Source organism: Aurantimonas sp. 22II-16-19i (assembly GCF_002088275.1).
Classification (GTDB): Bacteria; Pseudomonadota; Alphaproteobacteria; order Rhizobiales; family Rhizobiaceae; genus Jiella.
This window is the reverse complement of the sequence record NZ_AQQS01000009.1, coordinates 1-57,671: the sequence shown is the minus strand read 5'-3', so window position 1 is coordinate 57,671 and position 57,671 is coordinate 1. Positions and strand designations below refer to the sequence as shown.

Sequence of the window (57,671 nt, the reverse complement as noted above, 5' to 3'; positions counted from 1 at the left end):
CGTGCCAGGGGTGGAAGCTGGTCGCGTCGTCGACGCGCCTCGAGCGCTCGGCGGTCCAGCCGGGCTGCGCCGGGATCGTCAGGGTGGCGACGGGCAGATAGGGATTGTCGTCCTCCGGCCAGGCCACCGAGGCGTCCTCGACCGGATCCGTCTCGGCATTCCGCCGCAGCTGGGCCCGCAGCGAGAACGCGCCGCCCTCGCCGCGGATCGTCCGGTCGACTTCCTCGCGCAGCGCGTCGGCGCGGCCGGCATAGTCGAGCTCGACGCCCGCGAGCGCCTGGAAACCCGGCGAGGCGGGGACGAGGTCGAGCTTGGCGACATAGTCGCCGAAGCGGATCGGCACCTGGGTGAAGTAGCGGTCGCCGAGCGGATGGCGCCGCGGATAGCCGCCGAGCTTCATCAGCGTGGTCGAGCCGGTGCCGAGCATCTCCAGAAACTTCTCCACCGGACCGAGGACGCCGGACAGCGCCTTCTTCGCCCATTCCACCCGGTCGGTGGTCGTCTCCAGGAGCTTCAACTGGCCGAGGAAGCTCTCGGCGTCCGCTATGCCGAAGGCGGGACCGTTGGCGAAGAGGAAGTCCTGCGTCACGTCGCCCTCGGCGTCGGGCAGGCGCTCGCCGTCGACGCCGAGGATCTTCAGGGCGAAGCCGCGTGGCAGCTGCACCTGGTCGGGCAGCGGATCGCCGGCGATGGAGGAGAGGCGGATCAGCGCCGGGTAGGTCCGGCCGGGCTCGGCGAAAATGCCTTGCGCGAGCTCCGGCCAGAGATCGTCCTCGACCCGTAATTCGCCGCTCAGCAGCGCGTGGCTCTTGGCGTGGACGCCGCGCTCGGCCTTGCCGAGATCCTCGTGCGTCGCGGTCACGATGCCGGCGAAGACCTCGTTCAGGGCCTGGTGGGTCTCCGCCTCGCCGGGATCGGCGGTCTCGACCGACGGGGCGAAGGGAATGGGCGGGGCGAGCAGGCTTCTTTCGATCATGTCACTCTCTTCGTCGTCGACGCACCGGCAAGGTCCCCGTCTCTCACCGCGCCGATCGCCACCGGGTCGGCCGTGGGGAAAGACGGCGCCAGACGAAACCCGAAGCGTGTGTTCGAGCCGGGGGCGTCATCCTGCAAATCCCTGTCGTCCGGAGAGAGTTCCACGACGCTGCGACGATCGCCCGCCGGACAGCATCGACAAGGTTCACACATCTTGTCCGGTTCTTCGTCGGCAGTTCCTGCTGGCGGCATCGACGCGGGAAGAATGTTGCGACGATCCAAGCTTCGTCATCCCGGCCCCTGAGCCGGGATCCATTCCAAATCATCGACGCCGCAGTGACAGACCAATCCGAAGCCGTTGAATCTTCTAAAGCGACTGGCTGGTTCCAGGGCAAAGGAATGGATCCCGGGTCAAGCCCGGGATGACGACGCTTTGTTGCTTTGACCGGTTCTGCGACGTCGATCGGAAATCCGCCGCGGCCGAGCCGGCGATCGCCGCCCGGCGAGCCGGCACGCGATCATGCCCCCGTCGGAACCGGGGGCGGCGGGGGCCGAGGGTCCCGGCCGCGGCGGCAGCCCCGCCGAGCCACCGCCGGCCCGATTTTTGCGCGGGGGAGAAGCCGTTTGGCGCGGTGGACTCTTTCCTTCCCGTGCATCAAACCTATTGACGTGAGGAAGGGCCGACGAGGCCATCAGCGGAGACCGGCATGGCCTTTATCGATCTCATCGATTTCATGAACGAGATTTTCTGGGATTACGTCCTCATCTACGGCCTGCTCGGGGTCGGCATCTTCTTCACGCTCCGCCTCGGCTTCATCCAGATCCGCCACTTCCCGGAGTATTTCCGGGTCATCAAGGGCAGCCGCGGCGGCGACAAGGCCGGTATCTCGCCGCTCCAGGCCCTGACGGTGTCGCTGGCGAGCCGTGTCGGCACCGGCAATCTCGCCGGCGTCGCCGTGGCGCTGACGGCGGGCGGGCCGGGCGCGATCTTCTGGATGTGGATGGTGGCGCTGGTCGGCATGGCCACGTCCTATGCGGAATCGACCCTTGCCCAGCTCTACAAGATCAAGAACGCCGAGGGGCAGTATCGCGGCGGCCCGGCCTTCTACATCTCCCGCGGCCTCGGCCTGCCCTGGCTCGGCGGGCTGTTCTCGATCAGCCTGATCCTCGCCTTCGGCCTGATCTTCAACGCCGTCCAGGCCAATTCCATCGCCGACGCTGTCGAGGCCGCCTTCGGCTTCGAGAAGATCTGGATCGGCGTCGGCCTCGCCGTCCTTGCGGCCATCGTCATCTTCGGCGGCATCCGCTCGATCGCCAGCGTCGCCGAGATCGTCGTGCCCTTCATGGCCATCGCCTATCTCGCCGTGGCGCTCTACGTCGTCGCCGTCCACATCACCGAGGTTCCGGCGATGCTGTGGCTGATCGTCAAGAGCGCCTTCGGCTATCAGGAAGCGGCCTGGGGGGTTGCCGGCGGCATCACAGCGGCGCTGCTGAACGGCGTCAAGCGCGGCCTGTTCTCCAACGAGGCCGGCATGGGCTCGTCACCGAACATCGCGGCGGTGGCGACGCCGGACCCGCATCACCCTTCGTCGCAAGGGCTCGTCCAAGGGCTCGGCGTCTTCATCGACACCATCGTCATCTGCACGGCGACGGCGCTGATGATCCTCCTGTCGGGGGTCTATACGCCGGGCCAGGAAGTGACGGGCACCGAGCTGACCCAGAACGCGCTGACCGCCCATATCGGCGACTGGGGCCAGATCTTCGTCGCCGTGGCGATCTTCTTCTTCGCCTTCACCTCGATCATCGGCAACTACTCCTATGCCGAGAACGCCATGACCTTCATCGGTGCCGGCAACCGCCTCGGCCTGTCGATCCTCAAGGTCGGCGTGCTCGCCATGGTGATCTGGGGCTCGCTGGTGAAGGTCATGACGGTGTTCAACACCGCCGACGCCTCGATGGGCCTGATGGCGACGATCAACCTGATCGCCATCGTCGCTTTGTCCGGAACGGTGGTGAAGCTGACGAAGGACTATTTCCGCCAGAAGGCGACGGGCCTCGAGCCGCGCTTCGACAATGACGACTACCCGGAGCTGCAGGGCAAGATCGACAGCACGATCTGGACGCCGCGGGGGGATGTGGAGAAAGTGTGAGAGAGACGGCGATCTTGTAGGGCGCTTGTCCCACCGCGTCGTCGCCCTGGGGCTTACCCCTACAAGATTCACCCCTTCAAAGGGGCTTCGTTGCAAGCCAATGGCAAGCGGCGTCTTCGTTTACGAATGGTGGCGCAACCTCGCGGCCTCGTCATTCTCAGGCCCCGTCCCGAGAATCCAGGGGCAGCCGCCGCAACATTGCCGCTTCCGCTTCCGCAGCTGAAGCCGATCGCGCCCGACGATCCCTGGATCCTCGGGACGGGGCCCTACAAGATTCGCACATCTCCTTTTGGACACGACCGATCGGCCGGCTGTTCTCCCGTTCGACGTCGCAGAACCGGTCAAAGCAACAAGGCTTCGTCCCGGCTCGGAGGCCGGGACAACGGCGTTCCGATGGCTGCGCCGATTCGGCGCCGTCGGTGCAGCGCGCGCCTTTCATCCACCCCGCCTTTTCATGGCGCCCCTCCCCCTTTATGACCGATCGTTCAAAAGACGGGTCGCAAAGGGAGAGCGCCATGGCAGAGGCAGAGCGGATCGACGGCAAGGCCGTCGCGGCGCGGATCATCGAGACGGTGAAGTCCGGGACGGCGGCGCTGAAGGAGACGGCGGGGACCGTTCCCGGCCTCGCCGTCGTCATCATCGGCGAGGATCCGGCAAGCCAGGTCTATGTCGGCTCCAAGGCGAAGACCGCCAAGGACTGCGGCTTTACCTCGATCAAGCACGAGCTGCGGGCCGAGACCAGCGAGGAGACGCTTCTGAAGGTCGTGCGCGACCTCAATGCGGATCCGCAGGTCCACGGAATTCTCGTCCAGCTGCCGCTGCCGGGGCACATCGACGAGGCCAAGGTCATCCAGACCATCGACCCTGACAAGGATGTCGACGGATTCCACCTGATCAATGTCGGGCGGCTGTCGACCGGCGACACCGCCGCCGCCTTCGTGCCCTGCACGCCGGCGGGCTCGATGCTGCTGATCCGCGAGGTGCTCGGCGACGATCTCTCGGGCAAGAATGCCGTCATCGTCGGCCGCTCGAACATCGTCGGCAAGCCGATGGCGCAGCTGCTGCTCGCCGCCAACGCCACCGTCACCATCGCCCATTCCCGCACGAAGGATCTGGCCGCCGTCTGCCGCGGCGCCGACATCCTCGTCGCGGCCGTCGGCCGGCCGGAAATGCTGACCGGCGACTACGTCAAGGACGGCGCGGTGGTGATCGATGTCGGCATCAACCGCATCGACGCGCCGGAAAAGGGCCTGAAGGAGGACGGCACGCCGAAGACCCGGCTGGTCGGCGACGTGAACTACGAGGAAGCCGCGGCGAAGGCGGCGGCGATCACGCCGGTGCCGGGCGGCGTCGGGCCGATGACCATCGCCATGCTGATGGCCAACACCCTGCGCTCGGCCTGCCGGGCCGCGGGGATTACGCCGCCGAAGTTCTGAGGCGGGTCCGGCCCGGCGTCCCGGCTGAGGGGCGTCCGGGCGGATCATGCGGGATGGGACGGGCCGAGCGTCGAGCCGGCTCGGCAGGGCCGACGGCCTCAGCCGTGCCGACGCGGCTGCGGCAGCCAGCAATAGACGTCGCCGGAATTGGCGGCGTCCGGTAGCTCGCGCAGGCAGGCGGCGATCGCCTCCAAAGTCTGGGGCTCGCCGAACATCATCTTCTGGCTCTCGCCGAGCGACACGTCGAAGCGCGTGTAGCCGAGCCGCGTCGCCTCCTCCAGTGCCCGGAAGGCGGGGGCGCGGTGGATGGTGACGAACTCGAAGGACAAAGCATCCGGGGCGTTCTGTGGCGACAGCCCCGCCAGCACCTCGTCCTCGAAACCCTCGACGTCGATCTTCACGAAGGCCGGCCGGCCGAATTCGGCGACCAGCTCATCGAGCGTCGTCAGGTCGACCACCACCGTCTCGTCCCAGATCTGACCCTCCCAGCCCGCCGCGCCGGCGCTCGCCGCATCGACGAAGCCGGACGAGGCGCTGGCGACGGTGGGATTCTGGGTGTTGACGCGCAGCGTCACCTCGCCCGGCGCCCGGCCGACGGCCTTGGCGACGACGCGCACGGCGTCTCCCCGACCCGCGAACTGCCATCTCAGCAGGCGGGCGAGATGCGGCTGGGGCTCGACGGCGATGACCCGGCCCGCACCGGCGCCGCGGAACGCCGCGGTGCGGTCCCCGACATGGGCGCCGATGTCGAAGACGGTCTCGCCGGGCCCGACGAAGGGCATGTAGAAGCGGCGCAGGCTGCGCCGGTGGCCGGCATTGAAGCGATAGACGACGAGGCTCTTCCAGATGCCCCGCCAGCGGGCGATCCGGCGCGCCAGGTTCACGGGCGCTCGCCTTCCAGCGCGACGCCATGACCGGCGGCATCGTCCGGGGCAGCCGTGCGGGCCAGCGGCCGGCGCCAGCGCCGCGCCTCGGCGCCGACGACGCTGCGCAGCACCGGCGGCAGCACGGTCTCCTCCGGGATCGCGAACAGGCCGAAGCGCGCCGTCAGCCGGCCGAAGGCCGGGGCGGCCGTCGCCACCGTGAACGGCACGGCGAGGACGAGGCCGGCGAGGAAAGGCAGCGCCAGGACGACGGCCGAGAGCGTGGCGCCGAAGTACAGCGCCGCCGCGAGGCCGAGGCCGAGAACGGTCTGCGGGACGAGGGCTGCGACGGCCGTCGACCAGGGCACGCCGAGGCGGTCGCGGTTCTGGCCGTTCCAGAGCACCGTCTTGCCGAAGATGAGGCCGACGAGGAACACCGAGACATAGACGGCGACCAGCGGCGCCATCAGCATCGAGGCGACGAGCTCGACCAGCGCCGAGGCGAGGAAGCGCGGGGCGCCGCCATAGGCCCGCATGGCGCCGCGGGTCAGAACCACGTCGAGGATGCCGGCGATCTTCGGGGCGACCGACATGACGAAGAGCGTCGCGAACAGGCCCATGCCGAGTTGCAGCATCGAGGCATCGTAGCCGGCGCCGGTGAGCGCCTTGGCGGTCGCCGCCACCGTCATCAGGATCCAGGCGAGCGGGGCGACATACATCAGGATCGCCTGGAGGATCTGGAAGCGGCTGACCGGCTTCAGGCCCGTTTCGAACAGGAACCGGAAGTACTGCATGTTGCCCTGGCACCAGCGCAGGTCGCGCTTCTGGAATTCGAGCAGCGTCGGCGGGTTGGTCTCGTAGCTGCGGGTCTCGACCGGGATCACCCGAACCTCAAAGCCGGCCCGGCGCATGTACACCGCCTCGAGCTGGTCGTGGGAGAGGACGTGACCGCCGAGCGGCGCTCCGCCGGGCAGCACCGGCAATTCGCAATGCTCGACGAAGGCTTGCGTGCGGATCAGGGCGTTGTGGCCCCAATAGGGGCCGCAATCGGCGCTCCACCAGGCCGAGCCCATGGTGAAGGAGCGCATGCCGTGGCGCATGCCGAACTGGAACAGCCGGGCGAAGCCGCTCCGGGTCGGCATGCCGACGACGAGGCTCTGCAGGATGCCGATCCGCGGATTGGCCTCCATCGCCTCGACCATGCGCACGATCACCGCGCCGCCCATGACGCTGTCGGAATCGAGCGGCAGGAAGAAGTCGGACCGGCCCTCGCGCGAGACCAGATGGTCGCGCAGATTGCCGGCCTTGAAGCCGCGATTGTCGTCGCGGCGGCGATAGAGCGGGCGCTCTTCTTCCGGCCGGTGCTCGTAGAGGCGGGCGAAGCGGTCGAACTCCCGGCGCTCCTCGGCCGCGACCAGCGGGTCGGAGGTGTCGGACAGGAGGGCGAAGCGGAAGCTTGCCGCCCGGCCGGTGGCCTCCAGGCTGCGGCGCATGGCTTCGAGCCGGGTGAAGATCGGGCCCGGATCCTCGTTGCGCAGGAACAGGAGGAGATCGGTGCGGCTGGACAGCGAGGGGCCGCCCGGCCTTGCGCCGGACATCATGTCGGGCGCGGCGAAATAGGGATAGACGCTTCTCTCCGGCCGGCCGAGATGGATCAGGCAGAGGCCGATCACCGCGTTCCAGAAGCCCAGAACGGTCCAGGGCGTCGCGAGCAGGAAGCCGGCGAAGATCACGGCGTCGAGGCGATCGAAGCCGTCGGCGGCGAGCACCGTCCAGACCGCGGCGGCGAGCCCGGCGATGGTGCCGAGATTGAGGGCGAGGACGACGAGACGGCGCAGCGGCACCGGAAGCCCGGCCTGCGGTGCCCCTTCCGGCAGTCGGCCCATGCCGCCGGCTTCTGCCGGGCGGTCGACGTCAGGCGCCCGATACGGGGTGACCGGGGCGGATGGCGGGCCGAACATGAAGGGATCTCCAGACGTTGCAGGTGTGTCGCAACATAGGTGCAGGCATGCGGCGTGCACCGGCCCGGACTACACGTTCCAGATCACATCCTCTGTGATCGACATCACAGCGGCACGACCAACGCAACGCCCGGCCCATCACGAAAGGCGCGATCGCGGCGGTTTTCCCCTGCCGTCGGTGCTGGCGTCGATCCTGCCGTCAGTCCTCGCGGTCAGTCCTGCGCGGAAGGGCTGTTCGCGGCGGTGGTCTCCGGTGCCGGCGGCTCCGGCCGGTCGGCGTCCGGGTACCAGTAGCGCGCGGCATCAGCGCCGCGGTCGATCAGGACGAAGTTGTCGGCGAAGACCCGGTAGGGATGGCTCCACTCGCCGTCCGGCCACTGGACGCGGATCTCCGCCCGCTCGGCGGTGCCGAGGCCGACATGGACGAAGCCGGAGGTGCCCGACGCATGGCCGCCGCCGACCCGGATCGTGCGGTTGAGCGTCTTCGCGCCGATCTTGACGGCGAGCTTGGCGCCGACGGCGTCGCGGTTGGCGCCGGTCTGCGCCAGCTTCACCGCGACGAAGTTGCCGAGCGGCCGCGTGCCGAAGCCGGACCGGCCGCCGAGATTGCGGAACAGGCTCGCCTTTTCGCCGCGATTGACGACGAGGAGATCCGTCGCGCCGTCGAGGTTGAAGTCGGCGATCAGCGCGCCGCGCCCCTTGGTCGGCAGGGCGATGCCCGCTTCCTGCCCGACCTCGGTGAAGCGCCCGTCGAAGCCGCCCATCAGGAGATTGTCCGGGTCGTCGGCGGCGAAATCCGGCATTGCCTCGACATTGCCCTTGGCGATGAAGAGATCGAGGGCGGTGTCGTTGTTGAAGTCGGCAAAGCCGGCGTGCCAGCCGGTGGAGGGCTTGCCGGCGTCCCTGACATAGGGCCGATGGGCGGTGGCGCCGCGCTCATAGGCCTCGTCGCGATAGGTCGGCGCGTCCTCGAATTCGCGGTCGAGGAACTGCAGCTTGGTGTCGCCCATGGAGGTCAGCGCGTAGTCGGGATAGCCGTCATTGTCGACGTCGCCCTCGGCGATGCCCATGCCCCAGATCGACAGGTGCTGCCAGCCGTCGGCCTTGCGGTAGGGCCGCGGCGCCCGGCCCGGCTCGATGCGCCAGAGCTGCTCCGCGCCGCCGCGGTAATATTGCCGGTCGTTGGTGATGCGCAAGCTGGGCTCGCCGGAGCGGTTCCAGTCGGTGAACAGCATGGAGAGGGCGCAGTGGCCGGGCGACAGCGCGAAGGGCTCGGAATAGTCCGGCCCGGCCATCGGCGCGGCTTTGGCGCCCGCGACGGGCTTACCTCTAACAGGCTCGGCCGCCGATCCCTCCCCGGCCTGCGGCTTCCTCGGACGCAGCAGCACGTTGTCGGCGCAGGTGCCCCAGGGCGAGCCCGGCGCGGCACGGTCGACATAGTTGCCGAAGGCGAGCGTCGGATGGGTCCCGCCCGGCTCGAAGATCGCCGAGAAGGCCGTCGTCCAGGCCCGGCCGCCGTCGAACTTCCAGGCGAAGTTCGCCTTCTCGAACCGGCACTCGGCCAAGCCCTTCAGGAGGATGTTGCCGCCGACGCGCAAGAGCACGAGGTCCTGCCGCCCGTCCTGGTCGATGTCGAGGGGATAGGCGCCGGTGACGTTCTGAAGATCCTTCGGGTCGAGATCCTGCGGCACGATCTCGAAGGCGAGCCGGCCGCCGGCGCGCGACCGGTTGGCGTAGACCGTCGCCTCGCTCTTGCCGCCGGCGAGGAAGACGTCCGGGAAGCGGTCGTCGTTGCAGTCGAAGGCGGCACCGCCACCGCCGACGAAGAACTCCCACGGCCCGGTGTAGCTGTGGTCGATGCCGGCGGATTCGGCCTCTTCATGGAGGATGGGGATGTCGCCGGCGAAGGGCTTTGACGCGGTGTCTTCGGCGAGGGCGGGGGTGGCGAGGAAAAGGGCGGCGAGGATGTGCAGAAGGGGGCGCGCGAGTTTGGCTGGAAGGCCGAAGGGGGTCTGCGGCACATCCATCCGCGCGCCGGGGCAAAGTCTCATCATCCCGCTCACTCCCCCACCCGCAGCGTCTTCAGAAAGGCGATCAGCGCCGACCGGTCGGCCTCGGCGAGCGCGGCGTAGCCGCGGCCGCTTTCCTCCGCCTCGGCCCCGTGGGCGCGGATCACCTCGTCCAGCGTCGTCATGTCGCCGCGATGGCCGTAGGGCGCGGTGTCGGCGAGGCCCCAGAGCTCGGCGGTGACGAAGACGTCGCGCTCGACGAAGCGCTGGGCCAGCGTCTCGTTGCCCAGCGCCGGCGTGCGGCTGTCGGCGATGCGGTGGCGCTTCAGGTCGCCGAACAGCGGCACCATGACCTCGCCCTTTTCGTTGCGCGGCAGGCGCTTCGCCCATTCCAGCGTCGAAAGGTCGTAGTGCGCCGGCGCGGCGACGTCGCCCGCACGCAGCGTTCCCGCCATGTCGAAGGAGCCGGGATCGGCGAAGACGAGGCTCGTCAGCGGCAGCGCCGGGCGATGGCAGCTCTCGCAGCCGAGCTCGGCGAACATTTTTCGCCCGCGTTCCGCAGCAGCGGCCCAGGCTTCGTCCTCGGGCGCCTCCTCGCGCGGCGGCGCCAGCGTCGCCTGGAAGGCGACCAGCGCCGAGATCTCGCCGGCACCCAGTTCGCCCGCATGGCCGTCGCCGTCGAAATCGGCCGTGCCGGTCCAGCGGGTGCCCCAGCGCTCGTCGGCCTGCATGCCGTGATGCTGGTTCATGGCGTTGACGGTGAACTGCCGGAGCGAGGTCATCACGCCCTTCTGGGTGAAGGGCCGCAGGACCAGATCGTCGTCGACGCCGGACAGTTCGGACAGGTCCACCGAGCCGTCGGGAAAGGCGGTGAGGCGGCCGAAGTCGACGCCCTTCGACGACAGGCCGGCGCGGACTTCGCGCCCCTCGTCCCGCGCCCGCCGCAGCGCCGCGCGGCGCTGGGCGGCGAGATCGACGCTCATCTCGCGGGCGAGAAGCTCGATCAGGCCGGCGCCGAAGAGGTGGTTGGTGCCCCGCTCGTTGGAAAACTGGGCGTCGAGCGTGTCGAACTCCGCGCTCTCGAAGCCTTCCGAGACGAAGGCATTGGCGACGAAGCCGCCGGCCCCGCCGGTCACCGGCTCGTTGTGGCAGGACGAGCAGGCATTGGCGTCCGGCCCCGCCAGCCGCTGGAAGGGCTGCTCGGCCGGGCGGCGGCTGGCGGTCGGGACGATCGCCTGGGTGGCGTTGGGCCGCCCTGCCCCGTCGAGCACGGTGAACCGCGCCTCGAACAGCGCGCGGCCCTTCTCCGCCAGTTCCTTAAGCGCCGCGCCGGCGATCGGTCCCGACACCTCGGCGGGGTCGATCCGCTGCTTGATCGCCTTCTCGCTCCAGGCCGGCTCGCCGGCCCGTGCCGCCATGGCAGGCATGGCGCAAAGAAGGGCTGCCGCAATGCCGAGAACTGCCGTTGCATTCACCATCAGGCCGCCTCCGTCGCGTCTGCCGTCGAGCGTGAAAACTCCCCGTCGAGCGCGGCCAGCGCATGGGCCGTCGCCGCGTCGAAAACCAGGGCATCGGTATCTTCCATGAGAATCAGCGGGGCGTCGGCGCCGAGCCCCTCGACCGCGCTCTCGAAAATTCCCTGGCGGATGGCCGGCTCGAGCAGGTCGATGGCCTTTGCGCCCGACCCGGTGAGGACGATGGGCAGGGGATCGATCATGGCGAAGACCCGGCCGAGCCCGTAGCCGATGGCGTTGCCGGCCTCCGCGAAGGCGACCCGCGCGGCGGCGTCGCCGCGGCGCGCCGCCTCGGCGAGCCGGGCCATGTCCGCGTCGGGGATCCGGTGCGCGGGAATCTGGTCGCTGCCCGTCGCGCGCCGCCAGATGGCGTAATCCCCCGCATAGGCCTCGACGCAGCCGCGATTGCCGCAGCGGCAGAGTGCCCCGCCCGGCACGTGGTTGATATGGCCGAATTCGACCGCCGAGGAATGCTTGCCCTGGAAGGTCACGCCATTGATCCTCAGCCCCATGCCGACGCCGAAGCCGACGAACAGCGTCGCAAAATCGAGGCCGGTGAAGTCCGGCCGCCAGCGAAACGCTTCCGGCATCAGCGAGCAGTCGTTGAGGACGCTGACCTCGGCCGCAAGGCGGGCGGCCAGCGGCGCGGCGATCTCGATGTCGCGATGCCGCAGCGCCGGCGACCAGACGATGCCGGACAGGTCGCTGCGGGTCTTGCCCTGGACGGCGACGACGACCTTGTCGAGGCGAAGCGCTCGCCCGCTTCCCCTTGCCGGATCGAAGGCTTCGTCGGCACGGCGCCCGATGCCGGCACGCGCCACGAGTTCGCCGGCAAGCTCGGCCAGAAGGGCGACCATCTGCTCGCCGCTCCGACCCGAAATGTCGACCTCGTGCCGCACCTCGGCCAGCGGGCGGCCTGCATAGTCGCTGATCCGGCCGGAAATCTCGCCGACGGCAATCTTCAGGGCCGCCACATGCGCGGCCCCGCCGCAAAGCGCCAGGCTCTTGCCCGGACGCCCTCGCCGGATCGAGCGGTCGTCTTCCTCGACCTCCTCCAGAAGGTCGATCTTGAGCAGCGTGCCGGAGATCGCCGACGAGGCCGAGACCGAAAGACCGGTCGCCTCGCTCACCGCCTTGCGGGTGGTCACGCCGACCCGCCTCAGATGATCGAGCACCGCCAGCCGATTGTGCGCACGCACCGTGTCGGCGTCGGTTTTCGCCAGCATGCTCAATGCGTTTCTCCTCCCGGCCACCTCCGCGCTCTTCGGCACGTTCGGTGGCATGCGCACCCAAGTTGACATGGATCACAATTGCTGTCACCATTTTTTCCGAGGCTTGGAAAAAGTCTCGGCCGGCGCCACGTCGCCGGGCTCCGTGACGCAAGGGCGCCATGGGCGCCAGGGGAGGAAAATTCATGAAGACGCTGAAATTCGCGCTTGCCGGCGCGATGTTCTCGATGGCTGCGCTGAGCAGCGGGGCCGCCATTGCCCAGGACGTCACGGTCGGCGTGTCCTGGTCGAACTTCCAGGAGGAGCGCTGGAAGACCGACGAGGCCGCGATCAAGGCCGCGCTCGAGGCCGCCGGCGCCAAGTACATTTCCGCCGACGCCCAGTCCTCGGCCGCCAAGCAGCTGACCGACGTCGAGTCGCTGATCAGCCAGGGCGCCACCGCCCTGATCATCCTGGCGCAGGATTCCGCCGCCATCGGCCCGGCCGTCCAGACCGCCGTCAACAACGGCATCCCGGTCGTCGGCTACGACCGGCTGATCGAGAACAAGGACGCCTTCTACATCACCTTCGACAACAAGGAAGTCGGCCGCATCCAGGCCCGCGAGGTCCAGAAGGTCAAGCCGGAAGGCAACTACGCCTTCATCAAGGGCTCCTCGTCCGATCCGAACGCCGATTTCCTGTTCTCCGGCCAGATGGAAGTCCTGAAGGACGCCATCGATAGCGGCAAGATCAAGAATGTCGGCGAGGCCTATACGGACGGCTGGCTGCCGGCCAACGCCCAGCAGAACATGGAACAGATCCTGACCGCCAACAACAACAACGTCGACGCGGTCGTCGCCTCCAACGACGGCACCGCCGGCGGCGCCATCGCGGCGCTGGAAGCCCAGGGTCTCGCCGGCACCGTGCCGGTCTCCGGCCAGGACGCCGACCAGGCGGCGCTGAACCGCATCGCCCGCGGCACCCAGACCGTCTCGGTCTGGAAGGATTCCCGCGAACTCGGCAAGCGCGCCGCGGAGATCGCCCTCGAGCTCGCCTCCGGCAAGGCGATGGGCGAGGTGTCCGGCGCCGAGGAGTTCGAGAGCCCGAACGGCCTGAAGCTGGAGTCGATCTTCCTGACCCCGGTGGCGATCACCAAGGACAACCTGCAGACCATCATCGACGCCGGCTGGGTGTCGAAGGAGACGGTCTGCCAGGGCGTCGAGCCGGGTTCGGTTCCGGCCTGCAGCTAAGCCTCAGGGGCTTTCGAGACCGATGGCCGTGGCGCGATGCCGCGGCCATTTTTCGACCGGGGCGGTCTCGACCGCCGCCAACAACTGGGCCATGCTGCCGCCAAGGCAGGCAGCGATGGTCCGACCGACGAGCCGGCGATCCGGCTTCAACCAGAACACGACCCCGCAAGCTGCGACGAGACGGCGCCGAGCGCCTCCGCACGGCTTGCGCAAAGGGAGGCGGCATTGAGCGAGGCGACCTCGGAATCGTCCCTGACCAAGCCCGCACCGACGATCAACGCGGGCGGCGGCTTCAAGGGATTCTTGCGCGCGACGGAAATCGACACGCGCATGCTCGGCATGATCGGCGCGCTGCTGGTCATCTGGGTGGGCTTCCACATCCTGTCGGGCGGCACCTTCCTGACACCCCGCAACCTGTGGAACCTGTCGGTCCAGACCGCCTCGGTGGGCGTCATGGCGACGGGCATGGTGCTGGTCATCGTCACCCGCAACATCGATCTTTCGGTCGGCTCGATCCTCGGCGTCACCGGCATGGTGATGGCGGTCGCGCAGACCCAGTACATCACGCCGTTGCTCGGCTATGATTCCAGCCTGGTCTGGATCGCGACGCTGGCCATCGGCCTCGTCTGCGGCCTCCTGATCGGCGGCCTGCAGGGCTATGTCATCGCCTATCTCGGCGTTCCGGCCTTCATCGTCACGCTGGGCGGCCTCCTGGTCTGGCGCGGCGCGGCCTGGTGGGTTGCGTCGGGCCGCACGATCCCGCTCACCGACGACAACTTCAAGCTTCTGGGCGGCGGCTCGGACGGTTCGATCGGCGCCACCTGGAGCTGGGTGGTCGCAGCGGTCGCCATCCTCTTTCTCCTCGCCGCGGCCTATGGCGCGCGCCAGCAGCGCAAGAAGTTCCGCTTCGCCATCAAGCCGATCTGGGCGGAAGCCGTCACGCTCGGCCTCGCCCTCGTCGCCGTCATCGGCGCGACGGTCATCGTCAATTCCTATTTCCTGCCAGGCCCGCTCGCCCGCCGCTATGCCGAGGCGAACGGCCTCACCGTGCCCGAAGGCGGCCTCGAGATCTCCTTCGGCTATGCGATCCCGGTGCTCCTGTTCATCGGCGTCGGCATCGTGATGACCTTCATTTCGCGGCGCACCCGCTTCGGCCGCTACGTCTTTGCGATCGGCGGCAATCCCGAGGCGGCCGAACTCGCCGGCATCAACACCAAGCGCGTCACCATGATGGTGTTCATGCTGATGGGCATGCTCGCCGCCATCGCCGCGGCGATCTCCACCGCACGGCTGTCCTCGGCGACCAACGCCCAGGGCACGCTGGACGAGCTCTACACCATCGCCGCCGCGGTCATTGGCGGCACCTCGCTCGCCGGCGGCGCCGGCACGATCTTCGGCGCCATGCTCGGCGCCCTGGTCATGCAGAGCCTGCAGTCGGGCATGGTGCTCCTCGGCATGGACACGCCGCTGCAGAACATCGTCGTCGGCGCGGTCCTCGTCGTCGCCGTCTGGCTCGACACCATCTACCGCAGGAGGGCGGCATGAGCACCACGATGGACGCCATCACCGACCACGGCCCGGCGCATCACCATTCCACCGTCGACCGCTCGGGCACGCCGCTCATCGACATGCGCGAGATCTCGATCGCCTTCGGCGGCATCCATGCCGTCGACCAGGCCTCGATCGATCTCTTTCCCGGCGAGGTCGTCGCCCTGCTCGGCCATAACGGCGCCGGCAAGTCGACGCTGATCAAGATCCTGTCCGGCGCCTACAAGCGCGACTCGGGCGAGATCTTCGTGCGCGGCGAGAAGGCCGCGATCGCCAATCCGCGCGACGCGAAAGCCTACGGGATCGAGACGATCTACCAGACGCTGGCTCTGGCGGACAATGTCGACGCCGCCGCCAACCTGTTCCTCGGCCGCGAGATCCTGACCGCCTGGGGCACGCTGGACGACGCGGCGATGGAGGCGGAAGCCCGCAAGGTGATGGGGCGGCTGAACCCCAACTTCCGCCGCTTTAAGGAGCCGGTGAAGGCGCTCTCCGGTGGCCAGCGCCAGTCGGTGGCGATCGCCCGGGCGATCCTCTTCAACGCCAAGATCCTGATCATGGACGAGCCGACCGCCGCGCTCGGCCCGCAGGAGACGGCGCAGGTCGCCGAGCTGATCAAGGAGTTGAAGAAGGAAGACATCGGCATCTTCCTGATCAGCCACGACATCCACGACGTCTTCGACCTGTCGGACCGGGTGGTGGTGATGAAGAACGGCCAGGTCGTCGGCACCGCGAGGACCGAGGACGTCACCAAGGACGAAGTGCTCGGCATGATCATCCTCGGCAAGTGCCCGGCCGGCGCGACGCCCGGTCCGGGGGCGATGAAGGAATAGCCGGCGGCGGCGATCCTCCTCCGGCAGCATCTGCGAAAAGCCCGGCCGAAACGCCGGGCTTTTTTGTCCCCTTCCTCCCGCAACGGGCCGATTGGCAGATCCGAGGCTGGCCAGCCTCCCCGTCTGTCCGGCCTCAGAAGATGAAGTCGTTGGCGTCGAGATCGGCGATGTTGGCGGACAGGATGGTGATGGTGTTGGCGCCGTCGGTGATCACCGCATTCGCCCCCACCTGGGTGAGATGGTTCGCCGTCAGGTCGGCAAAGCTGGTGATGGCCGTCACCGCCACGAGGCTGATCTTCTCGGCATTGTTGAACTCGTCGAAATCGGTGATCGTGTCCTTGCCGAAGCCGTCGGCGAAGATGAAGGTGTCGGCGTTAAAGTCGCCGGTGAGCGTATCGTCGCCGGCCCCGCCGGTGATCTTGTCGAAGCCGGCAAAGCCGCGGATCACGTCGGCGCCGGTGCCGCCGTCCAAGGTGTTGCCGCCGCCGCCGCCGAAGAGCGTGTCGTCGCCGGCGCCACCATTGAGCCCGATAGTCGTTTCGGAGCCGGTGAGGCTGTCATTGCCGCCGCCGCCGGTGGCGTTCTCGATCGAGAACAGCCGGTCAAGGCCGATCTCCGTGCCGAGCGCGTAGTTCAGGCCGAAGTTCAGCCGGATGTCGCCCGAGGCGAGGAGGTAGTTGACGGTATCGTTGCCGGCGCCGCCATTGTAGGTGTCGGCGATGGCGTCGGTATCGGCGAAGAAGCGATCGTTGCCGGCCTCGCCGAAGATGAGGTCGTTGCCGCCGCCGCCATAGAAGGTGTCGTGGTCGTCGCCGCCGAGGAAGCGATCGGACAGCGAGCCGCCGCGAAAGATGTCGTTGCCGGCGCCGCCGGCGATGTCGCCGGAGACGGTGCCGGAGCCGAGCATCGTGAAGGTGTCGGCACCGCCGCCGAGATCGACGACCCCGAGGATCGTGCCGGAGTTGACGATCGTGTCGGCGCCGGTGCCGAGGGTGACATTGCCTTTCGTCGTGCCGGAGTTGGTGAAGGCAAGGGCATGGGAGGTGTATCCCAGGACGGCACCGGATGTGCCGCCGAGAATCGTGCCGTCGTTGATGAGAGTCGAGACATCTGACGGTGCTCCGTCAAAGCTGTATGCCAAGTTTGCGCCCTGCAACGTGCCGCCGGCGATGACGTTAATGGTGTTCGATCCGCTGTCGTAGATCCCCGTACCTCCGGCGTTCACATGTCCGCCGATTGTCGAGCTGTTACCCGACCCGCCGAGTTGGAGTCCTAACAGGTTTGCGTCGATGAGACCGTCGACGACAAACCGATTGCCATTCGCGCCCGCCGGCGCATAGAATCCATAGCTGCCGAAGATCGACCCCGTGTTCGTCAGAACGACACGGTCATCGCCGTTGACTTGTACGCCGTCGTTGTTCTCCGCGATGAGCATTCCAGCAACGTTGATGACAGCGTTGGCATTGGTTGCTGTGACGCGGATGGCGTCGTTGAACGAGTTGCCGTCGGATTCGATGTATACGTAAGGGAGGACGAAGAATGGGCCGTTCACGACGTTGGCATCACTGATGACAAGGCCGACACTCTGGCTGCTTGAAACAATGGTTGTCATGGGGCGTTCCTGAAGAGGCGAGGTGGGGGAATGACCGCAGCCTCCTGGGCGGTCGCACAATCGATCTTCGGAATTCTGGCGGAAATTTGGATTGCTCCCTTACGGAAACGAGTGCTTCATACCGCAGCGCAGTCTATAGGGCACCGCGGTGCATGTCGGCGCCCTCGATCAGGGGCAGGAGGCAGCTGTCATACAGTTGAGCGCCCGCATGGCGCATGAGAACCGAAAGCAGATGCTGCAGCGAGCGCTGAGGTGGGGGGCGGCGCGATCTGCTCAGACGCGATCCCACCTGGCGGGGGATGATTCGACGCCTGCTTCAGGAGCGACAGGCCGGCGTCGGTCCATCGGATTGTGACGAGTGGGCTGAGATCCACGCTCAGTGCTTGAATTGATTACCCTATCGCGGAGATCGCTCTGAAGCGCCGCGCGGGCAACCTGTCGACCCTGGCATGACCAATGCCCGTCACTGATCCATCGTCGCCGGGGGGCCGCTGGCGTTCAGCAACCTGTCACGAAGATAGTGATGAGCGAGCCGGCGATGCCGGTCTAAGGATTTCCGACAAGCCGTAGAACAAACCTTCCCGGTGTGGCGGATGCTTCAGGAGGGAACCAACGCGACGTCGTGTGGCCTGTTGACGACTTGATCCGGATCGGAGGGCCCTTGCGCAATTTTGCACAGGGTCCTCCATTGGTCAGCAACGGGAGCCCGAAGCATTGCGGCTACATCGTCTGGGCCGCCATCCCCCGGGACCAGTTTCCGCAATTCAGATGATGAAGTCGTTGGCGTCGAGGTCGGCGAGGTTGACGTTGAGGAGGGTGATGGTGTTGACGCCGTCGGTGATGACGGCGTTGGCCCCCACCTGGGTCAGGTGGTTGAGCTGGAGGTCGGTGAAGTCGGTGATGGCGGTGACGCCGGCGAGGTTGATCTTCTCGGCGTTGTTGAGCTCGTCGAAGTCGGTGATCGTGTCCTTGCCGAAGCCGTCGGCGAAGATGAAGGTGTCGGCGTTGAAGTCGCCGGTGAGCGAGTCGTCGCCGGCCCCGCCGGTGATCTTGTCGAAGCCGGCGAAGCCGCGGATCACGTCGGCGCCGTCGCCGCCGTCGAGGATGTTGTTGCCGGTGCCGCCGAAGAGCGTGTCGTCGCCGGCGCCGCCGGCCAGCGTGATCGTCGTGTCGGAGCCGGTGAGGCTGTCATTGCCGGCGCCGCCGGCGGCGTTCTCGATGGCGAACAGCCGGTCGACGCCGATATCGGCGCCGAGCGCGTAGTTCAGGCCGAAGTTCAGCCGGATGTCGCCCGAGGCGAGGAGATAGTTGACGGTGTCGCTGCCGTCGCCGCCATTGTAGGTGTCGGCGATGGCGTCGGTATCGGCGAAGAACCGGTCGTTGCCGGCCTCGCCGAAGAGGAGGTCGTTGCCGCCGCCACCATAGAAGGTGTCGTTGTCGTCGCCGCCGAGGAAGCGATCGGACAGATCGCCGCCGCGAAAGATGTCGTTGCCGGCGCCGCCGGCGATGTCGCCGGTGACGGTGCCGGAGCCGAGCATCGTGAAGGTATCCACTCCGCCGCCGAGATCGACGGCTCCGAGGATCGTGCCGGAGTTGACGATCGTGTCGGCGCCGGTGCCGAGGGTCACGTCACCGTCCGTCAGGCCGGCATTGGTGAAGGCGAGCGCCGCATCACCGGACGAATTGACGACGGCGCCTGTCGTGCCGCCGAGGATCGTCCCGTGATTGACGAGGGTCGATTGGGTGCCGAGATTTCCACCGAACGCATAGGCCACGCTTGCGCCCTCGAGCACGCCACCGTCCGTGATGCGAACGGTGTTGTCGTTGCCGCTGCTGTTGTTGACGCCAGCGCTGCCACCCATGACGTGGCCGCCGATCGTCACGCTGTTGCCCGAATTGCCCGAGCCCAACAGGATGGCGTCGACCGTCGCGTCGATGAGACCGTCGACGACGAAGACGTTGCTTCCGTCCCCGCCCGGGGCGAAGAACCCGTAGCTGCCGAAGATCGAGCCGGTCGACGTGAGGACGACGCGGTCGCCGCCATTGACCGAAACGCCGTCGTCGCCGGCGATCAGCATGCCGGCGACGTTGATGACGGCATTGCCGGTGGTCGCCGTGACGCGGATCGCGTCGCCGCCCGATCCGGCGTCGGACTGGATGGAAACGTTCGGCAGGACATAGAACGGGCCGCTCGCGACATTGACATCGGTGATGTTCAGGCCGACGGCCTGGCTGGTGGAGATGACGGTGGTCATGAAGATTTTCCCTTGGGAGGCGAGGGAAGATGGGGCCGCAGCCTCATGCGGCGCGCCGTATTTGACGCAAAGTAAGGCTTTCTCGTGGCCACAAATCGACTCGATCCGGAGTCTTTTATCCGCACGATGCTCATGCAGTCACAATATTGGGAAACACTGATCGAATAGAATGGCTTGCCATGTCGCATATGCCGTCCCGCAGCAAGAGTCTCTGGAGCAGATCTCCGCCCTTGCCTTTCCAGCCCCGGCAAGAAGGGCGGACGCAAGAACGGACGGATCGCAGGCCCCCCTCGCAGCCCCCCCTCGCAGGCCCCTCGCAAGCCATGACTTACGAAGCCTGGGCGATCACATGGCAGTCGAGGGATTCAACCGCCTGCGGCGAGCCGGGCGACCAGCCGCTCCCGCCCCATCAGCGGCAGCAGGGGGGCCGAGCAGCGAAACCGACCTCGCCATCACGGCACCATCCCAGCAGCTGTTGCTCAAGCCCATGGATGCCACGGCCGGAACGACAGGACTGGTGACGGATCCGCACACAGTCGGGGAGGCCGGCGATCCGCCGGCCTCCTTGGCTCTCGGTCCGCATCGATGTCTCAGAAGATGAAGTCGTTGGCGTCGAGATCGGCGAGATTGACGTTGAGGAGGGTGATGGTGTTGGCGCCGTCAATGATGATGGCGTCGGCGCTCACCTGGGTTATGTGGCTGGCCGCCAGGTCGGCGAAGTCGGTGATGGAGGTCACGCCGGCGAGGTTGATCTTCTCGGCGTTGTTGAACTCGTCGAAGTCGGTGATCGTGTCCTTGCCGAAGCCGTCGGCGAAGATGAAGGTGTCGGCGTTGAAGTCGCCGGTGAGCGTATCGTCGCCGGCCCCGCCGGTGATCTTGTCGAAGCCGGCAAAGCCGCGGATCACGTCGGCGCCGTCGCCGCCGTCGAGAGTGTTGTTGCCGGTGCCGCCGAGCAGCGTGTCGTCGCCGGCGCCGCCACCGAGCGCGATGGTCGTGTCGGAGCCGGTGAGGCTGTCGTTGCCGGCCCCGCCGGCGGCGTTCTCGATCGAGAACAGCCGGTCGACGCCGATATCGGCGCCGAGCGCGTAGTTCAGGGCGAAGTTCAGCCTGATCCCGGCCGAGGCGAGGAGATAGTTGACGGTGTCGTTGCCGTCGCCGCCATTGTAGGTGTCGGCGATGGCGTCGGTATCGGCGAAGAAGCGATCGTTGCCGGCCTCGCCGAAGAGCAGGTCGTTGCCGCCGCCGCCATAGAAGGTGTCGTTGTCGTCGCCGCCGAGGAAGCGATCGGACACATCGGCGCCGCGAAAGACGTCGTTGCCGGCGCCGCCGGCAATGTCGCCGGTGACGGTGCCGGAGCCGAGCATCCGGAACACGTCCGCGCCGGCGCCGAGGTCGACGTTGCCGGAGATCTTGCCGGAGTTGACGATGCTGTCGGCGCCGCCGGCGAGACCGACATTGCCGGAGATGACCCCGGAGTTGACGATGCTGTCGGCGCCGTCGACGAGCGTGACATTGCCCTGTGTCATGCCCGAATTGGTGAACACGAGAGATGAACCTGGGGGACCCGCAATGGCGCCGGTCGAACCTCCGACCAAAGTGCCGTCATTCACGAGGGTCGAGGTGTCGCTCGACAGGCCGACGAGACGATATCCGATGTCCCACCCCTGGACGACGCCGCCCGCCGTGATGTGCACAGAGTTGGACGCCCCGTCGGCTATGCCGTACTGAGCCGAGACATGACCGCTGATCGTCGCGGTGTTGTTCGAGCTTGCGAACAGGATGCCCTCATAGTCGGCGGCGATGGTTCCGGCGACGATGAAGTGGTTTCCCCCGCCGGTGCCGGACGCATACAGCCCGTAATTGCTGACGATCGAGCCGGTGCTCGTCAGGACGACACGGTCACCGCCATTGACCAGCACGCCGTCGTCATCGGCGATCAGCCAGCCGCCGACAGTGATCACGGCATTGTCTATCGTCGCGCTCACGTAGATCGCGTCACCGGACGACCCGATATCGGATTGGATGTACACGTTCGGCAGGACGATGAACGATCCATTCCCGATAGTGGCGTCGGTGATGGCCAGGCCGCGGGTCTGGCTGTTGGAGATGACGGTGGTCACGGAGGCGTCCTCGCGAGGCAACACAGGGGATCGAAGCCGCAGCCTCGGGGCGGCCCAGCATGACGCTACGCTAAGTTGGCCTTTGTTGCTGCTGCCGTGTTGAAGATTTCTGCTATATCAGACGCCGGAGAAGCCGCTCCCGGCCGATCAGCGGCAAGAGGGGGCCGAGCTCCGGGCCGTGATCGAGGCCGGTGATCGCCCGGCGCAGCGGCAGGAACAGCGCCTTGCCCTTGGCGCCGGTCTCGGCCTTGATCGCGGCGGTCCACGTCCTGAACGTCTCCGGCCCGATCTCGCCATCCGGCAGGAGCCGGAGCGCCGCGGCGCGGAACGCGGCCTCCGCCGCGTCTTCCGGTGCCGGAACCACCATGTCGCCGAAGACGATCTCGGCCCAACCCTTCGCGTCCGCCACCTTGTCGCAGTTGGCACGGACGGCCTGCCAGAAGGTTTCGGCATCCTCGTCGCGCCCCCCCATCGCCGCCAGCCGGCCGCGAACGGCCTCGCAGGGCAGCCCATGGACGATCTCGCGGTTCAGCCGGTCGAGCTCGGCGGGATCGAATTTCGAGGCGGACGGGGAGACGGCCGCAAAATCCAGTCGCGCGCCGAGGGCACCCAGATCGGCCATCGGCTCGATCGAGCCGGACATGCCGACGAGGACGGCGAGGGAGGCGACCGCCATCGGCTCGTAGCCCTCCTCGCGCAGCGTCTCCAGCGACAGCGCGCCTGAGCGCTTCGACAGCCCCTCCCCGCCGACGGTGGTCAGGAGATTGTGGTGGCCGAAGCGCGGGACGCTCGCCGCGAGAGCCGAGAAGATCGCCGCCTGCACGGCCGTGTTGGTCACGTGGTCGTCGCCGCGGATGACATGGGTGACGCCGGTCTCCGCGTCGTCGACCACCGAGGGCAGCGTATAGAGATAGCTGCCGTCCTCGCGGATCAGCACCGGATCCGACAGCGAGGCGAGATCGATCACCGTCTCGCCGCGGATGAGGTCGTCGAAGACGATGTCGGTCCGCTGCGGCGCAAACGGATCAGCGCCGAAATTCGGCAGGAGGAAGCGCCAGTGCGGCCTCCGCCCCTCCGCCTCCAGCGCCGCGCGCTCGGCATGGGAGAGCCTCAGCGCCTCGCGGCCATAGACCGGCGGCAGGCCGCGGGCGGCAAGGCGCTTGCGCTTGCGGTCGAGTTCGTCCGGCGTCTCGTAGCAGGGATAGAGAAGGCCGGCGGCCTTCAGCTTCTCGGCCGCGGCGTCGTAGAGAGGAATGCGGTCGGACTGGCGGATGGTCTTGTGGGGCGAAATGCCGATCCAGGCGAGGTCCGTCGCGATCAGATCGGCGAACTCTCGTTTCGAGCGCTCCCTGTCGGTGTCGTCGAAGCGCAGGATGAAGGAGCCCTCTTCCCGGACCGCGAACAGCCAGTTGAACAGCGCGGTGCGCAGGTTGCCGATGTGGAGCCGGCCGGTGGGCGACGGGGCGAAGCGGAGGATGGCGGTCATGGGCTCGGGCCTACACCAAAGCGGCAGCGGCCGGAAGGTCGGGGCGACGTTGCTCCCCGCGTCGTCGTTCTCGGGCTCCGTCCCTACCGCATTCACACATCTTGTCGGGGTCTTCGTCGGCCGTTCGTGCTGGCGGCAACGGAGCCTGATGAAGGTCGTGGAGATTGGAGCTTCGTCATCCCGGGCTTGACCCGGGATGACGAAGCTCTGTTGCTTTGGCCGGTTCTGCGACGTCGAACCGGAGAACAGGCGGCCGCTCGTTCGTGTTCGAAAGGAGATGCGATCCCGGAATTCTCGGCACGTGGGCCGAGAATGACGACGCTTCGATGTCGGCCCCTGCCGCTTGCGCGTTCCGGCGGCGGGAGACGGAGCGCCCCGTGCCCTCACCGTTCCCGCGGCTGCGGATCGACGCGGTCGATGCCGCGCTCGGTCGGAACGCCGGCGTGGTCGTGCAGCCCCTGCGCCCGGGAAACCGCCGCCCGATGGCGCAGCGCGACCATCGCCATCACCACCGAGATCGCCACGCAATAGAGCCCCATCGCGCCGATCTGCAGCGGATAGGAGACGCCGCGGTCGATCAGGACACCGGTGACGCCCGGCCCCAGCGCCGAGGCGAGCACCATGAGGGCCACCGTCACCGAGCGCACCGAGCCGAGATGCTTGGTGCCGTAGAGCTCCGGCCAGAGCGCACCGAGGAGGGTCGAGGAAAAGCCGTTGGAAATGCCGAGCAGGACCATGAAGACGAAGATCGACGCCGTCGCGGTGACGCCGAAGACGACGAAGCAGGCAAGCGCCATCGGGACCAGGAAGAACGGCAGGAGCCGCACCGCCGAGAAGCGATCCACCAGCCCGCCGCAGACCAGCGCGAAGACCACGGTGGTCGCCGACATGACGGCAAACCCCGCCGCGAAGACCTCGATCGACCAGCCGCGCAGCTCCGTCAGATAGACCTGGTGGAAGAACAGCGTCGTGCCGATGAAGGGCGGCGCCAGGACGGCGGTGGAGACCAGCCAGAAGGTCGGCGAACGCACCACCTCGGCCAGCGTCCAGTCAGGCACGTCCGGCCGGCGCTTCGACTGCGGCTCGGACTGCGGGTCGCGGTCCTTCAGCATCGTGAAGGCGACGACCGGCAGGGCGACGACGAGGAGAAACGCGCCGCAGGCAAGCCAGGTGCCGCGCCAGCCGAGGGCGCCCGCGACGAGGACGAAGACCAGCGGAAACAGCCCGGTGCCGACATGGAAGCCCAGCGAGATGATCGCCATCGCCCGGCCCCGGTTGGCCGCGAACCAGCGGCCGGTGGCGGTCATCGCCGTCTCGGTCATCATCCCCTGACCGAAGAGGCGCAGGAGATAGAGCGACAGGAGGAGCAAGGGCAGGCTGGCGGCGAACGACATCACCGCGGTCGCCAGCGCCAGGCAGAGGACGGTGACGACCGCCACCTGCCAGGCCTTGAAGCGGTCGAGCGTCCAGCCGAGAGCGGGGAGCGTCGCCGCGCTCGCCAGCGTCGCCGCCATGTAGATCAGCCCGAAATCGCCGTTCGACAGATCGAATTCCCGGCGGATGTCGCCGTTGGAGAGCGAGATGTAGAAGGTCTGCCCGAAGGACGAGAAGAAGCAGAGCAGGAATCCGCCGGCCAGCCAGCGGGCATTCCGGCCCATGAAGGTGAGGAAGTCCATGATGAATCCGGTGGGGCGGAAAAAGGCGTCGCCGTCAGGAGAGGATCGGGTTGCTTAGCATTGGATGGGTGAGAGGGTAAACGGGCGCGGGCGCCGGTCATCGATAGGAAGCGGCTGCCGCAAACCGCAAGCCCCTCATCCTGAGGTGCCGCCGCAGGCGGCCTCGAAGGACGAGGGGCGACCGCCGCTCACCGGTTGTTTCGCGATGGTTCGAGGATCCGCTGCGGAGGCATCCCCCTCGCCCTTCGAGGCTCGCCCGGCCTTCGACCGGCCGAGCACCTCAGGATGAGGGGTGTCGCGGTCGAATAGGCAGCCTTCGGGGCCGCAGATTGATCTTCCGGCGGAACCCGCTATGTTCAACAAATTCCTGTTCCGTTGAACGAGGCACCAGATGGCAAAGAAGAGCCGCTCGGCGGGAGCCGGCAGTCTGGCCACCGCGGGCTTCGAGAAGCCTCGCAGGGCTGGCACCGGGACCGCACAGCCGAACCCGACCGAAGGCGTGCGCGAGGACGGCAAACCGGGTTCTCCTGGTCGCCGGGTCGTTCGGACACGCGAGGGCCACGGGATGGTGGAAGCCGTGATGCGCGGTGCCGCCGACAAGGGGCTGACGCGGGCCAAGGACGCGCGCATCGCGGGCCGGGTCAGCAGCGCGCTGATTGCCGAGGCAAAGGCGCGGACGGGTCTCATGTCCGATACCGAGCTCGTCGAATTCGCTCTGGCGACCGTGGCGCTCCAAGACGATTTCGCGAAGGCCTTTCGCAAGACCAAGGGATCCGTCGACCCCGATCTCGATCTCGGCTTCTGACATGGCCTTCGACTTCGGCGCGGCCGAGCGCGTCCGGCGGCACGATCCCGGGAGAACGCTCAGCCGACGTCCCGACGAGGAGTTGCCTTATCTCGGCGACGAGGCGGTCGCCGGGGGCGGCATCCTGCTCGATACCTGCGTTTACATCGACCAGATGAAGGGCTCGGCCCCCGAGGTCGTCGAACGGCTGGTGGACATCCGCATCGTCAATCACAGCATGGTGGCGATCCAGGAGCTGATGTTCGCCATCGGGGCGCTGCGCAGGGACGACCCGCGCTCCGCCGCCGCGGAGGCGGCGATCGAGCGGCTCGTGCGAGCGATGCCCGCGCACCGGCAATTCGTGCCGGATGCCGATGTCCTCGGCAGGGCTGCGGTCTATGCCGGCATCCTCGGGAGGACGCAGGGCTATACGAGGGACGACAGGATGCGGGCACTGCACGACTGCACCCTGTTTCTCCAGGCCGAGAAGCTGGGGCTGGCGCTCCTGACGGCCAATGCCGCGGAGTTCGACATTCTCCTGCAGATCCGGCCAACGGGGAAAGTGCTGTTCTATCGCCCCGTTGCTGCGAAGCGGCGCTCGTAGGATCGCGATCGCATCGACGGGACCGGATTCGCTCGCGGCAAGGGCGGGCAGCGCCCTGACGAGCCTGGACGGATCGCAAGCCGTCTCGGTGTCCCGGAACCCGGGATCAGGTTTCGGCCTCTCGCGCGTTCTCCCCAGCTCCACCAGCGCGCCGAGATCACAAGCCTCTCAGGCTCGAGAGCCGATGCCGGCCCGGCCAGAGGCACGTGACGCCCCTCATGCCCCCTCCCGAAACCGGTTCGTGATCGGATACCGCCTGTCCCGCCCGAAATTCTTCTTCGTCACCTTCGTCCCCGGCGCCGACTGCCGGCGCTTGTATTCCGCGATGTAGAGCAGCCGCTCGATATGGGTGACGGTGTCCCGGTCGAAGCCCCGCGCTACCAGCTCGTCCACCCCGCCGTCATGCTCCACCAGATGCTCGAGGATCGCGTCCAGCACGTCGTAGGGCGGCAGCGAATCGTCGTCCTTCTGGTCCTCGCGCAGTTCGGCCGAGGGGGGCTTCACGATGATCCGCTCGGGCACCACTTCGCCGGCCGGGCCGAGGAGATCGTCCGGATGGTTCCGGTTGCGCCAGCGGGCGAGCCGGACGACTTCGGTCTTGTAGAGGTCCTTGATCGGGTTGAAGCCGCCATTCATGTCGCCGTAGAGCGTCGCATAGCCGACGCTCATCTCGCTCTTGTTGCCGGTCGTCACCACCATCGCGCCGAACTTGTTGGAGATCGCCATCAGGATCACCCCCCGGGCGCGGCTCTGGAGGTTTTCCTCGGTGATGCCGGCGGGCGTGCCCTCGAACATCGGGCCGAGCGCGCTCAGGAAGCCCTCCACGGGTTCGGCGATCGGCACGGTGTCGTAGCGCACGCCGAGGGCTTTCGCGCAGGCAGCGGCATCTTCGAGGCTCGTCTCGGCGGTGTAGCGATAGGGCAGCATGACGCAGTGGACGCGGCTGCCGCCCAGCGCATCGACGGCGAGCGCCGCGCAGATCGCCGAATCGATGCCGCCCGACAGCCCCAGCACCACCGACCTGAAACCGTTCTTGTTGACGTAGTCGGCAAGGCCGAGGACCAAAGCGCGCCACACCGCCTCGTCGTCGCCCGGGAGCGCGGCGACCGATCCGTCCTCGCAGCGCCAGCCCTCGCCGTCCTGCACCCAGTCGGACAGGAAGATCCCGCTCTTGAACTGCGGCAGCTGGAAGGCGAGGCTGCGGTCGGCATTGAAGGCGAAGGAGGCGCCGTCGAACAGGAGTTCGTCCTGGCCGCCCACCTTGTTGGCATAGACCACGGGCAGGTCGGTCTCGATCACCTGGCGCAGCACCACCTGATGCCGGACGTCGAGCTTGCCGCGATAGAAGGGAGAGCCGTTGGGCACGAGCAGGATTTCGGCGCCGGATTCGGCGAGCGTCTCGCAGACGCCGAGATCGCCCCAGATGTCCTCGCAGACGGGAATGCCGAGCCGCAGGCCGCGATAGTTGAGGGGCCCCGGCATCGGGCCAGCCTGGAACACCCGCTTCTCGTCGAACTCGCCGTAATTCGGCAGGTCGACCTTGGAGCGCCAGGTCAGCACCCTGCCCTCGTCGAGGACGGCGACGGCGTTGAAGAGACCGTCCTCGTTGCGCAGCGGGCAGCCGATGACGACGCCCGGCCCGCCGTCGGCGGTCTCCTCGGCCAGGCTCTCCACCGCCTCCATGCAGGCGGCGACGAAGGCGGGCTTCAGGACGAGATCCTCCGGCGGATAGCCGGCGATGAACAGTTCGGTGAAGAGGACGAGATCGGCGCCGGCCTCCGCCGCCTCGGCGCGGGCCTTGCGGGCGAGATCGAGATTGCCGGCGACGTCGCCGACCGCCGGGTCGAGCTGGGCGACGGCGAGCCGGAAACGATCGGTCAACTCAGGCATCGAAGGCAACTCCTCGGCACGGCGCCAATCCTCTATGTCTCTGGACGGTTCAAAACAGGGTGAGCGGCGAGTTGGCAAGGGCGACCATGCCATCGGGGCCGCGCCGGCACGCAGGACGGACAAGGACGATGGCGAGACATGACGGGCATGACGGGGCGGAGCGCTGGTTCGGCCAGTCCGCGGACAGCCTCGCACCGCGGGAGAAGCGGGTTCTCGAGCTGATCGGCCTGCGCCGCCCGATCACCTCGGAGCTGAAGCCTCCGGCGCCCCAGAGCGCGAGCTTCGGCGACCGGATGGCCGACAGGCTCGCCGAGATCGGGGGGTCCTGGGGCTTCATCGTGTCCTTCGTGGCGTTCCTTCTCGCCTGGGCCGTGATCAACACCGTGATTCTCGCCAGCGCGGCCTTCGACCCCTACCCCTACATCTTCCTCAACCTGGTCATGTCGATGCTGGCTGCCATCCAGGCACCGATCATCATGATGTCGCAGAATCGCGCGGCGGCCCGCGATCGCCGCGAGGCGAGCCGCGACTACGAGGTCAACCTGAAGGCGGAGATCGAGATTCTCGGCCTGCACGACAAGCTCGATCGGCTGCGGGATCTTGAAATTTCCGAGACCAAGCGCCTTCTAGCGGAGATCGCGGAGCGCCTGGAAAGGCTCGAGCGGCGCGGCGGCGGCGGCGAAGCGCCTTGAGGCGCGGGCGGCGGCCTCGCCCCCCTGTCGGCCGGGCAACGGGATGCCACTTTCTTGTGCCGCAAAGTTCTGAAACAAGGCGGCGCCGGGCGGCGGACGACCGCGGCCCGGGCTAGCCGCAACGCCCAGGGCCGCTTCGAGAAACGACAGCCAGCGGATTCGGAGAATACGTGTACGAGATCCTGTCCCTGATCGCCCAGTTCGGCCCGGTCATCGTTCTTGCCGGGACATTCTTCGAGGGCGAGGTCTTCGCGATCATCGGCGGGTTTCTGGCCTATCGCGGCTCCTATCCGTTCGAGATGATGATCGCCCTCGCCTTCACCGGCTCCTTCTGCGGCGATCTGGCGGTCTTCCTGTTCGCGCGGTTCTCGTCCAATCACCGGTGGGTGCGGGCCTGGCGCGAGAAGCCGCGCTTTGCCAGCGCGCTGTCCCTGGTGGAGCGCTACCAGGCCTATTTCGTCATCGTGAACCGCTATGTCTACGGGCTGCGCATGCCCGGCCTCGTGGCGCTCGGCATGTCGCGCATCTCGCTGACCCGCTTCACCGTCCTCAACTTCTTCGGCGCGGCGCTGTGGGCCTCGATCTTCACGACGATCGGCTACGTCTTCGGCTATTCGATCTGGTCGGTCTTCGCCAACCTCCAGGTATTCGAGCAGGGCGCACTCTACGTCCTGTGCGGCGTCGCGGTGCTCATCACCGTCTATTTCGGCTGGCGGCAATGGGGCCCGGTCGTCACTGCATGGTGGCGTCGCCCCCGCCGCGGGCCGGACGAGGAGGATGCGGGCGGCCCCGGCGCGCCGCGCCGCGTGCGCCTCATGATTCGAGGGCAGCGTCTCCGCGATCAAGGATCAAAGGAATGACGAGGTCCTCCTCGTCCTCGAGGTGGCGCAGCAGCCGGATCAGGAGCCTCTCGCTCGCCATCGAATAGGCGTCGCGGGCCCTTCGCGAGGCATCCGAGCCCGCCTCCGCCGCGGCCGTCGCGGCGAGGAAGCCGTTCGCCGCCGCCGCCACCTGCTCGAGATCGTGGTGGATCGTCACATGATCCGCGTCGAGCAGCTCGAAGCCGCGGGCCAGAAGCGGCTCGGCCCGTTGATAGGCGGGGAAATAATGCAGGTCCTCGATCTGGTGGTGGCCTTCGAGCTCGTTGAGGAAGAAGCCGAGCCGCGGCACGAACCACCGCTTGAACGGCTCCATCGCCACCTGCCCTTCCCGCTCCTGTTCGAGCGCCTCGGCCAGCGCGCGGCCGAGCTCGCGGAACATGTCGTGGCGCGACAGCCAGAACCGCGCCGTTCCCTCGATGTTGGCATGGCCCTGCCATGTCTCGCGCGGGTATTTTTCCAGGAGATGGCGCAGGTCCGCCGGCAGGCCGGGGCGCGCATCGAGATCGAAGCTCTCGCTCATCATGTCCTTTCGCGCGTGAGAGATGGGGTTTCGTGCGGGGTGTCAGGCGGCCCTGGAGAAGGCGAAGGCTTCCATGGCGAGAACGCCGAAGTCGCGGCTTCGATGCAGCATGGTCGAAGTCCCCGCTCCCATTCCCGAACTCGCCCCGAGCGCGACATAGAGCGGCATCAGATGCTCGTCGGTCGGGTGGTTTTCGCGGGCAAAGGGCGCCCGCCGGCGGTAGTCGAGGAGGGCCTCGACGTCGCCTTCGGCCAGCCGCTCGCCCATCCAGGCGGCGAAGGCCTCCACCCAGTCCGGCACCTCGGCCTGGCGCCGGCCGGCGCGCAGATTGGGGAACGCCTCGCGCAGATTGTGGGTCAGGGAGCCGGACCCGACGACGAGGACGCCCCGCCCCGCAAGACCCGCCAGCGCCTCGCCGAGCCGGTAGTGGTAGGCGGCATCGCGGGCAGGATCCACCGAGACCTCGAGGACGGGAATGTCGGCCGCCGGATATGCCAGGATCAGCGGCACCCAGGCGCCATGGTCGAAGCCCCGCCCGGTGGCGACGCCGGCCGCCAGGCCGGCCGCGCCGAGCCCCGCGGCGATCTCCTGCGCCAGGGCCGGATCTCCCGGCGCCGGATAGCGCATCGCATAGAGTTCCGGCGCAAAGCCGCCGAAGTCGTGGATGGTCTCGGGCTGCGCGTCGCCGGTGACGAGGACGCGGCCCGTCGCCTCGAAATGGGCGCTGGCGACGACGATCGCCCGCGGCCGCGGCAGGCTCGCCGCCAGATCCCGCAGGAACGCCGTCGCCGGCGTCTCGGCCACCGCGATGTCGGGCGAGCCGTGGGAGAGGAACAGGGTCGGCAGCATGGTGGGTCTCCGGAAACGAACCTTCCGGAGACTATGCGCTTGAGGTGACCGCGTCAGGCCCGAGAAGGCCCGACGCATCGTTCACCGTTTAAGGTGGATCGCGAAGGAGATGCCGCGGCGAGCGCTTACCCCGCCGCCTTGACCTTCTGCTCCGCCGCCGCGTGGTCCTTCTTCAGGAGCTCGGCGACGAGGAAGGCGAGTTCCAGCGCCTGGTTGGCGTTGAGCCTCGGATCGCAATGGGTGTGGTAGCGGTCCGACAGGTCCTCGGCGAGGATCGGCCGGGCGCCGCCGGTACACTCCGTCACGTCCTTGCCGGTCATCTCGATGTGGATGCCGCCCGGATGGGTGCCTTCCGCCCGATGCACCGCGAAGAAGGCCTCCACCTCGGCGAGGATGCGCTCGAAGGGCCGGGTCTTGTAGTGGTTCAGCGTGATCGTGTTGCCATGCATCGGGTCGCAGGACCAGACGACCTTCCTGCCCTCGCGCTCGACGGCGCGGATCAGCCGCGGCAGGCACTCTTCCACGCGCTCGTGGCCGAAGCGGGTGATCAGCGTCAGCCGGCCGGCCTTGTTCTCCGGGTTGAGCCGGTCGATCAGGCGGATCAGATCGTCGGGATCGGAGGTCGGGCCGCATTTCAGGCCGAGCGGATTCTTGATGCCGCGGCAGAACTCGATGTGGGCGTGGTCGAGCTGGCGGGTGCGGTCGCCGATCCAGATCATGTGGCCGGAGGTGGCATACCAGTCGCCGGAGGTCGAATCGACGCGGGTCATCGCCTCCTCGTAGCCGAGCAGCAGCGCCTCGTGGCTGGTGAAGAAATCGGTCTCGCGCAGCGACGGGTGGTTCTCGGCGTCGATGCCGATCGCCCGCATGAAGGCCATGGTCTCGGAGATCTTGTCGGCCAGCGCCCGGTAGCGGTCCGCCTCGGGGCTGCCGGCGACGAAGCCGAGCATCCACTGGTGGACGTTGTCGAGATTGGCGTAGCCGCCCTGCGCGAAGGCGCGCAAAAGGTTCAGCGTCGCCGCCGACTGCCGGTAAGCCATGATCTGGCGCTCCGGGTTCGGAATGCGGGAGGCCGCGTCGAACTCGATGCCGTTGACGATGTCGCCGCGATAGGCCGGCAGGGTCTGGCCGTCCTTGGTTTCGGAGCCCGACGAACGCGGCTTGGCGAACTGTCCGGCGATGCGGCCGACCTTCACCACCGGCTGGGCGCCGGCGAAGGTGAGGACGATGGCCATCTGCAGGAAGGCGCGGAAGAAGTCGCGGATGTTGTCGGCGCCGTGCTCGGCGAAGCTCTCGGCGCAGTCGCCGCCCTGGAGGAGGAACGCGCGGCCGTCTGCGACTTCGGCCAGAGAGCGCGTCAGCTTGCGCGCCTCACCGGCAAAAACCAGCGGCGGATAGCTGGCGAGACGCTTCTCGGTCGCCGCGAGCGCTTCGGGATCCGGATAGTCGGGCATCTGCATGACGGGCTTTGCGCGCCAGCTCGACGGTGTCCAATCCTTCGCCATCACAATGTCTCCTGACCGGGCCAGCCGGTCGTTCCTCGCCTCTGTGTCTTCGTGGGTTTGTGCGTGTGGAACCGGACCTGATCACGCCGCGCTCGACACGTGGGCGGCGTTTAAGCACTTATCGACCAGTTTGTCATCATGGATGACGCCGGCGCAGCGTTTGCCGGATGCGCCAGGCAAATCGGCCGATCGAAACGGGCCAGAGCCGCCGCGCCCTCTACGTCAGCCGACGATCTCGTCGGTCCAGACCTTGAAGCCGGTCAGGGTGTTCTGGCCGAAGGTGTGGGTCAGCGGCACGTCGGCGGCGTCGCGCCCCTGGGCGATCAGGATGCGGCCGATGCGCGGCTTGTTGTTGCGCGGATCGAAGGTCCACCAGCGCCCGCCGAGATAGACCTCCATCCAGGCGGCGAAATCCATCTCGCCGTGAGGCGGCGTCTCGCCGATGTCGCTGATATAGCCGGTGCAGTAGCGGGTCGGGATGTTCATCGCCCGGCAGAAGGCGACGGCGAGATGGGTGAAGTCGCGGCAGACGCCGCGGGCTTCCGAATAGGCCTCGGCGGCGGTCTTGGTGGGCCGCGAGAATTCGTAGCCGAAGGTGACGTGGTTGTGGACGAAGTCGCAGATCGCCTGCACCCGCGCCCAGCCCTCGGGCGTGTGGCCGAACAGCCGCCAGGCCTCGTTCGAAAGGAGGTCGCTCTCGCAATAGCGGCTCGGCAGGAGGAACAGGATGGTCTCGGCCGGCAGGTCCTCGACCCGGTGCTGCATGGCGCCAAAACCCTGCTCGTCGGCAAGGCCGTCGTCGCCGATCACCGTATCCGTGCCCATCACGAAGGTGCCGGCGGGGGCCACCAGCCGGTTGCACCAGTTGCCGAAACTGTCGCGATAGCTCTCGACCGGCACATGCGGGGTGGTCTGCAGGTGATCCGGCCGCTCCAGCCGGCCGACGCGGGAATAATGGACGTTGAGGATGACGATCATCGGCGTCGGCGCGGGGAACTCGTAGGTGAGCCGGCAACCGAGGTGAATCCGCATCGCTGCAACGCTTTCCCGGGCAGGCGCCCGACTGGAGAATGGCTGTCGGTCTCGGCAGCCGGACGACAATGGCCGGCCGACGCCACGTTCATGACTTCGAGCGACCATGACAGAGCCGGACGAAAATGACGATAGGGCGAAAGTACGGGCGGCTGAGCGTCCAGAGCGGGATGAGATCAGCTTCGATCGGCATCCCGCTCCATTCTCCGAGTGCCGCATGATCTTGTCCGAAAACCGGTTCCCACTTTTCGGGATCATGCTCCGAGTGCCACATGATCTTTTCCGAAAACTGGTTCCCACTTTTCGGGATCATGCTCCGAGTGCCACATGATCTTTTCCGAAAACCGGTTCCCACTTTTCGGGATCATGCTCTAGCCGGCCGGCTTGCCCCCCGAGCCGAGCTGGCCGACCGCATGGCCGGCGGTGCGGGCGAGCTTGTCGAGGATGTCGTAGAAGATGTCGATGCTGAAGCCGAAGATGAAGGCGAGGAACAGCGAGCCGAAGGACAGGCTGACGATCCCCGCATCACCCAGCACCGACGGCGTCATGAACCAGACGACGAAGATACCGGTGAAGGCGGCGAGAATGACGCGGAAGACGACGACGCTCGCAGCAGGGTCCGGATAGGTCGGCGCGATGAAGATCCGCATGAAATACATGATGGCGCCGAAGGAGCCGTAGAGCGCCGGCAGGATCCACTGGGCGACGACCGGATAGAGCGCGCGGATCGAATCGACGTTGCCGGTGATGAAGCTCTGGATCAGGGAATACTGGCTGTCCGAGGCAGCGAGGCCGATCTTGCAGCGGATGAGATATCGCGCGTATTTCATCTTGTCGATGCCGTCGGCAAAGACCTCGATGCTGCTCTTCGCCGCGATCTCGATCACCCGGCCGGCCGCGGGCGCGGTGAACAGCCCGCAATCTCCCTGTGGCAGGGAGAGCCTCCCATCGTCCCCGAACAGCCGGGCGAGCGACATCACCGAATAGCTCACGCGCTGGAAGACGTTGAAATCCTGCATCAGGCTGGCGGACTTGGCGGCCGCGGCTCCCACCACCGAATCATAGCGGCGCAATGCCTCGATCCGCTCGTTCAGCGCGGCGACCGCCGAATTCTGGCCGGCATCGGCGGCATCGAGGTCGAACAGATTCTTCGCGCCATGGGCGGTGAAGACGATCTCGTCGAGGATCGCCGTCGCCCGCTCCCCCTCCAGTTCGGCCATCGCGGCGAACAGCTTGTCGGCCTCCCGCTGCCAGCTGGTATAGTAGGCGCACAGAAACGCCAGAAGCAGCGCACCGACGATGAAGGCGGTCTTGCTGACGAAGGCGAAGCGTGTGCGGGCCACGGGGACCGGCTTGCCGTCGCTCGACCGGGCAAAGGGGTCGAACCCTCTCTGCAGGTCGATCAGCGTCACCGGCTGGATCTTCTGCAGCGCCAACCGAAACTCGTGCTGCAGGGCGAGGGCCTCGGGCGCGGCGAGATCGATATCGGGCCTGGCCGCCACCTTCGCGATGGCGGTCGACAGGCCGTCATCGTCGAGCTTGCCGCTCTTCAGGCCGAAATTGACGACGAGGAGCGCATCCTGCTGCAGATGACGAAGATATTCCACGGCATCCTCCCGGCCGCATGCGGAGCGCGATGAGCCGGCCTCGGCTCACGCGGCACAAGCCCGACCTCGCATGCTCTCGCGCGGCACCTGCTCCGGCCGTCCCGGATCCGCTTCCGGTGCGGGATGGCATCACCCCGATCGCGATCCAGCTCGATCGCTTCGCCCCCCCGCATGCTTCCGCCGGAACAGGGTCCGGCGTGGCCCGTGTCGGGCCTAGAGCGGGATGAGATCAGCTTCGATCGCGCTCACTCCTCTTCTTGTCTTCTTGCCGCATGGTCTTTCCCGAAAACCGGTTCCCACTTTTCGGGATCATGCCCTAGCCGAGCTTGCCCTTCTGGGGCCCGGCGACGGACTGGCAGACGCAATCGGCTCCCGGCGTTCCGGGGGGTAGTGCCCAACACCAGAACCGCTCGGTGAAGCAGATGGTGCCCGGCACGTGGTCCGGCACCTGGGCGACCGCCGGAGCGGCCAGTGCCGAGGCGAGCGCCAGGCCCGCGATCAGGACCCGGACGAGCCGTTCACTTGCAACCGCACGGCACCATGCCGAAGCCATGCCCGAACTCCGCTACGACGATCTGCGCCCGGACCTGCCACCAAAGCTCGGCGCGGGGAACGTCGAGCCACGACATCCCGGCCCGGCAAGTCCCGCCAGAAACCTCTGGCCAGCACCGCAGAGGCAGACACCTCGCCGGCCAGCGGGCGAAGACCCGGCAACCACCTGACCCTGCGGAACATCTGCCAGGAGCACGGTGGACGTGTAAACAAAATTCCTCGTGATGCCTGAAGAGACGCGGGGCGGGCTCGCCTGTCCGGTCAAGGCGAGCCGGACAGTGCCCGCCTCGCCCGGTCGCGGCCCTCGCCCTCGTTACTCACCACTCGCTATTCGCTATTCGCTATTCGGAGATGTCACGCAGGCCGCGCAGGGCGAGAAGCCTGTCGAACAGTTCCGCCTCGCCGTGGTCCAGCGTCACCGAACGGGGATAGAGCGGCGCGGCGCGGTCGGCCAGGCGCCACGTCTCGAAGCCGTGGGTCTCCTCGACGAAGCGCCTCAGGCCGTCGTCGCCATAGAGCATGCGGAAGCCCTGCATGACCGCGTCGAGATAGCTCTGGAGGATCGCCGACTGGCGGTCCTCGGCGGTCGGCGCGGCGGGATGGGCCTCGTAGATGTAGACGGGAATGTCGGAGAGCGGCGGCGTCTCGACGGTGAGGCGGGACAGATCGACGATGCGGCGGGCATAGCCGGCCTCGCGCTCGTCGACCGCCGGCAGGTGGTCGACGAGGTCGTAGACGACGACGCCGTGGACGCCCGCCGCCTCGTCGCGCTTGACCGAGAGCAGCGACATCTCCTCGCCGGCCTCCCTCGGCAGCCAGGTGCGCCGCCAGCCGGCCGCCTCGGCGCGGCGGATGCCGAGAAACTTCGTGCGCAGGGTGCGTGGGTTGACCAGCGAGCCGTAGCCGAAATAGGCGACGACGCGGCCCTCGGCCGCGAGCGCTTGAAGGTCCGGATGGTCTTCGTGGAGCGGGGGATGCTGCATCGTCGGTCTCACCGGGCAAGTGTTCAGTCAGGGCGTCGGTCTGGTCGTCGGCCATGGCGTCGGCCGCGTTCTCTGCGGCTTCATTCGGGCAGGGCGAAGACCGTCAGCACGCCGCCCGCCGCGGTGTAACGCGACAGGCTCTGATAGGCGCCGACCGCGCCGGAGCCGTCGTCCGGATTGGTCAGCCCGGCCGCCAGCCCGATCCCCGCCCAGCCGCCGATGCCCGACAGGACGGCGACATATTGCCGGCCCTCATGGGCATAGGTGGTGACGTTGCCGACGATGCCCGACGGCGTCTTGTAGCGATAGAGCGCCTCGCCGGTCCGCGCATCGACGGCCTTCAGGGTGCCTTCCAGCGTGCCGTAGAAGACGAGGTCGCCGGCGGTCGCCAGAACGCCGGACCAGACCGAGAAGCGCTCCGGCAGCGCCCAAATGATCTCGCCCGCGAGATTGTCCCAGGCGGTGAGCGAGCCCATCACACCCTCCGCCTCGAACCCCTGGCCGGCCGGCGCCGGATAGAGCCGCAGGGTGGCCCCGACATAGGGCTGGCCGGCGGTATAGGCGACGCGGAACGGCTCGTAGTCCATGCAGACGTGGTTGGTCGGCACGTAGAAGAGCCGGGTCTTCGGCGAGAAGGCGGCGGGCTGCTCGTTTTTGGCGCCGAGCGCGCCGGGGCAGATGCCCTCGGTGGTCACATCCTCGCCGTCGCCGTCCTGATCGGTCGAATAGGCCGGGTCGCGGACCGGCTCGCCATAGGTCGCGCTCGCCGGATCCGTGTCGATGCTTTTCGCCCAGTTCACCGCCGGATCGAACTTTTCCGCGACAAGCAGCTCGCCGCTCTCCCGGTCCAGCGTGTAGCCGAAGCCGTTGCGATCGAAATGGGTGAGGAGCTTTCGCGGTGTTCCATCGACCGTCTGGTCGGTGAGGATCATCTCGTTGACGCCGTCATAGTCCCACTCGTCATGGGGCGTCATCTGGTAGATCCAGCGCGCCTTGCCGGTCGCAAGATCGCGGGCGACGATGCTGTTCGACCACTTGTTGTCGCCCGGCCGCTGCACCGGGTTCCAGCTCGCCGGGTTGCCGGTGCCATAATAGACGAGGTCGAGCTCCGGATCGTAGGCGAACCAGCCCCACGGGCAGGCGCCGCCGATCTTCCACTGGTCGCCCTCCCAGCTCGAAAGCCCGCTATCGGCGCCGACGGGCCTGCCGAGCACGGTGGTCTTACCCGGATCGATCAGCATGTCCGCGTCCGGGCCGGTGGCGTAGGCGCGCCAGAGGCGCTGGCCGGTTGTCTCGTCATAGGCGGTCAGATGGCAGCGCACGCCGAACTCGCCGCCGGCCGTGCCGACGATCAGCCGGCCCTTCGCCGGCAGGACGGTCGCGGTATTGACCATGCCCGTCGCCGGATCGCCGTTCTTTGCCTGCCACCTCACCGCGCCGGTCGCGGCGTCGAGGGCGACGACGGTGGTGTCGGCCTGGTGCAGAAAGACCATGCCGTCGTCATAGGCGAGGCCGCGATAGACGGTGTCGCAGCACATCACCTCGATGACCGAGGGATCCTGCCGGGGCTCGTATTTCCAGACGATCTCGGCGTCCCTGGAGAGATCGAGCGCATAGACCGTGTTGGGAAACGGCGTGTGGACATACATGATGTCGCCGACCACCAGCGGCCCGCCCTCGTGGCCGCGCAGGACGCCGGTCGAAAAGCTCCAGACCGGGCGCAGCTTGCCGACATTCGCCGTGTCGATCTCGTCGAGCCTCGAATAGCGGGTGTTCTGGTAGTCGCCGGTCTGGATCGGCCACTCGGCGGGATCGGCGATCAGGGCGTCAAGGTCGCGGCTTTCGGCGCCGGCCGAAGCGCCGAAGCCGAGGCCGGGGCCGAGGAGGACGGCGAGGAGGAGAAACAGGCGGGCGGCCATCGGGCGGCGCTCCATTCATGCGGACGGTTCGGGCGATCGGTGCCGGCCCCGTCGAAGGCGGACGAACGAGAGCGTCCTAGCAAAGCCGCCGCGCCGGCGCGACCCGGATCGGCCGGAACCGGCTCCTGCGGCGCGATGCGCCGACGAGTGCGCCACTTTGGGTGTCGTGGCTTGACGTGAACGTAAGCGTCCACCAATTTCGCCCTGTGCCAGATTTCACGCCTCATTCCGCCGCCGCCGCCGAAGCGGCCTTCTTCCCGGTCACGGCCCGCGAGGTCACCGCCGAGACCGCGGACGGCGTCGTCCTGCCGGCGACGCTGTTTTCCGGCGAGGGCCGCGGCCCGGCCGTGCTGGTTTCGGCCGCCGCCGCCGTCGAGCGCCGGTTCTACCGGGCCTTCGCCAACCATCTCGTGGAACAGGGCGCGCGCGCCGTCCTCACCTACGACTATCGCGGCGTCGGCGCGGCGGCCAAGGGACGGGCGGCGAGCCGCTACCGGATGAAGGACTGGGGCGTCCTCGACCTGCCGGCGGCGCTGGCCGCCCTCGAGAGCGCTGCCGGCCCCGGCCCGCTGGTCGGCATCGGCCATTCCTTCGGCGGCGTCGCCCTCGGCCTTTGCGGCGCCGCGGAGCGTTTCGAGCGCTACGGTCTCGTCGCCTCGCTCAACGGCTATTACGGCCGCACCGCCGAGCCTTTGTCGGTGTTTGCCCGGATGAATCTCGCCGGCGTCCCGGCGACCCGGCTTCTCGGCTACATCCCGGCCTCCGTCGGCCTCGGCACGGCGCTGGCCGGACCGATCTTCCGCGACTGGGCGCGCTGGTGCCGCACGCCGGACTTCTTCTTCTCGGACCCGGCCGTCCCCGAATCGGAACGCTTCGCCGGGGTCGCTTTGCCGCTCCTGTCGATCGGCCTCACCGACGACCGCTGGGGCACCCGCAAGGCGGTGTCGGCGCTGCTCGACCGCTTCGCGGCGGCCGATGTCGAGGAAATCTGGCTCGGCCCCGACGAGGCCGGCGGCGCGATCGGCCATATGGGCTTCTTCCGCCGCGAGATGCGGGGAACGCTCTGGCCCGTGGCGACACGCTTCCTGCTGGGCGGCGAGCGTCCGAGCGCGGCGGACTGAGACGCAGGCGGGGGCGGCGGGCGGCTCACCGGCTGCCGGCGCGGCAGCGCCTGTCGCAACAGACCGAAGCGGTCATCGCGGCCTCGCCTCCTCTTCCGGCCTGACGGGCGGCTCCCCGGCGGGCCGCCAGACCGCCATCGCGCCGGCGCCGCCGATCAGCGCAATGCCGACCATCCCCATCCAGCCCGGCAGTTCGTCGAAGAACAGCGCCCTCGTCGACTGGCTGCGGGAGCAGCTGGCCGACTGAGGCGCGGGGCCGCGGGTCACGGCGTCGCGGCCACGGGCGCGAAATCCGCGGCATTTGCCGCAATTGCGCCGCTTGTCTCGGGTTATTCTGCTTGACTGTTGCTGGAGGGGTTCAGCCAACACGCCATGATCGCCGCCGAAGGCCTGGGCAGTCGCTGCCTTGCGGCCTCGACATGCCGGCCGGACATCGTCCGGACGCCAGCTTCGCGTCCGCGGATGCCCTGTCGGGGCAACTGCCCACCTTCCCGTCGTCGCAGCTTCGGCGACCATGGTGAAGAAAACATCTGCATGCGAAACGAATTGGTTACCACGTTTCGCCGACAATGAAGGCCGGGATCGACGCAAGGCCAGGATCGACGGACCGGCTGCAAGGCCGGCGGGAAACAGGGGCCTATCGCCGATCACCGTGACTGAAGCGAGGGGAAGCGCTTGACCGCAGACAGCTTCGAGGGGGTGCGCCCGAACGGGCGCAGACCACAGCGCGGAACGCCACGCGCCAGCCGTGGCGCGGTGTGGACGGGCACCGTGGTGGCGGTCTCGGCAGCGGCCGTGATCGTCGCCGGCTCGTTCGCCTTTTTGACCGACACCCATGCCGGAAGCGGCCCGGCCGCCCGGAGCGCAGCCCTGCCGGCCGAGGCTTTGGCGCAGGCCGCAGGCGACGCCCCGGTGAAGCTGGCCGCGCTCGATGGCCGCGCCGCGGCGCACTCGCCGCAGGGCGATCGCAGGTTTCGCATCGCGGCCAGCAGCTCAGTCACCAGCTTGGGCGATAACCCGGGCGACCTCTCGGCCCGCATCGCGGGCAACGGATTTCTGGACGCCGCCCCGGCGGCGGCCGGCGGTTTCGACCTTGCCGGCCACGAGCTGGCGCAACGGGGCGGCCGCGTCTTCCACCCGGCCGAGCCGAGGGCCGGCGACAACCGGACGGCCGGCAACACGGCGTCGTCCCGGACGGGTATCCGGCACGAAGCAGCGGGCCGTGCGATGGTCGCGGCGGCCCTGCCGGATCACGGGATCGACGCGGATCTCCTCGTCGCTTCGCTGACCAGCCGGCGTCCGGAACTTGCCCGGGACATCCTTCGCAGCATTCCGAAGAGCCTCGAGGCCAAGGTCGCCGCGGAGGCCCCGACGGGCAGCTCGTCGGCAGTCGGGACCAGGCCGCCGAGCACCGGCGCCCTCGCCCGGCTCGCGGCCTTCGACCCGCAGCCCTCGCTGCGGCCGGGGCTCTCCGGCATGGCGGTCGCCGCCTACCAGTCGCCCGGCGACTTTTCCCGCCCGTCCTTCCGCCCGCAGATCGATGCCGCGATCGGCACCGAGATCACAGCCGAGGCAGGGGTCGAGGCCGGCGAGCCGGCAGACGCATCGGTGCTGTCGTCGGTTCCCCTGCCCGCTTCCCGCCCCGAGACGGAGGCTGCCGGCAAAGAGGTGCAGGTGGCGAGCCTCGAGCCGGAAGGGCTTCCCGGTCCGCTCGGCACCGTGACCGAAGAGATGACCGCGCTCGTCGTGCCGTTGCCCGAGCGCCGGCCGAACTACCAGCCGCCGGTGGTCGCCAGCCCGCAACCCGAGCCGGCCCGGCAGCAGCCTGCGCAGCGCCGTGCCCCGCAGCCCGCCCCGGCCGTCGCCAGCACACGGCCGAACGTTCCCGGCCAGGATTCCGACCGCGGCGGCAGCTTCTTCGAACGGCTGTTCAGCCGGGGCAGCTCGGCCAAGCTGCCCCCAGCCCATCTCGGCGTCGCCGTCTACGACATCTCGGCCCAGACGGTCTATCTGCCCGGCGACGGCAAGCTGGAGGCCCATTCCGGCCTCGGACACATGCAGGACAATCCGCGCTACGTCGCCCAGAAGATGCGCGGGCCGACGCCGCCCAACGTCTATAACCTGCGGATGCGCGAGGCGCTGTTCCACGGCGTCGAGGCCATCCGGCTGCTGCCGGCGGACGGGCGCAAGAAGTACAATCGCGACGGTCTCCTCGCCCATTCCTACATGTATGTCGGCGGCGGCGACCGCTCCCAGTCGAACGGCTGCATCGTCTTCAAGAACTACGACCGCTTCCTCGCCGCCTTCAAGCGCGGCAAGATCAAGAAGATGATCGTCGTGAAAAGCCTCGACGAACTGCCGACCTACATGGCGGCGCTGTAGGGGACGCGGCCGCTCTGCCGGGAGGCGGGGCGCCGTCGGGAAGCGGGTGCGAGCCGCGCAGCGGATCTCGAAGCTCGGTCCTGCCGGATTGGCCCCTATTGCCGGATTGCTCGGCATGGATGCGGCATTCGTGCCGAACATGCCGGCGAACCGCATGAGGTTGTGGGGGTCAGCTGCAACCGCTTCCTCATGCCGGCTCGGGGGCCGGGATGACGACGTTTCAGCTCTGCGACCGTTCTTCCATGCCGATGGTGGCTGGCATGGAGGACTGCCGACGGGACCGCATGGGAGGTCAAAATCGTGCCGGGCATGTTCCGTGGATCGACCGCCGTCGCCGCACGAGGCGCTTCGAAATGCGTCTGCCGGTGCGCAGACAGCTGAAGGAGCGAGCGGCAGCAGACGGCGGAGCGGCCCCGCCGAGGCCCCTCCCCGTCTCCGCACCTCAGACCCGCTCGCCGTTCTTCACACGGTAGCTCGGCTGGTACATGGTCACCAGTTCTTCCGCCGCCGTCGGGTGGACGGCCATGGTGGCGTCGAACTGGTCCTTGGTGAGGCCGGCCTTGACGGCGATGGCGAGGATCTGGGCGAGCTCGCCGGCATCGTGGCCGAGGACGTGGGCGCCGAGGACGCGGCGGGTCGCCGCATCGACGACGAGCTTCATGATCATCCGGCCCTCGCGCCCGGTGAGGGTGTTCTTCATCGGCCGGAACGTCGCCTTGAAGATCTCGATCTCGGCAAAGCGCCGGCATGCCTCCTGTTCGGTGAGGCCGACGACGCCGAGTTCCGGCTGCGAGAACACCGCCGTGGCGATGCTGTCGTAGTCGGGCGACGTCGGCTTGCCGCGATAGAGCGTGTCGATGAGGCACATGGCCTCGTGGATCGCCACCGGCGTCAGCTGGACCCGGTGGGTGACGTCGCCGATGGCGTAGATGTTCTCTGCGCTGGTGCGCGAATACTCGTCGACCTTCACCGCGCCGCGCTCGTCGAGTTCGACGCCGGCCGTCTCGCAGCCGAGATTCTCGGTGTTGGCGTTGCGGCCGATCGCCAGCATCACCTGGTCGACGATCAGCACCTCGCCGCTCTTCATCGTCGCCGCAAGCGTGCCGTCGCCGCGCATGTCGACCCGCTCGAAGGTGTCGCAGCAATGGACCTGGAGACCCTTCCTGTCCATCGCCTCGTGGAGCTCGTGGCGCAGGTCGTCGTCGAAGCCCTGCAGGATCTCCTTGCCGCGATAGACCAGCGTCGTGTCGACGCCGAGGCCGTGGAAGATGTTGGCGAATTCCACCGCGATATAGCCGCCGCCGAGGACCGCGATGCGCTTCGGCAGCTCCTTCAGATGGAACGCCTCCTCGGAGGTGATGCAGTGCTCGGCGCCGGGCATCGCCGGGTGGCGGTTGGGCCGCCCGCCGGTGGCGATCAGGATCGTCTCGGCGGTCACGTGCCGGTCCGCGCCGATCAGCCGGACCGCGTGCGGGCCTTCCAGCACCGCGCGGTCGGTGATGACCTCGGCGCCAGCCTTGAGGGCATTGGTCTGGTAGATCCCCTCGAGCCGCTCGATCTCCTTGTCCTTGGCGGCCATCAGTTTCGACCAGTCGAAGCGCGTCTCGCCGACGCTCCAGCCGTAGCCCTCGGCATCCTCGAAGGCCTCGGAGAACTGCGAGGCATAGACGAAGAGCTTCTTCGGCACGCAGCCGCGGATCACGCAGGTCCCGCCGTAGCGGTATTCCTCGGCGATCGCGACCCGCTTGCCCAGCGATGCCGCGACACGCGCGGCGCGAACGCCGCCGGAGCCGCCCCCGATGACGAAGAGATCGTAGTCGTATGCAGCCATGGCTAGTCGTCCCGCTGGTTGAGCCCGTCCCGTCGTGCGGGTCCGCCGGCCCCGCCTTCGGGGCGGCTCGTCGCACGATACGGCGCGGCGGAGCGGTTTGTTTCGCGCCGTCGCGTCAAATCTTCGAAGGGCGGCCGCAGCGGCAGGCCCGTTCCGGAGCCGCGGGAGCCGAGGGCCCGGCGGCATGTGCCGGTCCGTTCCGGCCGCATCGCGAGCCGGGTGCGGCCGCAAGCGGCTCTGCCGATCCGGCGCCCCTGCCGGCTCCCGTCGCCGTCGCCCCTAGTTGGCGCCGGTCGCGGCGCCCTCGGCCTGCGGCGCGGCGCCGCCATTCATGGCGCGGAATTCGTCGAACGCCGCCTGGCGCAGATCCCGGACGATGCCGCGGCTCCACAGTTCGGCCGCCTGCAGCATGCCGCGGGTCGCCTGGGGGCCCTGGGCGAGCAGCTTCTCGCCGGCTCCGGAGCTGTAGAAGCTCGCAATGCTCTTCAGCTCGTCCTCGCTGAAGATCCGGGCATAGATGCGCGCCACCTCGGTCTCGAGATCGGCACGGCGCGGCGCCAGGGCGATCGCCGCGTCGTCCACCATGTCGGAGATCTGCTGCTCCATGTCGGGCCGGTTGTTGATCAGCTCCGACTTGATCTGGGTCGCGGCGTTCGGGAGGATCTCGTCGAACTGGTCGGTGGCCCGGATCGCCGTGACCGCCGCGCGGGCCGCCGCGAGGTGGCTCTCGCTGATGTCCTGGGCCGGCTGGCTGGTCTGCTGCGCATCGTTCGCCTGCTGGGCGCTGGCGGCGGCCGGCAGGAGCAGCATCGCGGTGGCGGCGGCAACGACGCCGCGGCGCATCGACTGACTGAAGATCATCGGTTCATTGACTCCGTAGGGACTGCGTTGATCGATCTGCGCCCCGGGCCGATCCTCGGCACCCGTTCCGGATGACCGTCTCGCCCGGCCGTCCGGTTCGTCACCGGCGCGAAGTACCGGCTTCGGCCGGATCCTGCAAGCCGGCGGCCAGGCGCGCGGGCTCAGGCGCGAAGGTGCCGGATGCCATCGGACGTCGCCACCAGGGCCTCCGTGGCAAGGCCCAGGAACAGCCCGTGCTCGACGACGCCGGGCACATCGTGCAGGGCGCGGGACAGCGCTTGTGGATCCGGAATGCGGCCAAAGGATGCATCGAGGATGAGGTGGCCGCTGTCGGTGATGAACGGCGCCTCGCCGCTGCGCCGCAGGGTCAGCTCGCAGGAAAGGCCAAGGCCCTTGGCCGCCGCCTGGATGGCGAGATAGGTGGCGATCATGCCGAAGCCGTTGATCTCGATCGGCAGCGGAAAGGCGCCGAGCGTCTCGACCAGCTTGGTCTCGTCGGCGACCACCAGCATGCGCTTGGAGGCCGCCGCGACGATCTTCTCGCGCAGCAGCGCGCCGCCGCCGCCCTTGACGAGGCGCAGCTCCCTGTCGATCTCGTCGGCGCCGTCGACGGTCAGGTCGAGCTGCGGCAGGGTCTCCAGCGTCGCCATCGGGATCGCCAGTTCCTGGCAGAGCCGCTCGGTGCGCTCGGAGGTCGCGACGCCGGTGATCTTCAGCCCGCCCCGGACCTTTTCGGCCAACGCCCGGATGAAGGCCTCCGCCGTCGATCCCGTGCCGATGCCGAGGCACATCCCGTCCTCGACGAGCCCGACCGCCGCCTCTCCGGCCGCCCGCTTCAATTCCTCCGCACTGGCCATCCCGCTCGATCCTTTCGCCTTTTTCAAAAATCGTCTAGCAGGCCCGCCGCCCGGCCGATAGGTCGCAGCGGCGGCCAGCGACGGCGCGGAACGCAAAAAGGCCGCACGCGGCGGCCTTTCGCAGGATTCGGACGCATCCGCCGCAGGGGCGGAGCGTGGCTCAGGCGGCGACCTTGGCAGCGATCTCGGCGATGTGCTTGCCCTGGAATCTGGCGCCGCCGAGTTCGTTCTCGCTCGGCTGGCGCGAGCCGTCGCCGCCGGCGATGGTCGACGCGCCATAGGGCGTGCCGCCGGCAATCTCGCCGAGCTCGACGAGACCCGGATAGGCGTAGGGCAGGCCGACGACCATCAGGCCGTGATGCAGCAGGACCTTCATCGCCGAGATCAGCGTGGTCTCGTTGCCGCCGTGCTGGGACGCCGTCGAGGTGAAGGCGCCGCCGACCTTGCCGACGAGAGCGCCCGTCGCCCAGAGCGGACCCGTCCGGTCCCAGAAGGACTGCATCTGCGACGACATGTTGCCGTAGCGGGTCGGCACGCCGATGATGATGGCGTCGTAATTCTTCAGCTCCTCGACCTCGCAAACCGGATAGGGATGATCGGTCTTGAAGTGGGCGGCCGCGACGACCTCGGCCGGCGCGGTCTCGGGCACGCGCTTGATGTCGACGCTGGCACCGGCGCTTTCGGCACCTTCGGCGACAGCCTTCGCCATCGTCTCGATGTGGCCGTAGCTGGAATAATAGAGGACGAGAACCTTCGCCATCGCTGAAGCTCCTTTCGTGGTTCGAAACCCCGACCATTCGGGGGCTGCAGGAACGACATAGGCGAGCGCCGCCGATCTGGCTTGAAGAATTCCCGCGACGCACCGTCACGCGTCGCGCGACAATAGGCAAGGCGTGCACAGCGTGCGGCAATGGCGTTCGGGGCGGCGTTCGGGGCGCCCTCTTGCTTTCCGGCGGGCTCTCACACTTACTCGGGACGATGTCCCGCAGGAGAAGACCCCAATGCCGCGTGAACCTGTCACGGCCGCGATGCTCGCCATCGGCGACGAACTTCTGTCCGGCCGGACGAAGGACAAGAACATCGGCCATCTCGCCGAGGTGATGACGATCGCCGGCATCGACCTGAAGGAAGTGCGCATCGTCGGCGACGAGCCGCACATGATCGCCGACACGCTGAACACGCTGCGCCGCAGCTACGACTTCGTCTTCACCTCCGGCGGCATCGGGCCGACCCATGACGACATCACCGCCGATGCCGTGGCGGCCGCCTTCGGGCTGGCGGTGATCGAGCATCCCGAGGCGGTCGCGCGGCTGGAGGCAAACTATGCCTCCCGCGGGATGGAGTTCACCCCGGCCCGGCGCCGCATGACCCGCACGCCCCAGGGTGCGACGCTGATCGACAATCCGGTGTCCGTGGCGCCGGGCTTCCGGATCGACAACGTCTTCGTGATGGCCGGCGTGCCGAGCGTCTTCCAGGCGATGCTGGCGTCGCTGCTGCCGGCCCTGCCGGTCGGCGTGCCGCTGAAGAGCCGCGCCGTCGCCTGCCCGTTCGGCGAAGGCGACATCGGCGATCCCTTGAGGCAGATCGCCAAGGAGCATCCGAACGTCGTGATCGGCTCCTATCCGAAGTTCGACGGCGCCCGCTATTCCACCGAGATCGTCATCCGGTCCCGGGACGAGGCAGCGATCGACACCGCGGCCAAGGCCGTCGAGGCGATGCTGGTGGAAATTGAGCGGGCCAAAGCCGTCTGAATCACGGCGAGGAAAGCCCGGTTCACGCGCCCCCGCCGTTCCCCGCCCGGCCGGCAGCGAGCCGCTGCCGCGCGCCATCGGCGAGAATCTTCGCGCTCTCCTGCAATGCGGCCTCCTCGACGCCCTCGCGTGCCGCGGCGGAAATGCCCGCAACGCCCAGCATGACGAAATCGGCGAGCGTATCGGCATCGTCGGGAGCGACCGCGGCGATCCGAGCGGCGACGACATCGCGCATCTCGCGCCGCAACCGCGCCGTCATGTCGCTGACGGCCGGATCGGAGCAGTTGATGGTGCCCTCCATCACCAGGCAGGCCTGGCCACCCCGGTCCCGGGCATAGAGTTCCGCCGCCTGGCGGAAGACCGCCGCGATCGCCCGGCCGATGTCCGGCTCGCCGGTGAAACTGTCGATCAGTTGATGGCCGGTCGTGGCGACGGACAGGCCCACCGCCCGTTCGAACAGGTCGCGCTTGGCGCCGAAGGCGGCATAGAGGCTCGGCGGTTTCAGACCGGTCGCGTCGCAGAGTTCGGCGATGGTGACCGCGTCGTAGCCCTTTTGCCGAAACAGCTCCGTGGCGGCAGCCAGCGCGGTTTCGGCGCAGAACGCGCGGGGACGGCCCCGTCCGGATTTTTTTGTATCGGGCACTACAATATTCCTTGCGCTCCCACCCCAGGGATATATGTATCGTCCGCTACATAAACCAGCGGAGACAATCCATGACCACCCTTTCGGGCAAGAAGGCTCTCGTCCTCGGCGGCAGCCGCGGCATCGGAGCCGCCGTCGTCGAGCGGCTGCGGGCGGACGGCGCCGATACGCGCTTCACTTATGCCGGATCCGAAGCGGCCGCGCACGCCCTTGCGGAGAAGACCGGGGCAGCGGCGATCCGGGCGGACTCCGCCGACCGTGGCCAGACGATCGCCACCGTCGCGGCAGAGGGGCCGCTCGACATTCTCGTGATCAATGCGGGTATCGGGATTCTCGGCGATCCGCTGGAGCACGAAGCGGATGCCATCGACCGGATGCTCGACGTCAATGTCCGCAGCCCCTATCACGCGATCGTCACTGCTGCCCGGACGATGAACCGCGGTGGACGGATCGTCGTGATCGGCTCGGTCAACGGCGACCGCATCCCCTTTGCCGGGGGCGCCGGCTACGCCATGACCAAGTCGGCCCTGCAGGGAATGGCACGCGGCTTTGCCCGCGATTTCGGCGATCGCGAGATCACGGTCAACGTCGTCCAGCCGGGCCCGGTCGATACGGACATGAATCCGGCCGACGGTCCGATGAAGGATCTGATGCACTCGTTCATGGCGATCAAGCGGCACGCCAAGCCTGCGGAAGTCGCCGGAATGGTCGCCTATCTCGTCGGGCCGGAGGCGGCGATGGTCACCGGCGCGATGCACACGATCGACGGCGGCTTCGGCGCCTGACGTCTTGCGACGGGCGGCGCGCCAGCGCCTGCCCGTCCCGTGACGACGGCGAAACCGGCCTCGTCGCTCGTATTGCGCGAGCGGCGAGGCCGTCGACGCCGCTACCGGCTTCGCGCGGCGTCGACGCTCCATGCCCCTGCCCCGGCGAACACCAGGAACAGGAAGACGAAGCAGTAGAGGATCGCCGAATCGCCGCCGTTGTTCACCGGGAAGAAGTTCTGCGGCGCGTGGGCCATCCAGTAGGCGACGGCCATCTCGCCGGAACAGATGAAGGCGACGATCCGGGTGAACAGGCCGATGACGATCAGGAAGCCGCCGACGAGCTCGATGGCGCCGGCGATGCCCGACAGCGACAGGAGCTCGACGCCGGCCCGTTCGCCCGCCGGAAAGGACAGAAGCTTCTGCGTTCCGTGGGCCATGAAGATCAATCCGGTGACGATGCGAAGCAGTCCCAGGGCGTAGGGTTGATAGCGGTCGAGATTCATCGTGCTTGCTCTCTCTTCTACGGGAGGTGGTGCCGATCGATAGCGAAGCCTGCCATCTGAATCCACCAAGGCAAGGTTGACTGAGGATCGCCCGTCTTGCCAGCCCCCGTCGCCGCGGCGAGCGCGCCTGTGGTGGGCAGGATCTGCTCAGTGCTTGCCTTGACGCTTCGATTCGATCTATCCCGACCCGTCATTTGCCGGGGCGGAAGGATCGAGCGCGATGTCGATGGTGGAAAAGTCGTTTCCGGTCTCGTGGGATCAGTTTCATCGCGATGCCCGGGCGCTGGCCTGGCGGCTCGCCGGGATCGGCACCGAGTGGCGCGCGATCGTCTGCATCACCCGCGGCGGGCTGGTGCCCGCGGCGGTGATCTCGCGCGAGCTGGGCATCCGACTGATCGAGACGGTCTGCGTCGCCTCCTATCACGAATACAGCGAACAGGGCGAACTGCGGGTCCTGAAGGAGATCAGCCCCGAGCTCCTCACCGACGACGGCGAGGGCGTGCTGATCGTCGACGACCTCACCGATACCGGCAAGACCGCCGGCGTCGTGCGCGCGATGCTGCCGAAGGCGCATTTCGCCGCGGTCTATGCCAAGCCGAAGGGCCGTCCGATGGTCGACACCTTCATCACCGAGGTCAGCCAGGACACCTGGATCTTCTTTCCCTGGGATCTCGGCCTGTCCTTCCAGGCGCCGATCGGCAAGGGACAGCCGGGCTGAACGACGGGCGGGCGCCCCGAACGAAGGCCGGCGCGCTCGACGACAGGCTGGCGGCACGCCAGCCGGGCGACTCGACGATCATGGCCAGTCAGCAGGGCCGCCGGGTGCCCGGCGATCCTCGATCGCGGCGCGGCCCGAGCCGTCCCCGGATCACGCCGCCTGGCTCAGCCGGACGCTGGCGGTGAACATCAGGCCGCCCGGCGTCAGCTCGCGGGACATCTCGCCGCGCATCTGACGCAGGACGAGCGTCTCGAGCAGTTCGGTGCCGAAGCCGAAACCGTTGGTGCCGGCGCCGGCGAGCTTCGGCGGTCCGCCCTCGAACCACTCTTCCCAATGGAAGGTCAGCGCCGGCTGCCTGTCGCGTTCGGACGGCTCCCAGCGCATCGCGACGCCGCCCTTGGTGCGCAGGGCGAGAGCCCCATGCTTGGCGGCGTTGGTCGCCAGCTCGTGGATGATCATCGACAGCGAGACCGCGTCGTCCTTGCCGACGAGGACCTCCGGCCCGTCGACCCAGACATTGGTGCCGATCCCGTAATGCTGGAGCTCGGCGGCGACGATGTCGGCGAACAGCGCCCCCTTGCCGTCCCGGTCGGCAAGCAGCGACTGGGTCTTGGCCAGCGACGCGACCCGCTCCAGAAGGTCGGCCCGGATCTCCGACGCGCTCTGGCCGTCGCGCACCGACAACAGGATGATCGCCTGGACCGTCGACAGGGAGTTCTTGATCCGGTGCTCCATCTCCCGCGACATCAGGAAGGCCCGCTGCTCGAGCTGCATGCGCAGCTTGACCTCCTGGCGCAGCGCGAGTTCGCCGGCAAGCACCGCCTGCACCTCGTCGAAACGCTGGCGGTCGATGGCCGACCAGGCGCGGGGGCGGGCGTCGGCGACGCAGAACGCCCCGGCGAGGGATCCGCAGGGAAGGCCCACCGGGAGCCCTATGAAGGCACCGATCCCGAGTTCTTCGGCAAGACCTGACGGCGCGAATCGCCCGTCTGCCGCGACGTCGTCGATCTGCAGCGCGTGCCCGCCCGCCACATGGCGCAGGAGCGCGCCGTACCGGGCGGCGACCCGCAATCCGCTCCCGGTGAGCGTCGCTGCGGGGGGAAGGCCGATCTCGCTCTTGAACACCAGCGTTTCGCCCTCGGCGATCACCAGGAAGCCCGCCGGAACGCCCAGAAGCCGCGTCGCCATCCGGGTGATGCGATCGATCGACTCCTCCGGCCCGGTCGCGGTGATGTCCGCGACGGACAGGTTCCAGCTCGAATTCTCAGGCCGAGACAATCACGGTCCTTCCAAGACACGTGGAATCGAACCGCCTCGGTTCACCAGCGGCGCGCGCCGCTGGACCGCTGGTCCGGCAAATTCCATAAAAATCAACGTAAGGCGCGCAGTCCCGGGTTTTCAAGGGATCGCGCCCACGCCGCGGCAGCTTGTACACAGTTTGTCCCTTGCCGGACCGCGCGGGCCGAAGCGCGATTGACCGCCCCGGCGGACTCACCCTACCCTCGCGACCATCGACCGGGGGACCGGAGATGGCGTTGCCGGCCACCGCGAATCAGGCCGCTCCAGGGGGCGCCGGTGAATCCCGTTGATAACTCACGCTGTTCGGTAAAATCCAAGATTTTAAGCTTCGCGTAACCCTCGCAAGCCACTATATATGGGGTTACCCGGGGCAGACGCCACTAGATGCGGGCCGGGTTCATATTCTAGCAGTGTCCGGGGATGATGCGTCGGCTGACGCCGGCCCCTCCGTGACACGGGTTTGAGACAATCAGTCGAGGATGGGTTTGAGATGGGCATGAAGTTCGAGCGCCGCTACACCAAGGCCGGCGAGAGCCCCTACGCCGCCATCGCCTTTCGCAAGGCGACGAGCGAGATCAAGAACCCGGACGGCTCGATCGTCTTCCGGCTGGAGGGGATCGACGTCCCCGAGCAGTTCAGCCAGGTGGCCTCGGACATCCTGGCGCAGAAATATTTCCGCAAGGCGGGCGTGCCGGCGAAGCTGAAGAAGCTCGAGGAGCACGACGTGCCCTCCTTCCTCTGGCGCTCGGTCGCCGACGAGAAGGCCCTCGCCAAGCTTCCCGAGGACGAGCGTTTCGGCTCGGAGATGGACGGACGCCAGGTCTTCGACCGGCTCGCCGGCACCTGGACCTATTGGGGCTGGAAGGGCGGCTATTTCGAAACGGAAGAGGACGCCTCGGCCTTCCGCGACGAACTCGTCTTCATGCTCGCCACCCAGAAGGTCGCGCCGAACTCGCCGCAGTGGTTCAACACGGGTCTGCATTGGGCCTATGGCATCGACGGCCCGAGCCAGGGCCACTATTATGTCGACTACCGCTCCGGCCAGCTGACCCGCTCGGCCACGTCCTACGAGCACCCGCAGCCCCACGCCTGCTTCATCCAGTCCGTCGCCGACGACCTCGTCAATGACGGCGGCATCATGGATCTGTGGGTGCGCGAGGCGCGGCTGTTCAAATACGGCTCCGGCACCGGCTCGAATTTTTCCCACCTGCGCGGTGAAGGGGAAAAGCTCGCCGGCGGCGGCAAGTCGTCGGGCCTGATGAGCTTCCTGAAGATCGGCGACCGGGCGGCGGGCGCCATCAAGTCCGGCGGCACGACCCGGCGCGCGGCCAAGATGGTCGTCGTCGACATCGACCACCCCGACATCGAGGCCTACATCAACTGGAAGGTCCGCGAGGAGGAGAAGGTCGCCGCCCTCGTCACCGGTTCGAAGACCGTGGCCAAGCACATGAAGGCGATCCTGTCGGCCTGCGTGAACTGCGACGGGCCCGACGGCGACTGCTTCGACCCGATGAAGAACCCGGCGCTGAAGCGCGCCGTGCGCGACGCCAAGAAGGCGCAGGTGCCCGAGAACTACGCCAAGCGCGTCATCCAGTTCGCGCGCCAGGGCTACACCCAGATCGAGTTTCCGGTGTTCGATACCGACTGGGACTCGGAGGCATACCTCACCGTATCGGGGCAGAACTCCAACAACTCCGTCTCCCTGACGGACGACTTCCTGCGCGCCGTCGAGAACGACGAGGAATGGAACCTCGTGCGCCGCACCGACGGCAAGGTCCACAAGACGTTGAAGGCGCGCGAATTGTGGGAGCAGATCGGCTATGCCGCCTGGGCCTCCGCCGATCCGGGCCTGCACTTCAACACCACGATGAACGACTGGCACACCTGCCCCGAGGCCGGCTCGATCCGGGCCTCGAACCCGTGCTCGGAATACATGTTCCTCGACGACACGGCCTGCAATCTCGCCTCGCTCAACCTCATCCAGTTCCAGGAGAGCGTGAAGGGCGAGGGCGGCAAGGACGGCAAGGAGGTCCGGCGCTTCGACACGGCCGCCTTCGAGCATGCCGTCCGCATCTGGACCGTGGTGCTCGAGATCTCCGTCCTGATGGCGCAGTTCCCGTCCAAGGAGATCGCCCAGCGCTCCTACGACTACCGCACCCTCGGCCTCGGCTTCGCCAATATCGGCGGCCTGTTGATGATGTCGGGCATTCCCTATGATTCGAAGGAAGGCCGGGCGATCTGCGGCGCGATCTCGGCGCTGATGACGGGTGTCGCCTACAAGACCTCGGCCGAGATGGCCGGCGTCCTGTCGCCCTTCCCGGACTACGAGCGCAATGCCGAAGCGATGCTGCGCGTCATGCGCAACCATGCCCGCGCCGCCCATGGCATCGCCAATGGCTACGAGGCGCTGGCCGTCGATCCGGTGCCGCTCGACCACGCCTCGCTGAAGGACAAGCGCCTGTCCGGCCGGGCCAAGGTCGCCTGGACCGAGGCCGTCGAGCTCGGCTCCAAGAACGGCTTCCGCAACGCCCAGGTCTCGGTCATCGCGCCCACCGGCACGATCGGCCTCGTCATGGACTGCGACACCACCGGCATCGAGCCCGACTTCGCGCTGGTGAAGTTCAAGAAGCTCGCCGGCGGCGGCTACTTCAAGATCATCAACCGCGCGGTGCCGGACGCGCTGCGTACGCTCGGATATTCGGAAAGCCAGATCGCCGAGATCGAGGCCTATGCGGTCGGTCACGGCAATCTCAACCAGGCCCCGGCGATCAACCCCTCCTCGCTGAAGGCCAAGGGCTTCACCGACGAGATCATCGCGACGCTCAACGCCGCGCTGACATCGGCCTTCGACATCAAGTTCGTGTTCAACAAGTTCACCCTCGGCGAGGACTTCTGCCGCGACGTCCTCGGCTTCACCGACGCGCAGCTGAACGACTTCACCTTCGAGATGCTCCCGGCGCTCGGCTTTTCGCGGAAAGACATCGACGCCGCCAACATCCATGTCTGCGGGGCGATGACGCTGGAGGGCGCGCCGTTCCTGAAGGACGAGCATCTGCCGGTGTTCGACTGCGCCAATCCGTGCGGGCGGATCGGCAAGCGCTATCTCTCGGTCGACAGCCACATCCGCATGATGGCGGCGGCGCAGCCCTTCATCTCCGGGGCGATCTCCAAGACCATCAACATGCCGAACGACGCGACGGTGGAAGATTGCACCGCCGCCTACATGCTGTCCTGGAAGCTCGCGCTGAAGGCCAACGCGCTCTACCGCGACGGCTCGAAGCTCTCCCAGCCGCTCAACGCCTCGCTGATCGCCGACGACGAGGACGAGGACGAGAGCGTCGAGGAGGTCGCCGCCGCGCTGATGGCCTCGCCGCCCGCCGCCCAGGCGACGCAGGTGGCCGAACGGATCGTCGAGCGGATCGTCGAGAAGGTCATCCGGGATCGCGAAAAGCTGCCGAACCGGCGCAAGGGCTACACCCAGAAGGCCATCGTCGGCGGGCACAAGGTTTACTTGCGCACCGGCGAGTTCGACGACGGCCGCCTCGGCGAGATCTTCATCGACATGCACAAGGAAGGCGCCGCCTTCCGCGCGATGATGAACAACTTCGCCATCGCGATCTCGCTCGGCCTGCAGTTCGGCGTGCCGCTGGAGGAATATGTCGACGCCTTCACCTTCACGCGGTTCGAGCCGGCGGGCATGGTGCAGGGCAACGAGGCGATCAAGAACGCCACCTCGATCCTCGACTACGTCTTTCGCGAGCTGGCGGTCTCCTATCTCGACCGGCACGATCTCGCCCATGTCCAGCCGGAGGATTTCGGCGCCTCGTCCATCGGCCGCGGGGTGGCCGGCGACAAGCCGGCGCCGCTGCCGATCTCGTCGGGCATGGTGCGCGGCCAGACGGCGAAGTTCCGCCTCGTCTCCTCGAGCGACCCCGTCGGCTCGGCCAAGGCCGAGGCCCCGATCAAGCCGGCCCCGGTGACAACGACGATGACGGCGACGGCGCGGCCGGCAGCCGCCAACGCGCCGGCCAAGCCGGCGACCGCCGCCCGCGCCACCGTCACGGCACTCGGCGGCTCCCAGGCGGCGGCGTTCAAGCGCGATTACGAGACGGCGCCCTCGCCCCTCGACATCGAGCCGCTGGACACCCCGGCCCCGGTCGCCGACACCTCGCCGGCCCAGGGCCTGTTCGACCAGCCGCTGGCCTTTGAGGCGACGGCGAAAGACAACGCCAACGTCTCGCAGGCTCCCAAGGCCACCAGCGCCGAACGCCGCTCCATCGCGATGATGAAGGGCTACACCGGCGAGAGCTGCTCGGAATGCGGGAATTTCACGATGGTGCGGAATGGGACGTGCCTGAAGTGCGACACGTGTGGGTCGACGAGCGGGTGTAGCTGAGGTTTCGACCATCGGAAACATGACGCGCGTGGCCCGGAGACATTTTTCCGGGCCACTTTTTCATGTTCAAGGATATGTCGATGCCACCCCGTTGGACCGTCAGGGAAATCATCCGCGTCATAGAGGCCGACGGCTGGTTCCTCGTCGACACCAGGGAAAGCCCCCGCCAATAGAAGCACCCGGCGAAATCGGGGCGCGTCACAATCGCCGGAAAACTGTCGGACTCCGTTTCGCCCGGAACGCTCAACAGCATCCTGAAGCAGGCCCGACTGAAGGATTGAGGACATGCGCTACGCCATCGTCATCGAAGAAGCCGGCGACAACTATTCGGCCTACGTTCCCGACCTGCCCGGCTGCATCGCGACCGGTGCAAGCGTCGCGGAGACCGAGCGCGAGATTGCCGCGGCCATCCGCTTTCACCTGGACGGCCTCGCCGAGGACGGCATCGCGGCACCGGAACCGATCGCTCGGGCAAGCTTCGTCGAGGTCTGAGCCGAAGGTTCGCTCCGGCTCGCCCGCAGGACGGATGGGCGCCGTTCCCCCTCCCGGTCGTCATCTTCGTGCGTAAGTACGGGGATCCATGCCGGGAGCACCTACGCGGCCATCCGGTGCTGGAGAGGCACTACTCCTGAAACCGACCGATAGCAGAACCGCAGCGGCATGGATCCCCGACCCTGCGGGCCGAGGATGACGAAGCGCCGGCGGCGGCGTGGCCCATCGCCGACGCTCCCTGTCGCGGCGCCGCCGGCACGGGCGCCCTCTCTCCCCTTGAGGGAGAGAAAGTCATTCCAAGGAATTGGGCCTCGGCTCGCCGAGGTCCAAACCTTGAGAATGACAAGAGAGGGGTGCCCCCGCTTCACCCGCCGCCGGCGGTACCTGAAGTGCCGATGTCTGCTCCGTTCGCCCGTCCTGATCCGGTGCCACCCCTCTCTTGCAATTTCACTCGCTTGGCTTCGCCAAGACGATGAAATTGCTTTCTCTCCCTCAAGGGGAGAGAGGGCGCCCGGTCTGTGACGTCGCCCCATTCGATCGGCGAGGAAGCAACGGCGAGGACTTCCGCAAAGACGGCGTCGAAATTCCGGCGACGATCATCTGGCCGAAATGCCGACGAAGCGGGCGCCCTCTCTCCCCTTGAGGGAGAGAAAGCCTTTTCGCGGTCTTGGGCCTCGGCTTGCCGAGGTCCAAGCCGCAGAAAAGGCAAGAGAGGGGGAACCACCGCCTCACCCGCCGCTACAGGTGCCGAGAATGCCGATGTCTGCTCCGTTCGCCCGTCCGGACAGGGTGCTACCCCTCTCTTGCGATTCCCTCAAGGGGAGAGAGGGCGCCCGGTCTGCGACGTCGCACCTTTGTTGCCGCAAGCGAGTGACGGCGAGGACCTTCGCAAGCACGGTATCGAGATCCCCGACGAGGGTCCTTTTTCCTCAACGTCGGGGGCATCGCCGGCGCAGACGAAGCGGGCGCCCTCTCTCCCCGTGAGGGAGAGAAAGTCATTCCAAGGAATTGGGCCTCGGCTTGCCGAGGTCCAAACCTTGAGAATGACAAGAGAGGGGATCCACCGCCTCACCCGCCGCCGCCGGTCCCGAGACTCGCGGTGTCTGCTGTGTTCGCGCGTCCGGACAGGGGGCACCCCTCTCTTGCGATTTCTATCGCTTGGCTGCGCCAAGACGATGAAATCGCTTTCTCTCCCTCAAGGGGAGAGAGGGCGCCCCATCCTGTCCCCCGCAGATATCTCGGGACCGATTTCCCCCAACCCCTTGATTCCCCTCGCCCCGCAAAAATTCTCATCCCCGCCCCACACCCCCTCGCCATACTCCCCCCCATCGCCGGT

At 67.8% G+C, this 57,671-nt stretch carries 44 protein-coding genes and 1 pseudogene (1 of these 45 running past the window's edge); 17 read left to right on the top strand and 28 right to left on the bottom strand.

Annotated elements, in window-relative coordinates:
- Window positions 1-976: the 5' portion of a catalase family protein gene (locus tag ATO4_RS09520; RefSeq protein WP_083591288.1), read on the bottom strand. Its footprint begins 134 nt before the window's first position; 976 of the gene's 1,110 nt are visible here — the first part of the coding sequence; it begins with the start codon at window positions 974-976; its stop codon lies beyond the left edge, outside the window.
- 706 nt (window positions 977-1,682) lie between these two features.
- Between ATO4_RS09520 and ATO4_RS09515 the strand changes: the two genes are divergently transcribed.
- Entirely contained in the window at window positions 1,683-3,125 is a 1,443-nt protein-coding gene (locus ATO4_RS09515; protein WP_083591287.1) for a sodium:alanine symporter family protein, read from the top strand.
- A 515-nt stretch (window positions 3,126-3,640) separates the two neighbouring features.
- The gene (gene folD / locus ATO4_RS09510; RefSeq protein WP_083591286.1) at window positions 3,641-4,561 is read left to right on the top strand and encodes a bifunctional methylenetetrahydrofolate dehydrogenase/methenyltetrahydrofolate cyclohydrolase FolD; all 921 of its coding nucleotides are present in this window, start codon (window positions 3,641-3,643) and stop codon (window positions 4,559-4,561) included.
- A gap of 98 nt (window positions 4,562-4,659) precedes the next feature.
- On the opposite strand, the gene ATO4_RS09505 is transcribed toward folD, so the two are convergent.
- The 5 genes from ATO4_RS09505 to ATO4_RS09485 all read right to left on the bottom strand — a co-directional run bounded on the left by ATO4_RS09505 (window position 4,660) and on the right by ATO4_RS09485 (window position 12,134).
- A complete protein-coding gene (locus ATO4_RS09505; protein WP_245308661.1) occupies window positions 4,660-5,445 on the bottom strand; it encodes an FkbM family methyltransferase in 786 nt (261 codons plus the stop codon).
- Window positions 5,442-7,385: a glucans biosynthesis glucosyltransferase MdoH gene (gene mdoH / locus ATO4_RS09500; protein WP_139802357.1), complete on the bottom strand. Its 1,944-nt coding sequence runs from the start codon at window positions 7,383-7,385 to the stop codon at window positions 5,442-5,444. The genes ATO4_RS09505 and mdoH overlap by 4 nt, the downstream gene beginning before the upstream one ends.
- Before the next feature lie 212 nt (window positions 7,386-7,597).
- Window positions 7,598-9,439 carry a CRTAC1 family protein gene (locus ATO4_RS09495; RefSeq protein ID WP_245308660.1) on the bottom strand — a complete coding sequence of 614 codons (1,842 nt, stop codon included), beginning with the start codon at window positions 9,437-9,439 and terminating at the stop codon, window positions 7,598-7,600.
- A gap of 5 nt (window positions 9,440-9,444) precedes the next feature.
- Window positions 9,445-10,872, bottom strand: coding sequence for a di-heme oxidoredictase family protein (locus tag ATO4_RS09490; RefSeq protein WP_083591283.1), 1,428 nt, complete (start codon window positions 10,870-10,872; stop codon window positions 9,445-9,447).
- Window positions 10,872-12,134 (bottom strand): ROK family protein, encoded by a 1,263-nt coding sequence (locus tag ATO4_RS09485; protein WP_245308659.1) that lies wholly within the window; start codon window positions 12,132-12,134, stop codon window positions 10,872-10,874. The genes ATO4_RS09490 and ATO4_RS09485 overlap by 1 nt, the downstream gene beginning before the upstream one ends.
- A 188-nt stretch (window positions 12,135-12,322) precedes the next feature.
- Here ATO4_RS09485 and xylF point away from each other — a divergent pair, with 188 nt between their 5' ends.
- From xylF to ATO4_RS09470, 3 genes are all read left to right on the top strand, one after another.
- Window positions 12,323-13,366 carry a D-xylose ABC transporter substrate-binding protein gene (gene xylF / locus ATO4_RS09480; RefSeq protein ID WP_083591281.1) on the top strand — a complete coding sequence of 348 codons (1,044 nt, stop codon included), beginning with the start codon at window positions 12,323-12,325 and terminating at the stop codon, window positions 13,364-13,366.
- 330 nt (window positions 13,367-13,696) lie between these two features.
- Complete coding sequence (locus ATO4_RS09475) at window positions 13,697-14,911, top strand: sugar ABC transporter permease (RefSeq protein ID WP_139802364.1); 1,215 nt, start codon at window positions 13,697-13,699, stop codon at window positions 14,909-14,911.
- Window positions 14,912-14,919: 8 nt separating this feature from the next.
- On the top strand, window positions 14,920-15,747 hold the full coding sequence (locus ATO4_RS09470) for an ATP-binding cassette domain-containing protein (protein ID WP_139802363.1): 828 nt from the start codon (window positions 14,920-14,922) through the stop codon (window positions 15,745-15,747).
- Window positions 15,748-15,880: 133 nt separating this feature from the next.
- Here ATO4_RS09470 and ATO4_RS09465 read toward each other — a convergent pair whose 3' ends face one another.
- From ATO4_RS09465 to ATO4_RS09445, 5 genes are all read right to left on the bottom strand, one after another.
- Window positions 15,881-16,888 (bottom strand): calcium-binding protein, encoded by a 1,008-nt coding sequence (locus tag ATO4_RS09465; protein ID WP_139802355.1) that lies wholly within the window; start codon window positions 16,886-16,888, stop codon window positions 15,881-15,883.
- Window positions 16,889-18,123: 1,235 nt separating this feature from the next.
- The gene (locus tag ATO4_RS09460; protein WP_083591277.1) at window positions 18,124-19,614 is read right to left on the bottom strand and encodes a calcium-binding protein; all 1,491 of its coding nucleotides are present in this window, start codon (window positions 19,612-19,614) and stop codon (window positions 18,124-18,126) included.
- Between the two features lie 590 nt (window positions 19,615-20,204).
- Complete coding sequence (locus ATO4_RS09455) at window positions 20,205-21,734, bottom strand: calcium-binding protein (RefSeq protein WP_139802354.1); 1,530 nt, start codon at window positions 21,732-21,734, stop codon at window positions 20,205-20,207.
- A gap of 112 nt (window positions 21,735-21,846) precedes the next feature.
- Window positions 21,847-23,220 (bottom strand): glutamate--tRNA ligase, encoded by a 1,374-nt coding sequence (gltX, locus tag ATO4_RS09450; RefSeq protein ID WP_083591275.1) that lies wholly within the window; start codon window positions 23,218-23,220, stop codon window positions 21,847-21,849.
- Between the two features lie 383 nt (window positions 23,221-23,603).
- Entirely contained in the window at window positions 23,604-24,896 is a 1,293-nt protein-coding gene (locus tag ATO4_RS09445) for an MFS transporter (RefSeq protein ID WP_083591274.1), read from the bottom strand.
- A 499-nt stretch (window positions 24,897-25,395) separates the two neighbouring features.
- Between ATO4_RS09445 and ATO4_RS09440 the strand changes: the two genes are divergently transcribed.
- Complete coding sequence (locus ATO4_RS09440) at window positions 25,396-25,701, top strand: hypothetical protein (protein ID WP_348626457.1); 306 nt, start codon at window positions 25,396-25,398, stop codon at window positions 25,699-25,701.
- Between the two features lies 1 nt (window position 25,702).
- The gene (locus ATO4_RS09435) at window positions 25,703-26,284 is read left to right on the top strand and encodes a DNA-binding protein (RefSeq protein WP_083591273.1); all 582 of its coding nucleotides are present in this window, start codon (window positions 25,703-25,705) and stop codon (window positions 26,282-26,284) included.
- Between the two features lie 216 nt (window positions 26,285-26,500).
- Here the strand turns inward: ATO4_RS09435 and ATO4_RS09430 are convergent, their stop codons facing one another.
- Entirely contained in the window at window positions 26,501-28,174 is a 1,674-nt protein-coding gene (locus ATO4_RS09430) for an NAD+ synthase (RefSeq protein WP_083591272.1), read from the bottom strand.
- Between the two features lie 128 nt (window positions 28,175-28,302).
- Here ATO4_RS09430 and ATO4_RS09425 point away from each other — a divergent pair, with 128 nt between their 5' ends.
- Together ATO4_RS09425 and ATO4_RS09420 are read left to right on the top strand one after the other, a co-directional pair.
- Window positions 28,303-28,866, top strand: a complete 564-nt coding sequence (locus ATO4_RS09425; protein WP_083591271.1) for a DUF1003 domain-containing protein — start codon at window positions 28,303-28,305, stop codon at window positions 28,864-28,866.
- 170 nt (window positions 28,867-29,036) lie between these two features.
- Window positions 29,037-29,726: a DedA family protein gene (locus tag ATO4_RS09420; protein WP_083591270.1), complete on the top strand. Its 690-nt coding sequence runs from the start codon at window positions 29,037-29,039 to the stop codon at window positions 29,724-29,726.
- On the opposite strand, the gene ATO4_RS09415 is transcribed toward ATO4_RS09420, so the two are convergent.
- The 8 genes from ATO4_RS09415 to ATO4_RS09385 form a co-directional block, all read right to left on the bottom strand.
- A complete protein-coding gene (locus tag ATO4_RS09415; protein WP_083591370.1) occupies window positions 29,680-30,267 on the bottom strand; it encodes a hemerythrin domain-containing protein in 588 nt (195 codons plus the stop codon). The genes ATO4_RS09420 and ATO4_RS09415 overlap by 47 nt on opposite strands.
- A gap of 42 nt (window positions 30,268-30,309) precedes the next feature.
- Window positions 30,310-31,116: a class III extradiol ring-cleavage dioxygenase gene (locus ATO4_RS09410; protein ID WP_083591269.1), complete on the bottom strand. Its 807-nt coding sequence runs from the start codon at window positions 31,114-31,116 to the stop codon at window positions 30,310-30,312.
- Window positions 31,117-31,241: 125 nt separating this feature from the next.
- Window positions 31,242-32,621, bottom strand: coding sequence for a 3-deoxy-7-phosphoheptulonate synthase class II (locus ATO4_RS09405; RefSeq protein WP_083591268.1), 1,380 nt, complete (start codon window positions 32,619-32,621; stop codon window positions 31,242-31,244).
- Window positions 32,622-32,843: 222 nt separating this feature from the next.
- A complete protein-coding gene (locus ATO4_RS09400) occupies window positions 32,844-33,653 on the bottom strand; it encodes a transglutaminase family protein (protein WP_083591267.1) in 810 nt (269 codons plus the stop codon).
- A 371-nt stretch (window positions 33,654-34,024) separates the two neighbouring features.
- Window positions 34,025-35,260: a hypothetical protein gene (locus ATO4_RS09395; protein ID WP_083591266.1), complete on the bottom strand. Its 1,236-nt coding sequence runs from the start codon at window positions 35,258-35,260 to the stop codon at window positions 34,025-34,027.
- A gap of 316 nt (window positions 35,261-35,576) precedes the next feature.
- Complete coding sequence (locus ATO4_RS27035; RefSeq protein ID WP_139802353.1) at window positions 35,577-35,813, bottom strand: hypothetical protein; 237 nt, start codon at window positions 35,811-35,813, stop codon at window positions 35,577-35,579.
- Window positions 35,814-36,153: 340 nt separating this feature from the next.
- Window positions 36,154-36,795: a gamma-glutamylcyclotransferase family protein gene (locus ATO4_RS09390; protein WP_083591265.1), complete on the bottom strand. Its 642-nt coding sequence runs from the start codon at window positions 36,793-36,795 to the stop codon at window positions 36,154-36,156.
- Between the two features lie 80 nt (window positions 36,796-36,875).
- Window positions 36,876-38,714: a methanol/ethanol family PQQ-dependent dehydrogenase gene (locus ATO4_RS09385; RefSeq protein WP_139802352.1), complete on the bottom strand. Its 1,839-nt coding sequence runs from the start codon at window positions 38,712-38,714 to the stop codon at window positions 36,876-36,878.
- Window positions 38,715-38,920: 206 nt separating this feature from the next.
- Between ATO4_RS09385 and ATO4_RS09380 the strand changes: the two genes are divergently transcribed.
- On the top strand, window positions 38,921-39,835 hold the full coding sequence (locus ATO4_RS09380) for an alpha/beta fold hydrolase (RefSeq protein ID WP_083591263.1): 915 nt from the start codon (window positions 38,921-38,923) through the stop codon (window positions 39,833-39,835).
- Window positions 39,836-39,907: 72 nt separating this feature from the next.
- Here ATO4_RS09380 and ATO4_RS27030 read toward each other — a convergent pair whose 3' ends face one another.
- A complete protein-coding gene (locus ATO4_RS27030; RefSeq protein ID WP_139802351.1) occupies window positions 39,908-40,102 on the bottom strand; it encodes a hypothetical protein in 195 nt (64 codons plus the stop codon).
- A 408-nt stretch (window positions 40,103-40,510) separates the two neighbouring features.
- On the opposite strand from ATO4_RS27030, the gene ATO4_RS09375 reads away from it, so the two are divergent.
- A complete protein-coding gene (locus ATO4_RS09375) occupies window positions 40,511-42,217 on the top strand; it encodes a tlde1 domain-containing protein (protein ID WP_245308658.1) in 1,707 nt (568 codons plus the stop codon).
- Between the two features lie 442 nt (window positions 42,218-42,659).
- Here ATO4_RS09375 and gor read toward each other — a convergent pair whose 3' ends face one another.
- The 4 genes from gor to wrbA form a co-directional block, all read right to left on the bottom strand.
- The gene (gene gor, locus ATO4_RS09370; RefSeq protein WP_083591261.1) at window positions 42,660-44,048 is read right to left on the bottom strand and encodes a glutathione-disulfide reductase; all 1,389 of its coding nucleotides are present in this window, start codon (window positions 44,046-44,048) and stop codon (window positions 42,660-42,662) included.
- Window positions 44,049-44,327: 279 nt separating this feature from the next.
- Entirely contained in the window at window positions 44,328-44,909 is a 582-nt protein-coding gene (locus ATO4_RS09365; RefSeq protein WP_083591260.1) for a DUF2059 domain-containing protein, read from the bottom strand.
- A 161-nt stretch (window positions 44,910-45,070) separates the two neighbouring features.
- Window positions 45,071-45,766 (bottom strand): ribose-5-phosphate isomerase RpiA, encoded by a 696-nt coding sequence (gene rpiA / locus ATO4_RS09360; protein ID WP_083591259.1) that lies wholly within the window; start codon window positions 45,764-45,766, stop codon window positions 45,071-45,073.
- 160 nt (window positions 45,767-45,926) lie between these two features.
- Window positions 45,927-46,526, bottom strand: coding sequence for an NAD(P)H:quinone oxidoreductase (gene wrbA / locus ATO4_RS09355; RefSeq protein ID WP_083591258.1), 600 nt, complete (start codon window positions 46,524-46,526; stop codon window positions 45,927-45,929).
- Between the two features lie 241 nt (window positions 46,527-46,767).
- On the opposite strand from wrbA, the gene ATO4_RS09350 reads away from it, so the two are divergent.
- Window positions 46,768-47,517 (top strand): competence/damage-inducible protein A, encoded by a 750-nt coding sequence (locus tag ATO4_RS09350; RefSeq protein WP_245308657.1) that lies wholly within the window; start codon window positions 46,768-46,770, stop codon window positions 47,515-47,517.
- Window positions 47,518-47,539: 22 nt separating this feature from the next.
- Here the strand turns inward: ATO4_RS09350 and ATO4_RS09345 are convergent, their stop codons facing one another.
- Window positions 47,540-48,160 (bottom strand): TetR/AcrR family transcriptional regulator, encoded by a 621-nt coding sequence (locus tag ATO4_RS09345; protein ID WP_139802350.1) that lies wholly within the window; start codon window positions 48,158-48,160, stop codon window positions 47,540-47,542.
- Window positions 48,161-48,231: 71 nt separating this feature from the next.
- On the opposite strand from ATO4_RS09345, the gene bdcA reads away from it, so the two are divergent.
- Entirely contained in the window at window positions 48,232-48,945 is a 714-nt protein-coding gene (gene bdcA, locus ATO4_RS09340; RefSeq protein ID WP_083591256.1) for an SDR family oxidoreductase, read from the top strand.
- A gap of 101 nt (window positions 48,946-49,046) precedes the next feature.
- Here bdcA and ATO4_RS09335 read toward each other — a convergent pair whose 3' ends face one another.
- On the bottom strand, window positions 49,047-49,430 hold the full coding sequence (locus ATO4_RS09335; protein WP_083591255.1) for a DoxX family protein: 384 nt from the start codon (window positions 49,428-49,430) through the stop codon (window positions 49,047-49,049).
- Between the two features lie 220 nt (window positions 49,431-49,650).
- Between ATO4_RS09335 and gpt the strand changes: the two genes are divergently transcribed.
- Window positions 49,651-50,148 (top strand): xanthine phosphoribosyltransferase, encoded by a 498-nt coding sequence (gene gpt / locus ATO4_RS09330; RefSeq protein ID WP_083591254.1) that lies wholly within the window; start codon window positions 49,651-49,653, stop codon window positions 50,146-50,148.
- 150 nt (window positions 50,149-50,298) lie between these two features.
- On the opposite strand, the gene ATO4_RS09325 is transcribed toward gpt, so the two are convergent.
- On the bottom strand, window positions 50,299-51,426 hold the full coding sequence (locus tag ATO4_RS09325) for an HWE histidine kinase domain-containing protein (RefSeq protein WP_083591253.1): 1,128 nt from the start codon (window positions 51,424-51,426) through the stop codon (window positions 50,299-50,301).
- 517 nt (window positions 51,427-51,943) lie between these two features.
- On the opposite strand from ATO4_RS09325, the gene ATO4_RS09320 reads away from it, so the two are divergent.
- The 3 genes and pseudogenes from ATO4_RS09320 to ATO4_RS09310 all read left to right on the top strand — a co-directional run bounded on the left by ATO4_RS09320 (window position 51,944) and on the right by ATO4_RS09310 (window position 56,335).
- Window positions 51,944-55,843, top strand: a complete 3,900-nt coding sequence (locus tag ATO4_RS09320) for a vitamin B12-dependent ribonucleotide reductase (RefSeq protein ID WP_083591368.1) — start codon at window positions 51,944-51,946, stop codon at window positions 55,841-55,843.
- A gap of 185 nt (window positions 55,844-56,028) precedes the next feature.
- Window positions 56,029-56,124, top strand: a pseudogene (locus tag ATO4_RS28785) (addiction module toxin, HicA family); the annotation flags it as partial.
- Between the two features lie 4 nt (window positions 56,125-56,128).
- Window positions 56,129-56,335 carry a type II toxin-antitoxin system HicB family antitoxin gene (locus ATO4_RS09310; RefSeq protein WP_083591252.1) on the top strand — a complete coding sequence of 69 codons (207 nt, stop codon included), beginning with the start codon at window positions 56,129-56,131 and terminating at the stop codon, window positions 56,333-56,335.
- Window positions 56,336-57,671: the final 1,336 nt, after the last annotated feature.

What these genes read in the sequence shown, in the direction of transcription:
- ATO4_RS09435 (WP_083591273.1), top strand. Translation starts at nt 25,703, where the DNA reads ATGGCCTTCGACTTCGGCGCGGCCGAGCGCGTCCGGCGGCACGATCCC.
- ATO4_RS09365 (WP_083591260.1), bottom strand. Translation starts at nt 44,909, where the DNA reads ATGATCTTCAGTCAGTCGATGCGCCGCGGCGTCGTTGCCGCCGCCACC.
- ATO4_RS27035 (WP_139802353.1), bottom strand. Translation starts at nt 35,813, where the DNA reads ATGGCTTCGGCATGGTGCCGTGCGGTTGCAAGTGAACGGCTCGTCCGG.
- gpt (WP_083591254.1), top strand. Translation starts at nt 49,651, where the DNA reads ATGTCGATGGTGGAAAAGTCGTTTCCGGTCTCGTGGGATCAGTTTCAT.
- ATO4_RS09335 (WP_083591255.1), bottom strand. Translation starts at nt 49,430, where the DNA reads ATGAATCTCGACCGCTATCAACCCTACGCCCTGGGACTGCTTCGCATC.
- gltX (WP_083591275.1), bottom strand. Translation starts at nt 23,220, where the DNA reads ATGACCGCCATCCTCCGCTTCGCCCCGTCGCCCACCGGCCGGCTCCAC.
- ATO4_RS09445 (WP_083591274.1), bottom strand. Translation starts at nt 24,896, where the DNA reads ATGGACTTCCTCACCTTCATGGGCCGGAATGCCCGCTGGCTGGCCGGC.
- gor (WP_083591261.1), bottom strand. Translation starts at nt 44,048, where the DNA reads ATGGCTGCATACGACTACGATCTCTTCGTCATCGGGGGCGGCTCCGGC.
- folD (WP_083591286.1), top strand. Translation starts at nt 3,641, where the DNA reads ATGGCAGAGGCAGAGCGGATCGACGGCAAGGCCGTCGCGGCGCGGATC.
- mdoH (WP_139802357.1), bottom strand. Translation starts at nt 7,385, where the DNA reads ATGTTCGGCCCGCCATCCGCCCCGGTCACCCCGTATCGGGCGCCTGAC.
- ATO4_RS09430 (WP_083591272.1), bottom strand. Translation starts at nt 28,174, where the DNA reads ATGCCTGAGTTGACCGATCGTTTCCGGCTCGCCGTCGCCCAGCTCGAC.
- ATO4_RS09390 (WP_083591265.1), bottom strand. Translation starts at nt 36,795, where the DNA reads ATGCAGCATCCCCCGCTCCACGAAGACCATCCGGACCTTCAAGCGCTC.
- ATO4_RS09495 (WP_245308660.1), bottom strand. Translation starts at nt 9,439, where the DNA reads ATGATGAGACTTTGCCCCGGCGCGCGGATGGATGTGCCGCAGACCCCC.
- ATO4_RS09490 (WP_083591283.1), bottom strand. Translation starts at nt 10,872, where the DNA reads ATGGTGAATGCAACGGCAGTTCTCGGCATTGCGGCAGCCCTTCTTTGC.
- ATO4_RS09385 (WP_139802352.1), bottom strand. Translation starts at nt 38,714, where the DNA reads ATGGCCGCCCGCCTGTTTCTCCTCCTCGCCGTCCTCCTCGGCCCCGGC.
- bdcA (WP_083591256.1), top strand. Translation starts at nt 48,232, where the DNA reads ATGACCACCCTTTCGGGCAAGAAGGCTCTCGTCCTCGGCGGCAGCCGC.
- ATO4_RS09460 (WP_083591277.1), bottom strand. Translation starts at nt 19,614, where the DNA reads ATGACCACCGTCATCTCCACCAGCCAGGCCGTCGGCCTGAACATCACC.
- ATO4_RS09410 (WP_083591269.1), bottom strand. Translation starts at nt 31,116, where the DNA reads ATGCTGCCGACCCTGTTCCTCTCCCACGGCTCGCCCGACATCGCGGTG.
- ATO4_RS09485 (WP_245308659.1), bottom strand. Translation starts at nt 12,134, where the DNA reads ATGCTGGCGAAAACCGACGCCGACACGGTGCGTGCGCACAATCGGCTG.
- ATO4_RS09350 (WP_245308657.1), top strand. Translation starts at nt 46,768, where the DNA reads ATGCCGCGTGAACCTGTCACGGCCGCGATGCTCGCCATCGGCGACGAA.
- ATO4_RS09310 (WP_083591252.1), top strand. Translation starts at nt 56,129, where the DNA reads ATGCGCTACGCCATCGTCATCGAAGAAGCCGGCGACAACTATTCGGCC.
- ATO4_RS09515 (WP_083591287.1), top strand. Translation starts at nt 1,683, where the DNA reads ATGGCCTTTATCGATCTCATCGATTTCATGAACGAGATTTTCTGGGAT.
- ATO4_RS09425 (WP_083591271.1), top strand. Translation starts at nt 28,303, where the DNA reads ATGGCGAGACATGACGGGCATGACGGGGCGGAGCGCTGGTTCGGCCAG.
- ATO4_RS09400 (WP_083591267.1), bottom strand. Translation starts at nt 33,653, where the DNA reads ATGCGGATTCACCTCGGTTGCCGGCTCACCTACGAGTTCCCCGCGCCG.
- ATO4_RS09405 (WP_083591268.1), bottom strand. Translation starts at nt 32,621, where the DNA reads ATGGCGAAGGATTGGACACCGTCGAGCTGGCGCGCAAAGCCCGTCATG.
- ATO4_RS09415 (WP_083591370.1), bottom strand. Translation starts at nt 30,267, where the DNA reads ATGAGCGAGAGCTTCGATCTCGATGCGCGCCCCGGCCTGCCGGCGGAC.
- rpiA (WP_083591259.1), bottom strand. Translation starts at nt 45,766, where the DNA reads ATGGCCAGTGCGGAGGAATTGAAGCGGGCGGCCGGAGAGGCGGCGGTC.
- wrbA (WP_083591258.1), bottom strand. Translation starts at nt 46,526, where the DNA reads ATGGCGAAGGTTCTCGTCCTCTATTATTCCAGCTACGGCCACATCGAG.
- ATO4_RS09470 (WP_139802363.1), top strand. Translation starts at nt 14,920, where the DNA reads ATGGACGCCATCACCGACCACGGCCCGGCGCATCACCATTCCACCGTC.
- ATO4_RS09320 (WP_083591368.1), top strand. Translation starts at nt 51,944, where the DNA reads ATGAAGTTCGAGCGCCGCTACACCAAGGCCGGCGAGAGCCCCTACGCC.
- xylF (WP_083591281.1), top strand. Translation starts at nt 12,323, where the DNA reads ATGAAGACGCTGAAATTCGCGCTTGCCGGCGCGATGTTCTCGATGGCT.
- ATO4_RS09475 (WP_139802364.1), top strand. Translation starts at nt 13,697, where the DNA reads ATGCTCGGCATGATCGGCGCGCTGCTGGTCATCTGGGTGGGCTTCCAC.